At 58.4% G+C, this 52,084-nt stretch carries 67 protein-coding genes, 3 tRNA genes, 1 other RNA gene and 1 riboswitch (1 of these 72 cut by a window edge); of the genes, 37 read left to right on the forward strand and 34 right to left on the reverse strand.

All coding sequences use genetic code 11. The features are described 5' to 3' along the window. Positions 1 to 278, forward strand: a 278-nt coding sequence (locus ACR0IP_RS17395; RefSeq protein WP_480526935.1) for a GFA family protein, incomplete at its 5' end; no start/stop codon positions are given. A 141-nt stretch (positions 279 to 419) separates the two neighbouring features. Here the strand turns inward: ACR0IP_RS17395 and ACR0IP_RS17400 are convergent. After that, positions 420 to 2,219 (reverse strand): NAD(P)/FAD-dependent oxidoreductase, encoded by a 1,800-nt coding sequence (locus ACR0IP_RS17400; protein ID WP_170691804.1) that lies wholly within the window; start codon positions 2,217 to 2,219, stop codon positions 420 to 422. Positions 2,220 to 2,367: 148 nt separating this feature from the next. Further along, complete coding sequence (locus ACR0IP_RS17405) at positions 2,368 to 4,107, reverse strand: sigma-54-dependent Fis family transcriptional regulator (protein WP_480526937.1); 1,740 nt, start codon at positions 4,105 to 4,107, stop codon at positions 2,368 to 2,370. Between the two features lie 480 nt (positions 4,108 to 4,587). Between ACR0IP_RS17405 and ACR0IP_RS17410 the strand changes: the two genes are divergently transcribed. From ACR0IP_RS17410 to ACR0IP_RS17425, 4 genes are all read left to right on the forward strand, one after another. Beyond that, positions 4,588 to 4,896 carry a hypothetical protein gene (locus ACR0IP_RS17410; protein WP_480526939.1) on the forward strand — a complete coding sequence of 103 codons (309 nt, stop codon included), beginning with the start codon at positions 4,588 to 4,590 and terminating at the stop codon, positions 4,894 to 4,896. Positions 4,897 to 5,160: 264 nt separating this feature from the next. After that, on the forward strand, positions 5,161 to 5,394 hold the full coding sequence (locus ACR0IP_RS17415; RefSeq protein WP_480526941.1) for a hypothetical protein: 234 nt from the start codon (positions 5,161 to 5,163) through the stop codon (positions 5,392 to 5,394). Positions 5,395 to 5,774: 380 nt separating this feature from the next. Next, the gene (locus ACR0IP_RS17420) at positions 5,775 to 5,930 is read left to right on the forward strand and encodes a hypothetical protein (RefSeq protein ID WP_170374939.1); all 156 of its coding nucleotides are present in this window, start codon (positions 5,775 to 5,777) and stop codon (positions 5,928 to 5,930) included. Positions 5,931 to 6,406: 476 nt separating this feature from the next. Continuing rightward, positions 6,407 to 6,640: a hypothetical protein gene (locus tag ACR0IP_RS17425; RefSeq protein WP_170662340.1), complete on the forward strand. Its 234-nt coding sequence runs from the start codon at positions 6,407 to 6,409 to the stop codon at positions 6,638 to 6,640. 31 nt (positions 6,641 to 6,671) lie between these two features. Here ACR0IP_RS17425 and ACR0IP_RS17430 read toward each other — a convergent pair. After that, positions 6,672 to 6,755: transfer RNA gene (locus tag ACR0IP_RS17430), tRNA-Tyr, on the reverse strand. A 116-nt stretch (positions 6,756 to 6,871) separates the two neighbouring features. Between ACR0IP_RS17430 and rlmB the strand changes: the two genes are divergently transcribed. The 4 genes from rlmB to ACR0IP_RS17450 all read left to right on the forward strand — a co-directional run bounded on the left by rlmB (position 6,872) and on the right by ACR0IP_RS17450 (position 9,159). Next, positions 6,872 to 7,648: a 23S rRNA (guanosine(2251)-2'-O)-methyltransferase RlmB gene (gene rlmB, locus ACR0IP_RS17435; RefSeq protein WP_480526943.1), complete on the forward strand. Its 777-nt coding sequence runs from the start codon at positions 6,872 to 6,874 to the stop codon at positions 7,646 to 7,648. A 9-nt stretch (positions 7,649 to 7,657) separates the two neighbouring features. Beyond that, complete coding sequence (locus ACR0IP_RS17440) at positions 7,658 to 7,939, forward strand: hypothetical protein (RefSeq protein WP_170637685.1); 282 nt, start codon at positions 7,658 to 7,660, stop codon at positions 7,937 to 7,939. Between the two features lie 99 nt (positions 7,940 to 8,038). Then, the gene (locus ACR0IP_RS17445) at positions 8,039 to 8,491 is read left to right on the forward strand and encodes a YHS domain-containing (seleno)protein (RefSeq protein WP_170480236.1); all 453 of its coding nucleotides are present in this window, start codon (positions 8,039 to 8,041) and stop codon (positions 8,489 to 8,491) included. Positions 8,492 to 8,688: 197 nt separating this feature from the next. Further along, complete coding sequence (locus ACR0IP_RS17450) at positions 8,689 to 9,159, forward strand: CoA-binding protein (protein ID WP_480526945.1); 471 nt, start codon at positions 8,689 to 8,691, stop codon at positions 9,157 to 9,159. Between the two features lie 2 nt (positions 9,160 to 9,161). Here ACR0IP_RS17450 and ACR0IP_RS17455 read toward each other — a convergent pair whose 3' ends face one another. The 3 genes from ACR0IP_RS17455 to hisF form a co-directional block, all read right to left on the reverse strand. Further along, complete coding sequence (locus tag ACR0IP_RS17455; RefSeq protein WP_170468060.1) at positions 9,162 to 9,728, reverse strand: hypothetical protein; 567 nt, start codon at positions 9,726 to 9,728, stop codon at positions 9,162 to 9,164. Positions 9,729 to 9,800: 72 nt separating this feature from the next. Continuing rightward, positions 9,801 to 10,118 (reverse strand): phosphoribosyl-ATP diphosphatase, encoded by a 318-nt coding sequence (locus tag ACR0IP_RS17460; protein WP_170554110.1) that lies wholly within the window; start codon positions 10,116 to 10,118, stop codon positions 9,801 to 9,803. Further along, entirely contained in the window at positions 10,115 to 10,876 is a 762-nt protein-coding gene (gene hisF, locus ACR0IP_RS17465) for an imidazole glycerol phosphate synthase subunit HisF (protein ID WP_170460845.1), read from the reverse strand. The genes ACR0IP_RS17460 and hisF overlap by 4 nt, the downstream gene beginning before the upstream one ends. 118 nt (positions 10,877 to 10,994) lie before the next feature. On the opposite strand from hisF, the gene ACR0IP_RS17470 reads away from it, so the two are divergent. Continuing rightward, positions 10,995 to 11,441, forward strand: a complete 447-nt coding sequence (locus ACR0IP_RS17470) for a DUF302 domain-containing protein (protein ID WP_480526948.1) — start codon at positions 10,995 to 10,997, stop codon at positions 11,439 to 11,441. A 5-nt stretch (positions 11,442 to 11,446) separates the two neighbouring features. Here ACR0IP_RS17470 and hisA read toward each other — a convergent pair whose 3' ends face one another. After that, positions 11,447 to 12,166, reverse strand: a complete 720-nt coding sequence (gene hisA, locus ACR0IP_RS17475; RefSeq protein ID WP_480526950.1) for a 1-(5-phosphoribosyl)-5-[(5-phosphoribosylamino)methylideneamino]imidazole-4-carboxamide isomerase — start codon at positions 12,164 to 12,166, stop codon at positions 11,447 to 11,449. Between the two features lie 123 nt (positions 12,167 to 12,289). Here hisA and ACR0IP_RS17480 point away from each other — a divergent pair, with 123 nt between their 5' ends. Next, a complete protein-coding gene (locus ACR0IP_RS17480) occupies positions 12,290 to 12,691 on the forward strand; it encodes a DUF2147 domain-containing protein (protein ID WP_170374923.1) in 402 nt (133 codons plus the stop codon). Between the two features lie 104 nt (positions 12,692 to 12,795). On the opposite strand, the gene hisH is transcribed toward ACR0IP_RS17480, so the two are convergent. Both hisH and hisB read right to left on the reverse strand, forming a co-directional pair. Beyond that, positions 12,796 to 13,434 (reverse strand): imidazole glycerol phosphate synthase subunit HisH, encoded by a 639-nt coding sequence (hisH, locus tag ACR0IP_RS17485; protein WP_480526952.1) that lies wholly within the window; start codon positions 13,432 to 13,434, stop codon positions 12,796 to 12,798. Next, the gene (gene hisB, locus ACR0IP_RS17490; RefSeq protein WP_170374919.1) at positions 13,435 to 14,022 is read right to left on the reverse strand and encodes an imidazoleglycerol-phosphate dehydratase HisB; all 588 of its coding nucleotides are present in this window, start codon (positions 14,020 to 14,022) and stop codon (positions 13,435 to 13,437) included. A 154-nt stretch (positions 14,023 to 14,176) separates the two neighbouring features. On the opposite strand from hisB, the gene ACR0IP_RS17495 reads away from it, so the two are divergent. Further along, a complete protein-coding gene (locus ACR0IP_RS17495; RefSeq protein ID WP_050602861.1) occupies positions 14,177 to 14,416 on the forward strand; it encodes an Lrp/AsnC family transcriptional regulator in 240 nt (79 codons plus the stop codon). A gap of 125 nt (positions 14,417 to 14,541) precedes the next feature. On the opposite strand, the gene ACR0IP_RS17500 is transcribed toward ACR0IP_RS17495, so the two are convergent. The 3 genes from ACR0IP_RS17500 to ACR0IP_RS17510 all read right to left on the reverse strand — a co-directional run bounded on the left by ACR0IP_RS17500 (position 14,542) and on the right by ACR0IP_RS17510 (position 15,070). Then, positions 14,542 to 14,616: transfer RNA gene (locus ACR0IP_RS17500), tRNA-Gly, on the reverse strand. Positions 14,617 to 14,653: 37 nt separating this feature from the next. Beyond that, a tRNA-Gly gene (locus ACR0IP_RS17505) sits at positions 14,654 to 14,728 on the reverse strand. Between the two features lie 120 nt (positions 14,729 to 14,848). Further along, the gene (locus ACR0IP_RS17510; RefSeq protein ID WP_170718985.1) at positions 14,849 to 15,070 is read right to left on the reverse strand and encodes a hypothetical protein; all 222 of its coding nucleotides are present in this window, start codon (positions 15,068 to 15,070) and stop codon (positions 14,849 to 14,851) included. 144 nt (positions 15,071 to 15,214) lie between these two features. On the opposite strand from ACR0IP_RS17510, the gene ACR0IP_RS17515 reads away from it, so the two are divergent. Beyond that, on the forward strand, positions 15,215 to 16,090 hold the full coding sequence (locus ACR0IP_RS17515) for a hypothetical protein (protein WP_480526955.1): 876 nt from the start codon (positions 15,215 to 15,217) through the stop codon (positions 16,088 to 16,090). A 16-nt stretch (positions 16,091 to 16,106) separates the two neighbouring features. Here the strand turns inward: ACR0IP_RS17515 and ACR0IP_RS17520 are convergent, their stop codons facing one another. Continuing rightward, the gene (locus ACR0IP_RS17520) at positions 16,107 to 16,373 is read right to left on the reverse strand and encodes a DUF2312 domain-containing protein (RefSeq protein WP_170374913.1); all 267 of its coding nucleotides are present in this window, start codon (positions 16,371 to 16,373) and stop codon (positions 16,107 to 16,109) included. A gap of 164 nt (positions 16,374 to 16,537) precedes the next feature. Here ACR0IP_RS17520 and ACR0IP_RS17525 point away from each other — a divergent pair, with 164 nt between their 5' ends. Beyond that, positions 16,538 to 16,756: a hypothetical protein gene (locus tag ACR0IP_RS17525; RefSeq protein WP_170374911.1), complete on the forward strand. Its 219-nt coding sequence runs from the start codon at positions 16,538 to 16,540 to the stop codon at positions 16,754 to 16,756. A 9-nt stretch (positions 16,757 to 16,765) separates the two neighbouring features. On the opposite strand, the gene ACR0IP_RS17530 is transcribed toward ACR0IP_RS17525, so the two are convergent. Beyond that, positions 16,766 to 16,981, reverse strand: coding sequence for a hypothetical protein (locus ACR0IP_RS17530; protein ID WP_170374909.1), 216 nt, complete (start codon positions 16,979 to 16,981; stop codon positions 16,766 to 16,768). 235 nt (positions 16,982 to 17,216) lie between these two features. On the opposite strand from ACR0IP_RS17530, the gene ACR0IP_RS17535 reads away from it, so the two are divergent. From ACR0IP_RS17535 to ACR0IP_RS17550, 4 genes are read left to right on the forward strand one after another with little or no spacing between them, the layout of a single operon-like run. Beyond that, positions 17,217 to 18,080, forward strand: coding sequence for an MBL fold metallo-hydrolase (locus ACR0IP_RS17535; RefSeq protein WP_170374907.1), 864 nt, complete (start codon positions 17,217 to 17,219; stop codon positions 18,078 to 18,080). Between the two features lie 30 nt (positions 18,081 to 18,110). Beyond that, positions 18,111 to 18,530: a YeeE/YedE family protein gene (locus ACR0IP_RS17540; RefSeq protein ID WP_170468083.1), complete on the forward strand. Its 420-nt coding sequence runs from the start codon at positions 18,111 to 18,113 to the stop codon at positions 18,528 to 18,530. Further along, on the forward strand, positions 18,530 to 18,961 hold the full coding sequence (locus ACR0IP_RS17545; RefSeq protein WP_480526958.1) for a DUF6691 family protein: 432 nt from the start codon (positions 18,530 to 18,532) through the stop codon (positions 18,959 to 18,961). Before ACR0IP_RS17540 ends, ACR0IP_RS17545 begins: the two co-directional genes overlap by 1 nt. Before the next feature lie 9 nt (positions 18,962 to 18,970). Further along, complete coding sequence (locus ACR0IP_RS17550) at positions 18,971 to 19,402, forward strand: TIGR01244 family sulfur transferase (protein ID WP_170374901.1); 432 nt, start codon at positions 18,971 to 18,973, stop codon at positions 19,400 to 19,402. Between the two features lies 1 nt (position 19,403). Here the strand turns inward: ACR0IP_RS17550 and ACR0IP_RS17555 are convergent, their stop codons facing one another. The 5 genes from ACR0IP_RS17555 to ACR0IP_RS17575 all read right to left on the reverse strand — a co-directional run bounded on the left by ACR0IP_RS17555 (position 19,404) and on the right by ACR0IP_RS17575 (position 25,308). Further along, complete coding sequence (locus ACR0IP_RS17555) at positions 19,404 to 20,498, reverse strand: FliM/FliN family flagellar motor C-terminal domain-containing protein (protein ID WP_480526960.1); 1,095 nt, start codon at positions 20,496 to 20,498, stop codon at positions 19,404 to 19,406. Between the two features lie 76 nt (positions 20,499 to 20,574). Then, positions 20,575 to 23,253, reverse strand: a complete 2,679-nt coding sequence (locus ACR0IP_RS17560) for an ATP-binding protein (protein WP_480526962.1) — start codon at positions 23,251 to 23,253, stop codon at positions 20,575 to 20,577. Further along, on the reverse strand, positions 23,253 to 23,561 hold the full coding sequence (locus ACR0IP_RS17565; protein ID WP_480526964.1) for a hypothetical protein: 309 nt from the start codon (positions 23,559 to 23,561) through the stop codon (positions 23,253 to 23,255). Before ACR0IP_RS17565 ends, ACR0IP_RS17560 begins: the two co-directional genes overlap by 1 nt. Beyond that, positions 23,558 to 23,938 (reverse strand): response regulator, encoded by a 381-nt coding sequence (locus tag ACR0IP_RS17570; RefSeq protein WP_170468096.1) that lies wholly within the window; start codon positions 23,936 to 23,938, stop codon positions 23,558 to 23,560. The genes ACR0IP_RS17565 and ACR0IP_RS17570 overlap by 4 nt, the downstream gene beginning before the upstream one ends. A 77-nt stretch (positions 23,939 to 24,015) precedes the next feature. After that, complete coding sequence (locus ACR0IP_RS17575) at positions 24,016 to 25,308, reverse strand: helix-turn-helix domain-containing protein (RefSeq protein WP_480526966.1); 1,293 nt, start codon at positions 25,306 to 25,308, stop codon at positions 24,016 to 24,018. Positions 25,309 to 25,497: 189 nt separating this feature from the next. Between ACR0IP_RS17575 and ACR0IP_RS17580 the strand changes: the two genes are divergently transcribed. From ACR0IP_RS17580 to aat, 4 genes are all read left to right on the forward strand, one after another. Next, entirely contained in the window at positions 25,498 to 26,034 is a 537-nt protein-coding gene (locus ACR0IP_RS17580) for a LuxR C-terminal-related transcriptional regulator (protein WP_170460784.1), read from the forward strand. 151 nt (positions 26,035 to 26,185) lie between these two features. Further along, entirely contained in the window at positions 26,186 to 26,689 is a 504-nt protein-coding gene (gene accB / locus ACR0IP_RS17585) for an acetyl-CoA carboxylase biotin carboxyl carrier protein (protein WP_170468101.1), read from the forward strand. 9 nt (positions 26,690 to 26,698) lie between these two features. Continuing rightward, positions 26,699 to 28,048, forward strand: a complete 1,350-nt coding sequence (gene accC / locus ACR0IP_RS17590) for an acetyl-CoA carboxylase biotin carboxylase subunit (protein ID WP_170691772.1) — start codon at positions 26,699 to 26,701, stop codon at positions 28,046 to 28,048. Between the two features lie 48 nt (positions 28,049 to 28,096). Beyond that, complete coding sequence (aat, locus tag ACR0IP_RS17595; RefSeq protein ID WP_170480277.1) at positions 28,097 to 28,729, forward strand: leucyl/phenylalanyl-tRNA--protein transferase; 633 nt, start codon at positions 28,097 to 28,099, stop codon at positions 28,727 to 28,729. Here the strand turns inward: aat and ACR0IP_RS17600 are convergent. The 6 genes from ACR0IP_RS17600 to ACR0IP_RS17625 form a co-directional block, all read right to left on the reverse strand. Next, the gene (locus ACR0IP_RS17600) at positions 28,684 to 29,052 is read right to left on the reverse strand and encodes a DUF2155 domain-containing protein (RefSeq protein ID WP_170480279.1); all 369 of its coding nucleotides are present in this window, start codon (positions 29,050 to 29,052) and stop codon (positions 28,684 to 28,686) included. The genes aat and ACR0IP_RS17600 overlap by 46 nt on opposite strands. Next, positions 29,049 to 29,501, reverse strand: a complete 453-nt coding sequence (gene mlaD, locus ACR0IP_RS17605; protein WP_170468107.1) for an outer membrane lipid asymmetry maintenance protein MlaD — start codon at positions 29,499 to 29,501, stop codon at positions 29,049 to 29,051. Before mlaD ends, ACR0IP_RS17600 begins: the two co-directional genes overlap by 4 nt. A gap of 13 nt (positions 29,502 to 29,514) precedes the next feature. Continuing rightward, the gene (locus ACR0IP_RS17610; protein WP_480526969.1) at positions 29,515 to 29,898 is read right to left on the reverse strand and encodes an NADH:ubiquinone oxidoreductase subunit NDUFA12; all 384 of its coding nucleotides are present in this window, start codon (positions 29,896 to 29,898) and stop codon (positions 29,515 to 29,517) included. Positions 29,899 to 29,977: 79 nt separating this feature from the next. After that, complete coding sequence (locus ACR0IP_RS17615) at positions 29,978 to 30,343, reverse strand: RidA family protein (RefSeq protein ID WP_480526971.1); 366 nt, start codon at positions 30,341 to 30,343, stop codon at positions 29,978 to 29,980. A gap of 163 nt (positions 30,344 to 30,506) precedes the next feature. Then, positions 30,507 to 31,775: an ATP-dependent Clp protease ATP-binding subunit ClpX gene (gene clpX / locus ACR0IP_RS17620; protein WP_170374874.1), complete on the reverse strand. Its 1,269-nt coding sequence runs from the start codon at positions 31,773 to 31,775 to the stop codon at positions 30,507 to 30,509. 133 nt (positions 31,776 to 31,908) lie between these two features. Then, positions 31,909 to 32,541: an ATP-dependent Clp protease proteolytic subunit gene (locus ACR0IP_RS17625; protein WP_170691768.1), complete on the reverse strand. Its 633-nt coding sequence runs from the start codon at positions 32,539 to 32,541 to the stop codon at positions 31,909 to 31,911. Positions 32,542 to 32,865: 324 nt separating this feature from the next. Here ACR0IP_RS17625 and ACR0IP_RS17630 point away from each other — a divergent pair, with 324 nt between their 5' ends. Both ACR0IP_RS17630 and ACR0IP_RS17635 read left to right on the forward strand, forming a co-directional pair. Then, the gene (locus ACR0IP_RS17630) at positions 32,866 to 33,210 is read left to right on the forward strand and encodes a metalloregulator ArsR/SmtB family transcription factor (RefSeq protein WP_170374870.1); all 345 of its coding nucleotides are present in this window, start codon (positions 32,866 to 32,868) and stop codon (positions 33,208 to 33,210) included. A gap of 120 nt (positions 33,211 to 33,330) precedes the next feature. Next, positions 33,331 to 33,468, forward strand: coding sequence for an entericidin A/B family lipoprotein (locus tag ACR0IP_RS17635; protein ID WP_170374868.1), 138 nt, complete (start codon positions 33,331 to 33,333; stop codon positions 33,466 to 33,468). 1,331 nt (positions 33,469 to 34,799) lie between these two features. On the opposite strand, the gene ACR0IP_RS17640 is transcribed toward ACR0IP_RS17635, so the two are convergent. Then, positions 34,800 to 35,252, reverse strand: coding sequence for a hypothetical protein (locus ACR0IP_RS17640; RefSeq protein ID WP_170374865.1), 453 nt, complete (start codon positions 35,250 to 35,252; stop codon positions 34,800 to 34,802). Positions 35,253 to 35,489: 237 nt separating this feature from the next. On the opposite strand from ACR0IP_RS17640, the gene ACR0IP_RS17645 reads away from it, so the two are divergent. The 6 genes from ACR0IP_RS17645 to ACR0IP_RS17670 all read left to right on the forward strand — a co-directional run bounded on the left by ACR0IP_RS17645 (position 35,490) and on the right by ACR0IP_RS17670 (position 41,848). Next, positions 35,490 to 37,358, forward strand: a complete 1,869-nt coding sequence (locus tag ACR0IP_RS17645) for a DEAD/DEAH box helicase (RefSeq protein WP_480526975.1) — start codon at positions 35,490 to 35,492, stop codon at positions 37,356 to 37,358. Positions 37,359 to 37,446: 88 nt separating this feature from the next. Further along, a riboswitch (cobalamin riboswitch) is annotated at positions 37,447 to 37,638 on the forward strand. A gap of 85 nt (positions 37,639 to 37,723) precedes the next feature. Further along, entirely contained in the window at positions 37,724 to 37,945 is a 222-nt protein-coding gene (gene nrdH, locus ACR0IP_RS17650) for a glutaredoxin-like protein NrdH (RefSeq protein WP_170374861.1), read from the forward strand. Positions 37,946 to 37,960: 15 nt separating this feature from the next. After that, positions 37,961 to 38,374 carry a class Ib ribonucleoside-diphosphate reductase assembly flavoprotein NrdI gene (gene nrdI, locus ACR0IP_RS17655; RefSeq protein WP_170375345.1) on the forward strand — a complete coding sequence of 138 codons (414 nt, stop codon included), beginning with the start codon at positions 37,961 to 37,963 and terminating at the stop codon, positions 38,372 to 38,374. Next, positions 38,356 to 40,479 (forward strand): class 1b ribonucleoside-diphosphate reductase subunit alpha, encoded by a 2,124-nt coding sequence (nrdE, locus tag ACR0IP_RS17660; protein WP_480526977.1) that lies wholly within the window; start codon positions 38,356 to 38,358, stop codon positions 40,477 to 40,479. Before nrdI ends, nrdE begins: the two co-directional genes overlap by 19 nt. Positions 40,480 to 40,490: 11 nt before the next feature. After that, positions 40,491 to 41,462, forward strand: a complete 972-nt coding sequence (gene nrdF / locus ACR0IP_RS17665; protein ID WP_480526978.1) for a class 1b ribonucleoside-diphosphate reductase subunit beta — start codon at positions 40,491 to 40,493, stop codon at positions 41,460 to 41,462. Beyond that, a complete protein-coding gene (locus tag ACR0IP_RS17670; RefSeq protein WP_480526980.1) occupies positions 41,462 to 41,848 on the forward strand; it encodes a pyrophosphohydrolase domain-containing protein in 387 nt (128 codons plus the stop codon). Before nrdF ends, ACR0IP_RS17670 begins: the two co-directional genes overlap by 1 nt. Before the next feature lie 91 nt (positions 41,849 to 41,939). Here the strand turns inward: ACR0IP_RS17670 and ACR0IP_RS17675 are convergent, their stop codons facing one another. After that, positions 41,940 to 42,446, reverse strand: a complete 507-nt coding sequence (locus ACR0IP_RS17675; protein WP_170374852.1) for a hypothetical protein — start codon at positions 42,444 to 42,446, stop codon at positions 41,940 to 41,942. 208 nt (positions 42,447 to 42,654) lie between these two features. Continuing rightward, positions 42,655 to 42,822, reverse strand: coding sequence for a 50S ribosomal protein L33 (gene rpmG, locus ACR0IP_RS17680; protein ID WP_037309480.1), 168 nt, complete (start codon positions 42,820 to 42,822; stop codon positions 42,655 to 42,657). A 279-nt stretch (positions 42,823 to 43,101) separates the two neighbouring features. Between rpmG and ACR0IP_RS17685 the strand changes: the two genes are divergently transcribed. From ACR0IP_RS17685 to ACR0IP_RS17695, 3 genes are all read left to right on the forward strand, one after another. Beyond that, the gene (locus tag ACR0IP_RS17685) at positions 43,102 to 43,737 is read left to right on the forward strand and encodes a DUF1326 domain-containing protein (RefSeq protein ID WP_170374851.1); all 636 of its coding nucleotides are present in this window, start codon (positions 43,102 to 43,104) and stop codon (positions 43,735 to 43,737) included. A gap of 12 nt (positions 43,738 to 43,749) precedes the next feature. Then, positions 43,750 to 44,571 carry a DUF2182 domain-containing protein gene (locus tag ACR0IP_RS17690; protein WP_480526982.1) on the forward strand — a complete coding sequence of 274 codons (822 nt, stop codon included), beginning with the start codon at positions 43,750 to 43,752 and terminating at the stop codon, positions 44,569 to 44,571. A 74-nt stretch (positions 44,572 to 44,645) separates the two neighbouring features. Continuing rightward, entirely contained in the window at positions 44,646 to 44,978 is a 333-nt protein-coding gene (locus tag ACR0IP_RS17695; RefSeq protein WP_209255793.1) for a GYD domain-containing protein, read from the forward strand. 9 nt (positions 44,979 to 44,987) lie between these two features. Here the strand turns inward: ACR0IP_RS17695 and rnpB are convergent. The 5 genes from rnpB to gatC all read right to left on the reverse strand — a co-directional run bounded on the left by rnpB (position 44,988) and on the right by gatC (position 48,699). Next, positions 44,988 to 45,387: RNase P RNA component class A (rnpB, locus tag ACR0IP_RS17700), an RNA gene on the reverse strand. 126 nt (positions 45,388 to 45,513) lie between these two features. Next, a complete protein-coding gene (locus ACR0IP_RS17705) occupies positions 45,514 to 46,230 on the reverse strand; it encodes an N-acetylmuramoyl-L-alanine amidase (protein WP_480526985.1) in 717 nt (238 codons plus the stop codon). Next, complete coding sequence (locus ACR0IP_RS17710; protein ID WP_480526987.1) at positions 46,181 to 46,882, reverse strand: hypothetical protein; 702 nt, start codon at positions 46,880 to 46,882, stop codon at positions 46,181 to 46,183. The genes ACR0IP_RS17705 and ACR0IP_RS17710 overlap by 50 nt, the downstream gene beginning before the upstream one ends. Positions 46,883 to 46,920: 38 nt before the next feature. Beyond that, a complete protein-coding gene (gene gatA / locus ACR0IP_RS17715) occupies positions 46,921 to 48,408 on the reverse strand; it encodes an Asp-tRNA(Asn)/Glu-tRNA(Gln) amidotransferase subunit GatA (protein ID WP_480526989.1) in 1,488 nt (495 codons plus the stop codon). A 3-nt stretch (positions 48,409 to 48,411) separates the two neighbouring features. Continuing rightward, positions 48,412 to 48,699, reverse strand: coding sequence for an Asp-tRNA(Asn)/Glu-tRNA(Gln) amidotransferase subunit GatC (gene gatC, locus ACR0IP_RS17720; RefSeq protein ID WP_170325838.1), 288 nt, complete (start codon positions 48,697 to 48,699; stop codon positions 48,412 to 48,414). A gap of 219 nt (positions 48,700 to 48,918) precedes the next feature. On the opposite strand from gatC, the gene ACR0IP_RS17725 reads away from it, so the two are divergent. Next, entirely contained in the window at positions 48,919 to 49,077 is a 159-nt protein-coding gene (locus ACR0IP_RS17725; RefSeq protein ID WP_170460730.1) for a hypothetical protein, read from the forward strand. Between the two features lie 146 nt (positions 49,078 to 49,223). Continuing rightward, positions 49,224 to 49,787: a DUF4202 domain-containing protein gene (locus tag ACR0IP_RS17730; RefSeq protein ID WP_425085575.1), complete on the forward strand. Its 564-nt coding sequence runs from the start codon at positions 49,224 to 49,226 to the stop codon at positions 49,785 to 49,787. Here ACR0IP_RS17730 and ACR0IP_RS17735 read toward each other — a convergent pair. Next, positions 49,778 to 50,434 (reverse strand): ceramidase domain-containing protein, encoded by a 657-nt coding sequence (locus tag ACR0IP_RS17735; RefSeq protein WP_480526991.1) that lies wholly within the window; start codon positions 50,432 to 50,434, stop codon positions 49,778 to 49,780. The genes ACR0IP_RS17730 and ACR0IP_RS17735 overlap by 10 nt on opposite strands. Positions 50,435 to 50,492: 58 nt before the next feature. Here ACR0IP_RS17735 and ACR0IP_RS17740 point away from each other — a divergent pair, with 58 nt between their 5' ends. Continuing rightward, a complete protein-coding gene (locus tag ACR0IP_RS17740) occupies positions 50,493 to 51,185 on the forward strand; it encodes a metal-dependent hydrolase (protein ID WP_480526993.1) in 693 nt (230 codons plus the stop codon). Continuing rightward, positions 51,185 to 52,084, forward strand: the 5' portion of a protein-coding gene (locus ACR0IP_RS17745; protein WP_480526995.1) for a M24 family metallopeptidase. 267 nt of this gene lie beyond the right edge of the window; 900 of the gene's 1,167 nt are visible here — the first part of the coding sequence; its start codon is at positions 51,185 to 51,187; its stop codon lies beyond the right edge, outside the window. Before ACR0IP_RS17740 ends, ACR0IP_RS17745 begins: the two co-directional genes overlap by 1 nt.

Below are 52,084 nucleotides of genomic sequence, written 5' to 3' on the forward strand. Positions count from 1 at the left end.
CCACTCCGAGCGGGAAAGGTCAGATTATTACGCGCTGTAGGGATTGCGGCGTCGGCGTTTTTAGCAGCTACATGATCCGCCTTGGAAAGCTAAGGTACGTGCGCGTCGGAACACTGGAAAACCCGGATCAATGTCCTCCAGATGCACAGATTTTCACGAGCAGCAAACAGGCCTGGGTGCCACTCAGCAAGGAAATTCCTATCTTCGAGGAATTCTACAAATTCGATGAGGTGTGGCCGCAGAATTCGTTGGAACGTTTGGAGACTGCTCTATCCTGACGGATCAGTCGTTGAAGCTGAATGGCGGCGTTGTCCGCATAGCAGACTTTGAGCGATTTTCACCAAATGACAGGTCTGCGACACAAAGCAGACTTTCAATCGAAAAAATTGAAAGTCCACTTCTTGGTTCTAGCGCACGCATTAACTGAGGTGATGCACATCTTGAAGGCCGTAGACCGGCGTCGGGATACCCTCCATCCGGGCCTTTATTTGCAGCGACAGGAATTGTGAATAATGCCGGGACTGATGCAGGTTTCCACCATGCATCCAAAGGTTTGGAACCTGTGTCGGCTTCCACATATTGCGTTGCTCGCCCTCCCAAGGCCCCGGGTCCTTGGTTGTGTCAGAGCCCAGACCCCAGCATTTCCCAAGCCGATCTGCCATATCCTGACCCATCAGGTCCGCGACCCAGCCGTTCATAGAATTATACCCCGTCGCATAGACCACCAGATCGGCATCCAGATGCGTGCCGTCATCAAGGATAACTCCGGTTTCATCAAGCGCGGTGACCTGACCCCGTTTCAGCTTGATCTCGCCATCAATGATCAACTGGCTGGCCCCTATATCGATGTAGTAGCCCGATCCGCGACGCAGGTATTTCATAAACAGCCCGCTGTCATCATCGCCCCAATCCAGCCAGAACCCGGCCTTTTCCAACCCGTCATAGAACTCTTTGTCCTGTTCTTTCATCGCGGCATAGGCTGGAATCTGGAATTCATGAAGAATGCGATAGGGCAGCGAAGCAAAGATTAGATCGGCCTTTTCGGTCGTCATGCCAGACTGCACCGCACGTTCAGAATAGAGATCGCCCAGTCCGATTTCCATGAGGGTGTCAGAGCGGACAATATGGGTTGAGGACCGCTGCACCATTGTCACATCGGCATCGTTTTCCCAAAGCGCCGCGCAGATGTCGTGGGCCGAGTTGTTGGACCCCACCACAACGACCTTTTTACCAGCCCATTTGTCGGGACCTTCATGTTCCGACGAATGCACCTGTTCGCCTTTGAAAACATCCATTCCTGGAAAATCAGGCATGCGTTTCTTGCCGGACATCCCCGTCGCCATGATCAGTTGCTTGGGCCGCAGTACAACCTCTTCGCCGTCCCGGTCCACCGTGATGGTCCATTCGCCCGTACTTTCATCGAACGTTGCGGATTTGGCCGCCGTGCGGGTCCAATAGTTCAGTTCCATCACCTTGGTGTACATCTCAAGCCAGTCACCGATCTTGTCCTTGGGCGAGAAGACGGGCCAGTTTTCCGGGAACTTGATATAGGGCAGATGGTCGTACCAAACCGGGTCGTGCAGGCAGAGGGATTTGTAGCGATTGCGCCAACTGTCGCCGGGCCGGTCATTCCGTTCGACGATGATCGTCGGTACACCCAGCTGACGCAGCCGCGCGCCCATAGCGATCCCGCCCTGACCACCGCCGATGATGACGCAGTAGGGCTGTGTTTCGTAACCCAGTTCAGCCTCTTCCTGCGCCCGCTCTTCTGCCCATGTGGTCCTGTGTTTACCCGCACCGTGCTTGGCCCCAAGTGGGCGGTTGAACCCTTTGGGCTCTTCATGACCTTTCAGCTCGACCATCGTGGTCAGCAAGGTCCATATCTTGCCATCCTTGAGGCGGATCAACCCGTAGCCGCGTGCCACTTCGGTTTCGAACTCGATCCATGCGGTGGTTATTCCGCCGTCTTCAGTTGGAACTTCACCTTCGGCTATTTTCCAACCACTCGGCTTGGTTGTGGCCAACTGATGCGCGAGCATATCTGCTAACTGCGCCTTGCCCTCGACCGTTTTAATATTCCAGGTAAAGCTTACCAGATCGCGCCAATAGCAATCGTCCTGGAACATATCGCAGGCGGCATCGATATCGCCTTGGGACAAAGCCGCACCGAAGTCATCCAGAAACCCCTGAACCTGATCCGAGAGTGTTGTGTCGAGCATGTCATCCTCCCTATCTCCACGGAGCAGAAGGCTGGCAAATCCGCGACCCTTCGGGCAAGCGGATTTGGCGCATCAACACTTGGTTCGGTCCAAATACGCCAATGCTTGTTGCGCGCGCAACAAGGGCGCAACACGGGTACATATGCGTTTAAGCGGGCGGTCTAAGCCCGGCTTTTCGCATACGGCGCAGGATCGTCGATCGGTTCACACCAAGGCGCCTTGCCAGTTGGGACATGTTCCAATCGCAAGCACGCAGAAGTGCTTCCAGATCATCTGAGTCCTGCTTTTGCGTAGGGGCGAGCGCCGGGGCGGGCAAATCCGTTAAGTCGATGATGTTGTCCTGACACAGGGCGACCGAACTTTGCAGCAGGTGTTCCAGTTCACGAATATTGCCGCGCCACAATCGTGATTTCAGGTCGGCGCGGGCAGCGGTCGAGAGGCGAATATCATGGCTGGCAAACCGTCGGAGCAGACGATCAATCAGCCAATCCAGATCCGCACGGTGGCGCAAAGGCGGCAAAGACAATGTGGCCCCCGCAATCCGGTGCAGAAGATCTTCACGAAGACCGCCCTGCAATCCTGCCGGGGGTTGCCGACATGACGCGATGATCCGCAGATCAGCCCGCCGCTCAAGCACTGCCAAAAGAGAGGCCTGTGCAGGCTCGCTCAGGTCTTCAACGCCGCGCAGAAACAGTGTGCCGGGTTCGATAGCACGGCAGAAATTGAATGTCGGAGTGTCGCAACAGATCACGGTGTGGAAATCCTGTGTCGCAGGATCGGCCATATGGATAGCGCGCGCCAGTTTAGTTTTGCCTGTCCCGCTTTCGCCGGTCAGCAAAAGCGGCAGATTGGTCGGCGCAAGACGGGCCGCTTTGTTCAAAAGTTGCTGAAGGCCCGCATCCGGCCCTGCAAAACTACCAAGGGCACCAGGCAGAACCTTTTCCCGTTTGCGCAGAGCTGCCGTCATCTGCGGCGTCTGTGGAGCAACGGCATGACCATAGAGCGCGCGCCCATCCTTGAGGTGTAGAACGCGGTCTTCGGACGGTCTGCCGCGCATGAACTCGGGCATGTCATCAACACTGATTTCAAGCCAGTCCTGCAATTGCGACCCGATCAGGTGACCCGAACCGTCCGGGTCCAGCGCACGTCGGGCCCCCGAGGTCATACCGATGATCTTGCCGCCTCCGTCCACAGCGACCGCCGCTTCGGGATCGACCTCAAGAAATTCAGGGCTGGCTGAAAAGCGCAGGACCCAATCACGCCGCGTCGATGCCATCAGGTTTGCCATCTCGACGCGACGGGCGGAGTTCGTCACCAATGTCATGGCCAGATTTTGCGACGCCTTTGGTGAGGGTCCACGCAGCAATGACACATCCAGAACAGCCGCAAGAGCACCTTTGGTGTCAAAAATAGGCGCTGCCGTACAAGACAGTGGCGTATGCGTGATCGAAAAATGATCTCCCTGATGGATCGTCACTGGCTGACCTGTAACAATGCACGACCCCACTCCGTTCGTTCCTGCCAACTCTTCCGTCCACTTGAAGCCCAGATGAAGACCCGCAATTCTGAGCTCGTCCTCAAAGTTCCGGTCGCCAAAGAAATCGACGCAGACGCCATCTGCATCCGCAAGCAGTAGGACGTAGTTCTGCCCTGCCACCTGCGCAAACAGCGATTGCAGCCCCGAACGCGCGGTTGCGATAAGACGTTCGGATTGTTCCAGGTGTTCTCGGAATTTGGTTTCAGACAAAATGTGCGCGGGTTCCTGCCGTGAGGGATCCATACCATAGGTTTCAACACAGCGCTGCCAGCTATCCGCGACAAGTCGGTCCCGCCCCGTATCGAACCCGCTTAAGACACGGTCAATCTCTTTTGAGTGCTGGCGATCCAACAGCTTCCCGTCCTACAAATCCTTCCTAAAAATAGCATTAGTCCGGCTTCGCGCCTATGTTCAAATTTCGTCCGGCAAGTGTTTGGCGCTTTGCCTTGTCAAGCTGACCTGCCTTGAAAGCGCAGCATTGGACCCTTTGGGCTGTGGGCGGAAGATGGACGCGAGATTTCGAATGTCTGCTTGGGAGCGGCGAGTGGGTGATCCCACCCGCCTAAGTCGTTAAAGATCGATACGTTCGGCAATACAAAGGCGTCTTCAAGTTCGATGCCAAGGTAACGGACTGAACTGTCTACCTGGCTGTGTCCTAGTAGAAGTTGAGCGACACGTAGATTTCCAGTCTTTCTGAATATCAAAGCCACCTTGGTGCGCCTAAGCGAATGCGTACCATAGCTGGACGGATCGAGACCAATCGCAGACCCAACTCCCGGAAGTGCCTGTTGTATTGCCGGGTCGAAAGATGCGGCAAAGCAGGCGTAAGACTTGGAAAAAGATACTGTTGTCACGCATGCCCGGCGAAGAGACCCATTGCGACACGACTTCACGTCTATTCTTTGTCATTTCGAATTGCACCGGTTTCGCAGTTTTGCTTTGAACAACGGACACCCGATCGCGAACAGTATTGGCGACGGAGAGGTCGTTAACCACCAGGCGGACGAGATCGCTCCCGCGCAACTTGCTATCGATGGCAAGTTTAAACACAGCGAGGTCTCTCAGCTTGTTTGCGAGTTCGAGCCGGGTACGAATGGCCCAAACCTGCTTTGGCTGCAATGGCCGCTTCTGTCCGACTAGTCTGCGTTTATTCCAGGGCGGACGACGCGTTGTGACGACGGGGAGTAGAGTTTTGGACATCTTAAGTCTCCGTCCATTCCCTTCCGTCCCAAACATCGACACAGTGCCGACAGCTGCAGTCCAATTGCTGCTCGCTTGCCTTCAGTACAGGAGAGTTCTCAGGTTTTCGGAACTGCCACCGCCGATCTTCTTAACCATCAAATCAGCTGCCTGCCGAAACGGGTCGGTGCATTCATCGAGATTGAACCTCAGCGGGCCAACACCATGATGGAGACTGCCCGCAACGTGGATATGACCAACGACATAGCTGGTCTGGAAGAACGTGCATTCTCGTTCTACGAACTGGCTGACAAGTTAATGCCCAACGAGACCCACGCAGCCCTGGCCGAAGCGGTGTACCAACACCAAGCTGGGCGTGATGGACGGAAGGTGATGGTTGGCGGCACACCTGTATCACTTGAAGTTGCTGCGAAGCAGCAGATCATACGTTTCATCTGACTTTAGCAACAGCGGACCTGAGTATCTTGCATGGGGGGACGTCACTCAAAATTGGCAGGATATCCAAAAACATTGACCGGATTTCAATAGTTAAGTCACTCCGCAAGGCATTACCTAAGAGCTAGCTCGGAATACCGAAACAACCGTAAGATACTTAAGTGATGTATTGACGAAAACTCTTGCTGGCTCCGCTCTAATCATCGCACTGTTGTTCATGCTGTGGCTACACGTCTACTTGCCCATGTGTGTGGCAAGCAACAGGCATCGCAACCCGTTGCTGTGGCTTTTGATCTGCATATTTTTCACACCGATTTTCGCAATCATCGGGATATTCTTGTTACAGAAAATCTCACCTAAAATCGACGCGAAAGACACGAATAATGCCTCACCAAGATGAAAACGACCTCGGATGGAACCACGCCGTGAACCGCCCCAAGACAAAGTGGGAAGCACGGGCTGATGGGGCAGTCGCCGCAACAAAGCTGACAATACTGGGCGTGATCGTTCTCGCAGCTATCATTGCTATGCTTGCCTAGTGTTTCGCTCTGCTTAGAGAGAAATAAACGAAGCCATCAAGTGTTAGAGAAATGAAGAAAACTGAGGTCGGACGTAAATTCCCTTTCAAGCCAGCTGACAAACAAAGGGGCTTCTGCACAGGCAATGGATACACATTAAGGCAAGCGAACGACTGCTAAGGCTGCAGTAGCGGCGGGTCGACACGCAGACTCGGTCGCTGAGCAGTCCATACGTGAACAACATCACTGAACGCAAAATCGAAAGCCGCCATAGTCAACAATGTAACGAGTTAGCGTTCATGGTGTGTTTCGAACGCGAGATCGGTTTCTCCTCCCTGAGATAGGGGCGCGCTTTGATTCCAGCGCGCCCCGTCTTTTTTGGAACGATGTCACGCTTACCGACCCAACTCGTGCTTGCGTAGAAGCCGCACGGTACGACTTTGTCAAACGCTCTCACCGTCCTACAATTTGGGTGTGAACAAACGAAGCGAATGGCCATGCTGGAAGACAAGCGCAAAGATCTTGACTCGGAAAAACAGAAACAACTCCTCCGGAAGCTGGTTGAAGATCTGAGCAAACAACAGATCGACCTCTACTATCAGCCCACAAGCGAAATCGCAGCGTTTCTTGAGAAACAGATCGAAAGCGGTAAGTCTCTGCTGGCCGAAGACAGGGCGCTTCTACGTCGGCTGAGCCGCCGCGATATCGAAGTGCTTCTCAGCCTACACTGATAGATTTGCCGAAATTTTCTGCTAGAGAAAGTGGTGGGCGACCCTGGAATCGAACCAGGCGTGCGTCTCCGCGAGGGAGTTACAGTCCCCTGCCACACCTTGCGGCCTGTCGCCCACTGTCAGGCGTTGCACCTGACGTGGAGGCGTGATTACTAGCGCACCAAAGGAGCGTCAACAGGAAAATACCGCTTTGACGCAGGAAATCGAACGCCCGGCCCGGAGGCCAATAAAATGAAGAAACCCAAGTGGGTCGTGGAGAAGGAACAGGCGCGCAAAGCAGCCGCTTCGGAAACGGTTTGGCTGTTTGGTCTGCACGCCGTGCGCGATGCGTTGATGAACCCGAAACGGCAGAAATTGCGCCTGATTGTGACCCGAAACGCCCGTGACAAGCTGGCAGAAGCCATTGATTTTGCGGGCACCGAGGCCGAGATGGTCGATCCAAGAAAGTTCAACGCTCCGATTGATCAGGGATCAGTCCATCAGGGTGCCGCCCTTGAGGTCAAGCCGCTGGAATGGGGCGGGTTGACCGAAAACTGTATCGGGCGCGAACACCCTCGCGTGATTTTGCTGGATCGGGTGACAGACCCGCACAATGTCGGGGCGATTCTGCGCTCGGCCGAGGTGCTGGGCGCCAGTGCTGTGATCGGGACTCGGCACCATTCCGCGCCTGAGACAGGGGCGCTGGCCAAAACCGCAAGCGGCGCTTTGGAGCGTCAGCCTTATTTGCGGGTCCGCAATCTGGCCGAAGCGATTGTCGAGTTGCAGGGCATGGGCTTTCTGGTGCTAGGTCTCGATGGAGAGGCCGAGGATACGATCGAGGCTGCCATAGGGGATCAACGTGATCGTCCGGTGGCGCTGGTTCTGGGTGCAGAAGGCCCCGGATTGCGGCAAAAGACCAAGGAAACCGTGGACAAACTGGTGAAAATTGACGCAGCCGGTGGTTTTGGATCTTTGAACGTCTCAAACGCGGCGGCGATTGCCCTATATGCCTCACGGTACACAGGATAGGAGCGCGTCATTTCTGGCCCATCGAAAATTGCCACCTGCTGTTATTGCGGGACCCGAGCGGCGCTTGTCCTGAAGGGAAAGCAGCGGCATGAGCTGAGCTGTTCCAGTTGCGGCGCGCCGTTGCATGACCTCAAGATGCTGCCCAAGCGCAAGGTGACCGAAAGCGCGCCCAAGAAACATGCGGTATCCCATACCGTCCCGCCGAAATCCAAGCGCAAGAAAAAGAAGAAAACCCTGTTTTCGCGCGTGATGGATGAGGCCTGGGATGTGATCGAGGATATCTTTGACTGATCCTCGCGCTTCGGGGTGATCACAACCGCGTCATCTGGGGTGTCTCACAGCGCAAAACGTTGCAGATTGAGACGCTGAGTCCATGATTCCGATATACCTATGCCAATCCGCCACGCTCTCATTGGCGCGCTGAGCGCCACTCTTCTCGCTTCTGCCGCTATTGCGCAGCCCATGCCCGTGTATTTCGCGCCCGAGGGGGCTGCGATGGCGGGATACGACCCAGTATCCTATTTTCAGGGTGACGTTCCCGTACAGGGCCGCCCCGAGATTTCAGTGACGTGGAAGGGAGCCGAATGGCATTTCGCCTCTCTCGAAAATCGCGCGTTATTTGAGGCGAATCCGCGCGCCTTTGCCCCTCAATTCGGGGGGTATTGTTCCTATGCGATGGCACAGGGCATCCTCAAGGGAACCGATCCGGGGGCCTGGCAGGTGGTAGATGGGCGCCTATACTTGACGTTTTCGCCTGAAATTGAGCGGAAGTGGCGTGAGGATCAGTTGGAATACATCCATCAGGCTGAAGGAAACTGGCCTGAGATTCTGTATCGAGAATAGGCAACCTTCCGCCGTTTGTGAAAAGTCATCACAAAAATGCGCGTGCCCTCTTTTTTTTAACCAAAACATGCCTAAATGTCACAGTGACCGCGGAACGGAACTGCCGCGGGTCATTTCACTGTCCCTCGTTCCAACAACTGGCGCCCAAGGTTTCTTGGGCGCTTTTTTCTTTTTCAGCCGTAGCATAGGGTAGCGGTATGGCTGAGTATTCTGATGAGTTCCTGAGATCCATTCTGAAGCGCACCAAGACCGTTGCCGTGGTCGGGGTGTCCATGAACGAGGTGCGGCCGAGTTTCTACGTGGCCCGCTACCTGTCGCTGAAAGGCTTTACCGTGATCCCGGTCAATCCCGGCCATGCAGGAAAGCAACTTTTCGGTCAAACCGTGCGCGCCACCCTGTCAGATGTCACGGAAGATGTTGATATGGTGGATATCTTCCGCCGCTCTGAGGCTGTACCTCCGATCGTGGATGAGGCGCTAGAGGCGTTCCCATCCCTGCGCACCATCTGGATGCAAATCGGTGTTGAGCACGCAGAGGCCGCCGCCAAGGCTGAGGCGCGCGGCGTGGATGTGGTGATGAATCGATGCCCCAAGATCGAATATCAACGCCTGTTCGGAGAGCTGCGCATGGGCGGCTTCAGCACCGGCATCATTTCATCCAAGCTATAGCCTCACTGCGCCGGGTAGGGTTTGAGGCGGGCCACTTGTTCTTGCCTGCGCTTTTCCAGAACAACCTCACGCGGGACCCAGTCATATCTTGTGTCTTCCTGCAGCGGAGACCAGAAAAGAACCCCGCCATAGCGCCACGGGTCCAACACAACGCCGTCATAGAGCGACTCGCCCCGCGCGCTGATAATGGCTGTGCTGTGGTCGATTCGCAGTGGATTGTCGGCATTGGCGATGGCGCGATGCATGTCCAGCGTTTGGAAGTTCTCTTGCTTTAACCGCCGCTCGATATCTTCGGCCCAGTGCCAGCATAACCCACGCGGGCGCAGGCCCTTGTTGACCTTGGCATTGTGGATCAACGGAGGGTCGGTGATCTCATATTCCTGCACCAGCTGCGCGGTGTAGGAATACGCAATGCGGGCGGCCCGGTTGGCCTCAGCCGGATCGATATCGGGACCGAGGCTTTGGATTTCCGAGGCAAGACGCTGAACTTCATCACCGGTGGACGGTGGCGGGGCCGCACAGGCGCCCAAAGTCACGAGGGCCAGAACGCAGGCCAAAGCTCTGATCATTGTGATGTCCCTCGACCGATAGACCGTGAAACATGATCATAGAACCGCTTCGGCGCGGACGGAAGACTGAGCTTAACTTTTTGGGCGTGCGGCCTTTTCGGCTATACCGCTAAGGCCCTGACGCCGCGCCAACTCCGCCAGCACATCGTCCAGCGCAACGTCGCGCGAGGCCAGCATGACCAGAAGGTGATACAGCACGTCGGCGGCCTCGGCCGTCAGCCCGTCTTTGTCATTCTTGACGGCTTCGATGATGGCCTCAACGGCCTCCTCGCCGAATTTCTCAGCGCATTTTTCTGGGCCCTTGGCCAGCAGCTTTGCTGTCCAGCTGCTCTCAGGGTCCGCCCCTTTGCGCGCCTCGATTGTGGCGGCCAGATCGTGCAGAATGCTCATGTCAGCCTCATCGGGATACCGGCGGCGGCCATGTGTTCCTTGGCCTCGCGGATGGTGTATTCACCAAAATGGAAGATCGAGGCCGCAAGTACGGCGCTCGCCCCGCCCTCGGTGACGCCTTCGACCAGATGGTCCAGATTGCCAACCCCACCCGATGCGATCACAGGCACATCCACCGCGTCGCTGATTGCGCGGGTTAGCGGCAGGTTGAACCCTGACTTGGTTCCGTCCCGATCCATCGAGGTCAGCAGGATTTCTCCAGCACCTTTGGCAACCACGGTTTTCGCGAACTCGACCGCGTCGATGCCGGTGGGTTTGCGGCCGCCATGGGTGAAGATCTCCCATTTTCCGGGGCTGACGGTTTTGGCGTCGATGGCGCAGACGATGCATTGGCTGCCGAACTGGTCTGCCGCCTCGGCAATCACATCCGGGTTGGCGACAGCGGCCGAGTTGAAGCTGACCTTGTCCGCCCCTGCCAGCAGCAGGGCACGCACGTCATCCTTGGTACGCACGCCGCCACCCACGGTCAGAGGAACAAAGCACTGCTCGGCCGTGCGCTGAACTACATCGAACATGGTACCACGGTTCTCATGCGTTGCATGAATGTCCAGAAAACAGATCTCATCCGCGCCGGCGGCGTCATAGGCCTTGGCCGATTCCACCGGGTCGCCTGCATCGCGCAGACCCACGAAATTCACACCTTTGACCACGCGGCCATCGGCGACATCCAGACAGGGAATGATACGGGTTTTCAGCATGCGCTTTCCTTTGTTGCCCGCACCCTTACCGGCAAAGCCCCGCCGATGCCAGACTTGTGATTGTCACCCTTCTCAAACCTGTGAAAACTGTCCCCAAATTCATCAGGAGATCAATAAGATGCGAAACCTTATTCTGACCACCACTTTCCTTTTTACAGGAGCAGTTGCCGCAATGGCTGACGATATCATCAAAGTAGAAACCGCAAAATCCGTGCCCGAGGCGCTGGACGCTCTCGAAGCCGCTGTGGGTAACGCAGGCGCGACCGTCTTTGCGCGTATCGACCATGCCGCAGGGGCCGAGAAGGTCGGCACGCCGATTCCGCCCAACCAGGTGCTGATCTTCGGCAACCCGGCGCTTGGGACGCCTGCTATGCAGATCGACCCGCGTGCGGGCCTGTTCCTGCCGCTGAAAGTGCAGGCCTATGAGGATGCGAACGGGCAGGTCTGGCTGGCCTATGAAGACCCGAAAGAGACGATGGATGACCTCGACGAGGTCGAGAACTCGCCGGTGATCGAGAAAATGCGCGGCGCGTTGAAGAAACTGACCTCGGCTGCCGCGCAGTAAGGCGTTTAGCTCAGGGCGCGAATGGCCTCAGCCAGGTCAATCGCGCCATCATACAGCGCCCTGCCCGAGATCGCGCCGTTCAGCTCAACTCCGCAATCGCGCAGGGCGATGAGATCGTCCAATGAGCTGACGCCACCAGAGGCAATGACCGGGATGGAGACGGCTTGGGCAAGCGCGGCTGTGGCTTCGATATTCGGGCCCTGCATCGCACCGTCGCGGTTGATGTCGGTATAGATGATTGCCGCGACGCCAGCATCTTCGATGCTGCGGGCCAGATCCGTGACCTGCACGTCCGTTTCCTCGGCCCAGCCTTTGGTGGCAACCATGCCGTTGCGGGCGTCGATGCCCACTGCGACCTTGCCGGGGAAGGCTTTTGCGGCCTCACGCACCAGATCGGGGTTTTCGACCGCAACGGTGCCCAGAATAACCCGCGCCAAACCCTTTTCGATCCAAGTCTCGATCGTAGCCATGTCGCGGATGCCGCCACCCAGCTGAGCGGGCACGTCGCAAGCCTTCAGGATCGCCTCGACCGGAGCAGCGTTGACCGGCTCGCCCGCGAAGGCGCCGTTCAGGTCGACAAGGTGCAGCCACTCACATCCGGCATCAACAAAGGCACGGGCCTGCGCGGCCGGGTCTTCATTGAAAACGGTGGCTTTGTCCATTTCACCGCGCAGCAGGCGAACAGCGTTGCCGTCTTTCAGGTCGATGGCGGGATACAGGATCATGTCGGGCGGCCTTATCTGAATGTTACACGGGCGGCGTATCGCACAAGCGGGTTAGCGACGCAAAGTCAATCTTGCCCGAAGCCCGACACCGGGCCAGAGTGAACCCAAATCAGGGAGGTTATCATGAAGAAACTTGCACTTTCGATTGCTTTTGCATCGCTGGCCACAGGCGCGATGGCGGCAGATCCGGCGGATGGGCTGTGGAAAACACAACCCGGCGACACAGGTGGGTACCTGCACGTGTCGATCAGCGAATGCGGCAGCGCAATTTGCGGCACCATCGACAGCGCCTTTGATGGCAATGGCGATCAGATTCTGGACTATGAAAACCTGGGCAAACAGATCATCTGGGATATGGTCGCAGAAGGCAGTGGCAGCTATGACAACGGCAAGATCTGGGCCCCGGATCGCGACAAGACCTACAACTCTAAGATGACATTGGACAGCCAGAACCAGCTGACGGTCAAAGGCTGTGTCGCAGGCGGATTGGTCTGCCGGGGGCAGACCTGGACCCGCATTCAGTAACTAGATCGTTTCGGGTTAAACTCGCGTCACGAATACCCTGCCACGCTTTCAGCGTTCTCGGGACATTCGTGTCACTTGATGATTAAGTTAAAACCCGAAACGCTTTAGGGCGCCCAAGTCAGGAAGTTGCCGATCATGCGCAGGCCAACATCCTGGCTTTTCTCGGGGTGGAATTGCATCCCGAGCATCGTATCACGGCCAATCACGGCCGTGACGTCCTGCCCATAGTCCACATAAGCCAGCCTTTGCGCCGGATCCGTGACACGGAAATGGTAGGAGTGGACGAAATAGACATGATCGCCGGATTTCACACCATTAAACACCGGGTGATCGCTATCCAAAACCAGATCGTTCCAGCCCATATGCGGCACCTTTAGCGAAGCGTCCGAAGGCTCGATCCGCAGCACGTCCCCAGCGACCCAATTCAGACCATCGGTTTCGGTATATTCATGGCCTTTTGAGGCCATCAACTGCATCCCGACGCAGATACCGAGGAAGGGGCGACCTTTCTGTTCGACCGCCTCAACCATCGCGTCATAGATGCCCTTGTGGCCACGCAGCTCGGCGGCGCAGGCCGGAAAAGCTCCGTCCCCGGGTAGCACCAGCCGGTCCGCGCGCGCGACTACATCCGCGTCCGAGGTCACAACGACCTCACCCGCGTGCAGTTCTTTCGCCATACGCTGAAAGGCTTTTTCGGCCGAGTGCAGGTTGCCGCTCTCGTAGTCGATAATCGCGGTTAGCATTTACAGCGCGCCTTTGGTTGACGGAATCGCATCCGCCTTGCGCGGGTCGGTTTCGACCGCATCCCGCAGGGCGCGGGCAACGGCCTTAAAGGCAGCCTCGGCGATGTGGTGGCTGTTGAAACCGTGCAGCTGATCAATGTGCAGTGTAATGCCGCCATGGGTACTGAGCGCCTGAAAAAACTCGCGCACCAGTTCGGTGTCGAACGTGCCGATCTTCTGGGTCGGCAGGTCCACGTTCCAGATCAGGAACGGGCGCGCTGACAGGTCCAGCGCACAACGCACCTGAGCGTCGTCCATGGGCAAGTGACACTCGCCGTAGCGGCGGATGCCTTTCTTGTCGCCCAGTGCCTGCGTCAGAGCCTGACCCAGCGCGATGCCGGTGTCTTCGACCGTGTGGTGGTCGTCGATGTGATAGTCGCCCTTGGCGCGGATCGTCATGTCGATCAGCGAATGACGCGCCAACTGATCCAGCATGTGGTCAAAGAAGCCAACGCCGGTCTGGTTGTCATACTGGCCGGTGCCGTCCAGATTGACCTCGACCGAGATCTCGGTCTCGGCGGTCTGACGGCTGATCTTTGCGCTGCGCATGGGCGAATTCCTTTTGCTACAGGCGCGCTTATAGACGGGGTTGGGCGGGTTGATCCAGTGCCCGCAGCGCAATCGGTACAAACTGTTGCAGGGGATTGCACACAGGTCCGGGCCATGCCAGCCTGCCGGAAACTCAAGTCAAAAGGCCCGGCACATGTCCACCTGCGTTTTTATCCAGATCCGCTGCAAACCCGGCACCACCTACAAGGTCGCCGAAGAGATCGCCCTGCGCGAGATTCACTCAGAGCTTTATTCCACCAGCGGCGAATACGACCTGCTGCTGAAGCTCTATATCCCCGAAACCGAGGATGTGGGCCATTTCATCAACGAACACCTGCTGGTGATTCCAAACATCGAACGATCCTTGACCACGATGACGTTCAAAGCGTTCTGATCTGAACCTGCACTCTTGATGCGGCAGAATCGGCCCGGTAGCGAAAGACGTCCGGGCCACAGCTAAACACAGACGCTCAGGCACCGCGTTCACATCGAAATTGATCAGTTGGAAAAGTTTGCATCTGGAGCGGGCGAGGCGATTCGAACGCCCGACCCTAACCTTGGCAAGGTTATGCTCTACCCCTGAGCTACGCCCGCATCAGATACATATGTTGGTCCGAAGACCTTAACTCAATGGAGCGGGCGAGGCGATTCGAACGCCCGACCCTAACCTTGGCAAGGTTATGCTCTACCCCTGAGCTACGCCCGCGCCGTTGAGTGAGGAGGGATGTATAAATTCCCGCGCGAGCCTGCAAGCGGAAAAAGACAAAAACCTGTAAAAATCTTTCGACGGAAATTCGGAGCTGACGCGTTGAATGGGTAATGAGGCTTACAAGGCGAAGGGACGCGTGATGAAATCAAGGGCATTGGCAGAAATGAAGACGGCACTGTTGGCGGCGCTGATTGTTTTCGCGGTATTGCTCTGCCCGCCCGAGGACGATCCGTTGGCCGAGGCCCCGTCCCCTATATATGAGCGGCAGGTTTTGACTGGATAGGCCATCTTGCCGGGTTTTGCCAAAAGGGTACCGCATTCGGCGTAGGCGTGGTCCAAGCTGCCCTTTGCAGACGGGCGCCAAAATTCGTTTTCTCCGCAACGGCTCTAGCAGCCAACCACTTGCTTGCCAGTTACGGCATTTACCGATGAAGGCGCAGGCTGTAACACCGGAGAAAGGAGCCCGGCAAGAACAGGACGAAGATGCAGGTTGTTATCCACGCAGGCGTGGCCTTTTCCGACAATGACCGGTTGATCGAAACCCTAATGGCGAACGCGTCGGTTCTGAACCAGCATCGGGTCATCCCTCTGGACCTCGCGCAGGGGCGGCAGTTTGTGAAAGTCGCCTCAGATTCCATGACAACCGGAGTGCCTCTGCCAGAGGTTCTTATAGGCCTGAATGAGGTTCTTCCCGACCGCACCACTTGTGATCGCGTTGTCCTGTCCAGCGACAAGGTTTTTGGCCCCAGACGAGCCGCGATTCTGCACGGGCAGTTTTATCCAAATGCGGCCGAGCGGATTGCGTTCCTGGACCGTGTTCTAGAGGCGGATCAAATCGAGCTGTGTTTCGCGCTGGTCAACCCGGCGAGCTTCATCTCGAAATTGCTGATGTCACTGCCCGAAGAGCGGCGGAAAGCCGTTCTAGGGAATACCGACTTGAGCAACCTGAACTGGCTGACCATGATCAACGACCTGCGAGAAAGAGCTCCGAACGTTCAGATCACGCTCTGGGCCAATGAGGACACTCCGCTTATCTGGGGCGATATCCTCAGAACGCTTGCAAGACTACCCGATAAGGCGGCCCTGCAACATGAATACGCGTTCCTTGCCTCAGTGCTAACGGACGCGGGCCGTGCAGAACTAACGCAACTGTTGGAACAAATAGCGTGGCAGGATCGGGACATGCTGCGGGATAGTCTGACCCATCTGTTTGATGAACATGCCGACCCGGCGCAGATCGAAGAAGAGCTTGAGATTTCGGGTTGGAATTCCGATGTGGTCAGCGCGTTTTCCGAGATCTACGAACAGGATCTCGCGGCACTACGCGCCATGCCGGGCGTAAGGGTGCTGCAGCCCTGACACGGGCTGCATTGCATTACATACCCAGCGCTTCCTTATACATTTCGAGAACCGCCTCTTCTTCGGCGATATCATCCTTGTCGCGCTTGCGCAGAGCGACCAGTTTGCGCATGACCTTGGTGTCGTAACCGCGCGCTTTCGCTTCGGCCATGACCTCTTTCTGTTGCTCGGCCAGATCTTTCTTTTCGGCATCCAGACGCTCAATCCGTTCGATGAACTGGCGCAGCTCGCCTGCTGTCACGCGGTAGTTGGCGGCGGCCTGATCTTCGGTCATGTCTTCCATGTAGGTCTCTCCCAGAGGCTGAATTGCGATGCTGAGACATCGGGCATGGTGCCGGATACATCGCCGGTGCCCGGGTCGCAAGCACCCAATCCCATGGGCGGGCTTGTCGGCAGGCCCCTGATCCGCTAAGCGCAAAAACACGGCACCAGAAAAGGCAGGCAACCATGTTCGAAATCATTACCTGGGGCGGCGCCGCCCTGTCAGTGGCCGGTCTTGTCGGTCTGGTCTGGTGTATTCTGCGCGTTATGAAGGCCCGCAAGGCAGGCCTTTCAGATGACGAACTGCGCGCTGTTGTTCAGGGTGTTCTGCCCTGGAACCTTGGGGCGTTGTTTCTGTCGGTCATGGGACTGATGCTGGTCATCCTGGGCATATCGCTGGGATAACCCGACCGATCAGATCGGCAAATTGTCAAACCGCGCTTCCATCGCGTCCTCGCACAGGGCCGCATCCAGATGGCGCATGCGCGACGGAACATGCATCCCTTGCTGACGCATGCGATCTACGATCTTGCTGAAACTGGGCTGCAGCGCCAATCGGGTATCCAGACACGCGTTCTGAAGTTTTTGCTCTAGCTCTTGCGCTTCGAAATAGAGGTTATCTGTCGTCATTGTGATCCTCCCAATTGTCAGTATCCCCGATATAGGTAACGCGGATACGACACGAAGATGCTACCGGAAACGATGGCGATCTATTGCCCGCTAAAATAGCCTGTTCGGCAAATCTGCGCGTCTGGGTTAAAGTTTAGGCAAATTTCATATGTCGTGCCTTGACGGACATCAAAAACCGAACTGACTCTTGTAACACATTCTGCTTTTCTTATATGTCGTCTTAGTGGAGGAAACCATGAAGCCAAAAGTGAAAGCGTTCTTCGACGACCAGACCTTTACGGTCTCGTACGTCGTCCACGAAGACAGCAGCCGCGCTTGTGCGATTATCGATAGCGTTCTGGATTTCGATCATGCCTCGGGCCGGACGGGGACAAGCTCTGCCGACCAGATCATCGCTTATGTACACGCCAAAGACCTCAAGACCGAGTGGATTTTGGAAAGCCATGTGCATGCAGACCACCTCTCGGCTGCGCCATATCTGCAGCAGGAACTGGGCGGCAAAATCGGGATCGGACATCACATCGTCGAGGTGCAGGAAACCTTTGGCAAAATCTTCAACGAAGGGACCGAGTTCCAGCGCGATGGCAGCCAGTTTGATGCCCTCTTCCGCGAGGGCGACAGTTTCCACATCGGGCAGATGCGGGGTGATGTGCTGCACACACCCGGTCATACGCCGGCCTGCCTGACCTATGTGATTGGCGATGCCGCTTTTGTCGGCGACACCTTGTTCATGCCCGACTTCGGAACCGCACGATGCGATTTCCCGGGCGGCTCGTCCGAGACCCTTTTTGCGTCGATCCAGAAAATCCTGTCTCTGCCCGATGAGACCCGCATTTTTGTGGGGCACGACTACAAGGCTCCGGGCCGGGATGAGTATGCGTGGGAGACCACGGTGGGCGAGCAAAAAGCGCTGAACATCCATATCGGGCAAGGTCGCAGCATCGAAGAGTTTGTTGAAATGCGGGACGCACGCGACGCGACCCTCTCCAAACCCAGGCTGATTCTGCCGTCGCTTCAGGTCAATATGCGCGCGGGTCAGATGCCCCCGGCCGACGAACAGGGCGATGTTTTCCTGAAATTGCCGATCAACAAGCTGTGACCTGCGCCACCAGTATAGGATGGATATAGAATGAACCCGGACTGGATATGGGGCCTGTGTGGCGGCATCCTGATCGGCTGCGGCGCTGCGCTTTACCTGCTTGGCAATGGCCGGATTATGGGGGCCAGTGGCATTCTGGGAGGTTTAATCGACGGCCCGGCAAGGCGCGAGAAACTGGTATTTGTCTTGGGGCTGATCGGTATGCCGCTGATCATGAGCCGTCTGATGAGCGAACAGCCTCAAACTCACCTGACAGAAAATCTGGGCCTTCTGGTCGTCGCCGGGTTGCTCGTTGGCATTGGCACGCGGTTGGCCAACGGTTGCACATCGGGTCATGGGGTCTGCGGCATCTCTCGGTTTTCTCTGCGCGGGATTGTTGCGACCCTAATCTATATCGCTGCCGGAGCGGTGGTTTTGGCCTTGTTCCGCCACGGTTTGGGGGTGATCTGATGCGGTTGTTGATCGCTTTGCTGTCAGGCGCGCTTTTTGGCGCGGGGCTATTGCTGTCGGGGATGACGGATACCCAAAAGGTACAAGGCTGGCTGGATATGTTCGGCGCATGGGACCCGACTCTGGCCTTTGTCATGGGCGGCGCGATTCTTCCCATGTTGGTCGCGTGGCGCGTGACCAAGACCCGCCAACCGGTGACTGGCGGCACATTTCCCGCACCTGCTCGGCCCGAACTTGACCGAGGGCTGATCCTCGGCTCAGTCCTGTTTGGCGCAGGCTGGGGATTGGTCGGCCTATGCCCAGGCCCAGCCATGGCGGCACTGTCCTATGGCGGGACCAGCAGCGCCGTCTTTCTGGTTGCGATGGCGGCGGGGATGCAGTTGGCGCCGGGGCTGCGCGCGCAACTGGACAGGGCGGCCAACGCGGCCTAATCAATTGGCATGGAGATTCGACCTATAACCCCCCGCTACGCCGTGTCCCCGCAGATCACTGTCGAGGACGTGCCCGCCATTGCCGAGGCCGGCTTCGTCAAGGTTATCTGCAACCGACCCAATGCCGAAGTTCCCGAGATCATGCAATCGGATGCCATCGGAGACGCGGTCCGCGCAGCCGGGCTGGAATACGAGGTGCTGGAATTGACCCACCAGACCATGACACCCGAGAATGTCGCCCGGCAACGCAATATGGCCGAAAATAGCTCTGGCCCGGTTCTGGCATATTGCGCGTCCGGCACGCGTTGTTCGGTTGTTTGGGCTCTGGGTCAATGCGACCAGATGAGTACGGATGAGATTCTGACTGCCACCACCAATGCCGGGTATCAGTTGGAGCAGCTGCGCCCTACTCTGGATCAACTGCGCAACACGTCAGACTAGATCAGACTTCCCCATACTTCGGGCCATCGAGGCCCGCCAGTTGCGAGATTTCTGCAGCCATTCGATCGGGTTCAACAAGGCTCAGGTCGTCGTCGACCGGATCGGCAACTGAGGGGCTCGCGACCAGATCGAGAGGGTCGGACAAGATATCTACGTCTGTGTCAGCCATATCGCCCCGGACACTGGCCGGTCGGCTTTCTATGAATTCGGCGGACTCCAAAGCATCCAGCGCGGGCAGCGGTACGTTTTCGTTCAGCCGAACGGCGCGCATCCCGCCCGACTGCCCCAGACGCCCGACCGAGGCGCGGGTGCGTTCGATCGTCAGAACCTCAGTCCGGTCCAATCGCGCGCCGGTCAGCGGCAACAGGCTGCCCACCTCAAGCGCGGATAGATGCGCCAAAGGCAACCTCATCCGGCACACCACGGCGTTCAGCTCGGCCCGGACAACGCCTGATGACTGCTCCAGCCGAGGGCCTGTGTCGACATCCAGCTCGACCTCAGCTTCGTCGGGCGCGGGCGGATCGGGCAGCACGATCGTGATCTGGCCCTGACGCAACCCACCTCCAAGTTCCACAGTCAGGTCAAAAACGCGGTAGCTATCTGCCACCAGCGACAAGTTCAGACCGCGCAAGTCCACCGCCCTTGAGGCATACTCATACCCAGTCAAACCCTGCTGATTTGCAGCATCGACCAGACCGACGGCACGGCGCAACGCATCCTCGACCAGTGGTGCGGCCATGGCGGCGTCCGTATCCGTAAAGCCCCGCTCGGCGGGCGCGTCCGGTGTAACCTCACCAATGGTTTGGGTCTGAACGATGGCCGAGACGCAGTTCAAATCCAGACAGGCCGCCGCCACCCCGTCGGGTCCCGAAAATTTCAACAACAACCAATCCTCGGCCAATGTGGCCGCAAGCCCGGCCTGCGCCCGATCTGCCTGTTTTGCCCCGATAACAGCCAACGGAAGGTTCAAACGCTCACCCGCGGCCCGCGCAAAGCCCAGACGCAACGCCCGCAGGATCGAGCGGGGTCGATCCCCCAGATCCCCCTGCCCCAATGACAATTTGCGCGCCAGAGCGGCGCCGGCCGTGTGTGCCATGGCTTCGGTACCATCCGATTTCTTGTCGTGAGTCTTGGTGTAACCCGGTAGAGGTTACAAACTTCTTTAAACCGAACTATTGCGCCGCTTGCCGGTAAGCCAAAGGCAGGCTGACGCGGAACGCCGCACCGCCCTGCCCCGGCAGATATGTGATATCGCCGCCCAAACGGTGCATGATCTCGCGGCAGATCGCCAAACCTAGCCCGGCGCCGCCGGCCTTGTCCCCTCCGACCCGGGCGAATTTCTCAAAGATCATCGACCGCGCCTCAGGCGGCACCCCGCTGCCATTGTCGATGAAGTCCACAACCAGCTGCCCGCCCACATCATGCGCCGAGATCGTCAGAACGGGCTCATCGGCATCACAGTATTTCCGCGCATTGGAGATGAGGTTGATAAACACCTGCCCCAAGCGGTCGAGATCAGTTTGCAAGGGGATACGCTCGGATGCCTTGCTGCGCCGCACAACCAGCCGCTGATCCGTGCCCGCCAACGCGCTGGAGATCGACCGATCCAGAACCGAACGCAACGTATCGTCGCCGAGGTTCAGCCTGACCTGCCCGTTCTCAAGAACGCTGAGGTCGAGCAGATCGTCCAGCAGACGTGTCAGGCGAAGCGCCTCGTCGTGAATGATTGCGGCATAGCGGGTCTGTTCTTCGTCGCTCAGCCCCTGGGTGTCGCGCATGATCTCGGAAAATGCCCGGATCGAGGTCATAGGCGTGCGCAATTCATGACTGACCTGGCTGAGGAAGCTGTCCTTCTGCTCGGATATTTGGGTGAGCTTTGCGTTGGCATCGCGCAACTGGCGTGCCGTGCGGCTAAGTTCGGCAGATTTTTCCTCCAACTGACTGGAGTATTCTAGCAATTGCGCGGATTCGTCGGCAACTGCCAGGAGGTCCTCGACCGATACCGAGGCACCGCCCACGATCTGCCCGATCATCGCATGTGCCGTCGCCGCCCCTACTGAGCCGCTGAGCTCCCTCTCAAGCCGGGCCAGAAACCCGGGTGTCGGCTCGGGCAATGGTGAGCGCCCGCCCTGAAGCTCGGCCTCGCGCTGGAATAGTTCCTGGGCGGGCAATGTGCCCAGAATGCGCTGGGTCATAATCATCAAGTCTTCACTTTGCGCAACCGACCCGGTCCAACCGCGCGGCGCGACCGAGTGGTCAAAGACATTGACGAATTGCGCGCCCTGAAGCCGCTCCAACGGGCTGGGAAAGCTCAGCAGGGATGCGACGCAGAACACCACGGCATTCAGGGAAATCGACCACATCACGGAATGCACCATTGGGTCGATACCTTCGATCCCGAACAAGGCCTGAGGTCGCAACCATGCAATACCAAATGGTCCGTTCAGTAGCACACTCTCGGGCATCCACGCCGCCCCCATTCCGGGAAGAAGCAGCGTGTAGATCCATAGAACAAAACCCACGGTCAAACCTGCCAGGGCACCGGTTCTGGTGGCTCCGCGCCAGAACAATCCGCCGACCATCGCCGGCAGGATTTGCGAAATACCGCTAAAGGCTACCAACCCGATCGAAGCCAGCGCCGCGCCGCCGCCAGACAGGCTGTAGTAGAAATAACCGAGCGCCATGATCGCAGCGATCGAGATACGCCGCGCCATCAGTACGATGTTGCGCACGTCTCCCGGTACAGACCCGACCCGCTCGTGCGTGTTCAGCCAGATCGGCATCACGACGTGGTTCGACACCATCGTCGACAGGGCCATTGCCGTTACGATCACCATCGAGGTCGCTGACGAGAACCCTCCGATAAAGGACAGCATCGCCAGACCGTCCTTGCCCTGAGACAACGGTACGGTAAGAACGAACAGATCCGGGTTGGACCCTTCCGGCAGCATATCAAGCCCGACAACGGCGATGGGGACGACAAACAAGCTCATCAGAAGAAGGTAGAGCGGAAAAGCCCAGGCGGCGGTGCGCAGATGGCCTTCGTCATCATTCTCAACCACCATCACCTGGAACATGCGCGGCAAGCAGACAAAGGCGGCGGCAGACAGGAAAATAAAGGTCGTCCAGCGCCCGGCATCCACTTGCCACGTGCCAATCTCCGAGGCGTCGATCCGCTCCATCATCGGGCCAAAGCCACCCGCAACGCCCCAGACCACGAAGATACCGACCGCGACCAGCGCAAACAGTTTGACCACCGACTCGACCGCAATGGCCGTGACCACGCCGTGGTGGCGTTCATTGGCATCCAGATTGCGGGTGCCGAACAAGATCGCAAACATCGCCAGCCCAGCCGCCACCCAGAACACGCTGGAGCCTTCGCGGTAGAGGCCCGAGGGGTCGGCCTCGGCAAAGATCGAAAAAGACAGGGTAATCGACTGCAATTGCAGCGCGATATAGGGCGTGCCGCCAATCACGGCCAGAATCGTGACGCACACCGCCAGCGTGTTCGACTTGCCATAGCGCGAGGACAAAAGGTCCGCGATCGAGGTCACGCGCTGGCTGCGCCCGACCCGAACCAGTTTGCGTAGCCCCCACCACCAACTGATCATCACAAGCGTCGGCCCGAGGTAGATTGTCACGAACTCCAACCCCGACCGCGCCGCATTGCCGACCGCGCCGTAAAAGGTCCAGGCCGTGCAGTAGATCGAGAGGGACAGCGTGTAGATCAAAGGGGAGCGCAGCCATTTGCCCCGTCCGGCCGCCGCCATCCTGTCTGCGGCAAATGCCACGCCGAACAGCAGAACGACATAGCCCAGACAGACCAGAATCAGGACGTTCAATGTTGCCATCAGCCAGCGTCCGCCTCAGAGCTGTGATCCGCGCCGGTGCGCCGGGCGACGAACCCAAAAATCAGACTGGCCAGAATCAGACCGATCCAGCAGGCGAAAATGTAGAAAATCGCCGACGACAGAGGTACACCGCCAGATTCAGAAGCGGCAGCTGGCCACAGCAGCGGCAGCACCAGCAGCGCTCCGCCCAGAAAGGGCAGCAACCGAGCCGAATCCGCCAACCTGCGCCGGCGATAGCTCTGCCGTTCAAGAAACAACGAGGGCCGCGCACCGCGCGACGTGCGGTCCTGACCCTCGGGCGACGTCATAACTGCGTCGCCTGCGCATGCAGATCGCGCACAGCGGTTAGTACCTCGGCGTTGGAAAACGGTTTGGTCATGAAGCGGCTAACACCCGCATTCTCGGCCATCTCACGATCTCTGGACTGCCCGCGCGCGGTCAGCATCAGAACCGGCAGGTCCTGCATGTCGTCCAAGGCGCGCAGATCGCGCAGAATATCCATCCCGCTCTTGCCAGGTAGCATCACGTCCAGAATCACCAGATCGGGCTGTGCGCCCTGAATCACCTGAAGCGCATCCGCACCATCGCCATGTGTCTCGACCTGCCACCCCTCACGAGTCAGCAAGAATCGGATGGCCTCGGCGATGTTGGGCTCATCCTCAATCAACAGAACCTTACGGCTCATTTGTGTATATCCTCCCGATGACTGGCCTCCACCCCGGAACCAGTCATTGCCAGATTAAGCGGTTGTTCGGGAACCTGTCAAAAGCCTTCGCTCAGAATTGACGGCTCGCGACGAGAACCGCAATCACCGCTTGGGCAAATCCGGCAGCTTGGCCCGACCCGTGTCGCCTTTGAGTTCGGTTCGGCCTCGACCAACGGCCGTATCAGCATGGCCGCGCGATATGAGGGTTCCTGATCGTATCCGGACACGCCATGCGGCCAGGCGTAGGCGTGACATTCGAACATCGCGGCGGCCCGCCCTTGTTGCGCGACCTGCCGTCTGATCGGAACCAGCGGCCGGTTCAACGCGGAAAACAGCGGCCAGTGCGGGCAGGCCTCGCCGTGGCGCGGCAGTGACAGGCCGGGGACAGGCTTCACAAACAGGATACTGCCTGAGCCGTCGCAAATCACCAGCCCCACTGGGCGGCTCAACACCCCTTCGGGCAGACTGGCGAGGCGTCGGAACACTGTCGGCAGATCGACCGAGAATCGCTGCGCGAGTTCCAGAGGGTTCGGATCACCATCTGCCAGCGTGGTTTTGAGGGCATCCAGCGGCATGGCCTTGGCGTCAGCCTCACTCTGCTTAAGCCATTCCCCTGCAAGGTTACGTGCAGCCGAGGTATTTAGACCCTCTAGATCAATGACCTCTGCCCCTTGCCCGGCGTCGAGTTCGGGAAAACTGTAGCCGCGCGCCTCAAGAAACACCTCGACCTCTTCCAGCGGTGCGCCACGCGGGTCTTTCGACGTATCGCTTTCGTCCAGATAGGTCACCAGCGCCTTGGAACTGTCGGCCAGTCGTTCGGCATCCTGATGAAGGTTCTGGTGAAACCGATCCTGCCACTCGGCGTCGATATCCTGCGGGTCGGCCAGAATCGCTGCGGTGGACCGAATCGCCGCTGCCGTGGACAGCACTTCGTGCATTGAGGCCGCCAGATGCGGGTCATGGGTGAACCGATCCGAAAGCTTTGCAACCGTCCGTTCCAGCGACACGACACGACGATGCATTTGCGCCAATACTCCCGACCAACCAGGAAAGCGGCCTGCAAATTCCTCAAGCGTTTCAATCTCGGCCTGCTGGCCCACCGCATCGGCCGCCGCTTCGCGTAATGCCGATATCAAGGTCGCTTCGATCCCTTGCGTCAACACGGACGGCTCAACCGCCAGTGCCCCGGCAATATCGACCAGCAATTTGCCCCCGATCCGGCGGCGGTTGTGTTCGATCAGGTTCAAATAAGAGGCCGATATCCCCACCTGTCGCGCAAGCTCTGCCTGCCTCAGACCCGCGATCTGCCGTCTTTCGCGGATCCGGCTACCGGTCAGCAAGTCCCGCATGGTCAAGGTCCTCAGTCACGTTTAGCTATCTTTGGTTGGCCGTGTTTTCAGTTTATCTTATCATTTTCTTAAGGTTACGCACCAGTTTTCAGACCGGATTGACAAAATTAACAACTTACGGCCCTCGGCGCCGCCGCCAGAGGCGCTTCGCCCCTTCTCATTTCCTGCATTTACCGCCACCATATGGGTATGAGCGATCCAGCTTTTGAATATGCACCCATCGGCCTTGTCGAATTGGAAAACCGCATCATCCGACGGTGCAACTTGCAATTTGCGCGCACCTTTGGCGGGGATGAAGCCGAATACAACAACATGCCCTTGCTGCATCTCTACCCTTCGGTCGCGGATTGGGAGAGAATCGGACAACGCAGCCTGCAGGTGATGCGCGACACCGGCTACTACACCGATGAACGGGTGATGCGCCGCCGGAACGGAGACCTGTTCTGGTGCCGCGCACGTGGGCGATCGCTGACCCCTGACGACCCATTTCGCCATGGAATCTGGAGCTTTTCCGACATCTCGGAGGAGCGCCCGCTGGTAGAACTGACCGTGCGCGAGCGCGAAGTGGCGATCCTGTCCTGCCGCGGCCTGTCTGCCAAGGAAATCGGGATGGAGCTGGGCTTGAGCTACCGCACGATCGAGGCCTACCGCGCCCGGCTGCTGGAAAAATTCGGTGCTCGGAAACTGCCAGAACTGGTCGCAAAGCTCTCTGGTATGCCCCTGTAGGTACAACCACTCACGACAAACCATCCAAACCCCCTGTTTTCAGGCTTAAACGGCGCTTTTCATGGCTGCTTGCTTAGCTTATAACCCTGCGTAATCAGATCGAAGCCCGCGTAGATACAGACGGGCCAAAGGGGAACCTTCGAGGATACTCATGACAGATACCAAACACGAAGCGGATGTGGCGTTCATCAAAGCCTTGGCCGAATTGCTGCGCGAAAATGACCTGACCGAGTTGCAGGTCAAACGCGAATATGGCGAGGAAGACAGCCTGAACGTGCGCGTCAGCCGCGCAACGCAGGCGGTTGCCGCTCCGGTTCAGGTCGCCGTTCCGGCCGCAGCTGCAGCTCCTGTCGCTGCCGCGCCGGCCCCTGCAGCAGCCCCCGCAGCCCCCGCCGCGGATGTGGAAGACCCGGCCAGCCATCCCGGCGCTGTGACCTCACCCATGGTCGGCACGGTTTACATGCAGCCCGAGCCCGGCGCGCCCTCTTTCGTTTCGGTCGGAGCGTCCGTTTCCGAAGGAGACACGCTGCTGATCGTCGAAGCGATGAAGACGATGAACCACATCCACGCGCCCAAGTCGGGCACCGTGAAACGCATTCTGGTCGGCGATGGCGACGCTGTGGAATTCGGCACCCCTCTGGTCATCATCGAGTAAGGCGGGCCCATGTTCGACAAGATCCTGATTGCCAACCGAGGCGAGATCGCCCTGCGCGTCATCCGCGCCGCGCGCGAGATGGGGATTAAGACGGTCGCCGTCCACTCCACCGCCGACAGCGACGCGATGCATGTGCGCATGGCGGACGAATCGGTCTGCATCGGCCCCCCGCCCAGCCCGCAAAGCTATCTGTCCGTCCCCGCCATCATCTCGGCCTGTGAGATCACCGGCGCGCAGGCGATCCATCCCGGCTATGGCTTCCTATCCGAGAATGCCGAGTTTGTGCAAATCGTCGAAGACCACGACATCACCTTCATCGGCCCCACCGCCGAACATATCCGTGTCATGGGGGACAAGATCACCGCCAAGGACACGATGAAAGCGCTGGGTGTGCCCTGCGTTCCCGGCTCCGACGGTGGCGTTCCAACGTTGGAAGACGCCAAGCGTATCGGTGAGGAATTCGGCTATCCTGTCATCATCAAAGCCACTGCGGGTGGCGGCGGTCGCGGCATGAAAGTCGCGCAGACGGCGGATGAGATGGAAAGCGCCTTCATGACCGCACGTGCCGAAGGCAAAGCCGCCTTTGGCAATGATGAGGTTTATATCGAAAAGTACCTCACCACGCCGCGCCATATCGAGATTCAGGTCTTCGGTGACGGCAAAGGCAATGCCGTCCATCTGGGGGAGCGCGACTGTTCGCTTCAGCGTCGTCACCAGAAGGTGTTCGAAGAGGCCCCCGGTCCCTGCATCACCCCCGAAGAACGCGCCAAGATCGGCAAGATCTGCGCCGACGCGGTGGCCAAGATCAACTATATCGGCGCGGGCACCATCGAGTTCCTGTACGAAAAAGGCGAGTTCTACTTCATCGAGATGAACACCCGCCTACAGGTGGAACACCCGGTGACCGAGGGCATCTTCGGCGTCGATCTGGTGCGCGAACAAATCCGCGTGGCCTCGGGCCTGCCGATGTCGTTCGGGCAGGATGACCTTGAGATCAATGGTCACGCCATCGAGGTTCGGATCAACGCGGAAAAGCTGCCCAACTTCTCGCCCTGCCCAGGCAAGATCAGCGCGTATCACGCACCGGGTGGCCTAGGCGTGCGGATGGATTCGGCGCTCTATGATGGCTACTCGATCCCGCCCTACTACGACTCGCTGATTGCCAAGCTGATCGTTCAGGGCCGCGACCGCGCCGAAGCGCTGGCCCGTCTGGAACGCGCTTTGGGAGAGCTGATCGTAGACGGCATCGACACCACAGTGCCTCTGTTCCACGCACTCTTGCAGGAGCCGGACATCCATAGCGGCGACTACAATATCCACTGGCTGGAGCATTGGCTTGCGGAGAATATGGCCGACTAACCCCACAGGGCCGGTAGGCATGCGCCGCCCGGCCCTTGGATGCTTCCCATGAGCCTGTCACCAGAACTTTTGCTGCATGGCTATTCGATCGGCATTTTCCCGATGGCCGAGCATCGCGATGACCCGGACCTGTTCTGGGTCGACCCCAAATTCCGCGGGGTTTTCCCACTGGACGGTTTCCACATCTCGCGCAGCCTTGCACGGCGGATACGGAGATGCGGCTTTACCATCTCGATCAATCAGGATTTCGAAGGCGTCGTCGATGGGTGTGCCGATCGTGCGGACACATGGATTAACGCCGAGCTGCGCGACCTGTATCGACAGGTGTACAACGCAGGCCAAGCGCATTCTCTGGAAGTATGGGAAGACGACCAGCTTGTCGGAGGCGTTTTCGGAGTGGCTCTGGGCGCTGCGTTCTTTGGCGAGAGCATGTTCTCACGTCGCACCGACGCCTCGAAAATTGCGCTGGCTTATCTGGTGGACCGCCTGCGACAGACCGGTTTTCAGCTATTCGATACACAGTTTCTGACCGCCCATCTAGCCTCACTCGGCGCGATCGAAATCCCCCGGAGTGACTATAGAAAAGCGCTGGAAGAAGCGATTGGTGATAGCGCCGACTTTGCCGCCGAGGTGCCTCAGTCCGCCGATGGGGTGATACAGCGGATCACCCAAACGTCGTAGCGCGAATGGTCCAAAGCGTTCAGCGCCGGAGAGGTCGCGATCATCCAACCGTCGAACAACTGCTCCGCCTTGCCCTGTTCCCATATGGTCAGGAAGGCAAACGCATCCCCGGTCGGGTTATCGACGGGAAAGCGGCAATCCCCCAAGGCGACATCCAGACCAAAGACGGCCTGTGTCTGACCGGTCTGTAGCTCAACATCCACGGTCTGACCGTTGACCTTATCCAGGCCGCGCAACATCGCGCCGGGTCCGGACTGAACCGTTTGCTGTGCCGTCGCGGATGTCGCGGCCAGCGCCAACGCAAATGCCAGAGCGCGCATCATTCGCTGCCGTCTCCGGCGACGAACTTCACCAGCAACGAGATCAGGCTGACCGCGCCCTGCGTATCTTCGATCTGATCGCCGGGCTCAAAATAGAACGGAGACCCGCCGGGCATCACCTCAACAAAATTGCCCCCCAACAGCCCCTCGGACGAAATCACGATGGCACTGTCATCTGGCACGAGGACACCATCCGCGACCGAAAAGGTCGTATCAGCGCGGTAGGTCTCAGGGTTCAGGGTCACGTCGGTAACGGTCCCGATTTTGACACCCGCAAGGCGCACATCGGTGCCGACATTGACACCTTCCAGCGACCGGAAGGACGCGCCCAGCTCATATCCGGCACTGCCTTGCGACAGGCCGGTGGATTGGCTGGCATAAACACCAAACGCGACGGCGCAGGCCAAGACGGCACCGCCGACGAATACTTCGGTCCAGTTGTGGGTCGACATTGCTCGCCTCGTCTTATTCCGGGCTCCAGGCCTCGTAGTCCTTACGCTCAACAGGCTCTGTCCGGCGCAAGGACCCCGCAGGGGTGTAAGCAAGCGCGGTGCCTGTCAGGTTCTCCTGATGCGGTTTTTCCCAGGCCTTGTGCGCCAGCGGTTTGTCTGTCGGCGGCTCGTCCCAGGTGCGGTGAAGCCATCCATGCCAATCTGGATCAACCCTACTGGCTTCAGCCTCACCATTGAAAATCACCCAGCGTTTGCTGTCATCGGCGGTTTTATAAAAGACGTTGCCTTCATTGTCCTCGCCAACTTTAACACCTTTACGCGCAGTGAAAATCTGTGTGCTAAGGGTTGCCCCGTTCCACCAGGTTACGGCCCGTAAAAGAGTGTTCAGGATGCCCATGATCCGCCTCCGGCAATTCGGTCCCGAGAAGGTATGACCCAAAGGCGCGCCAAGGTCCAGTACCCGCCGCGAAACTGCGTCACTGCGGCAATAAAGCGGTCACTTCGATCTCGATCCGGTATTTTGTGTCGATCAAACCGCATTCAATCATCGTCGCGGCTGGAGGATTGGCTCCAAAAACTTCGGATAAAAGGGGCCAGCAAGGCTCGAACTCGGTCCGGTCGGGCAGCATGTAGGTCACACGAACAACATCGGCGAAACCTGCGCCAGCCTCTACCAATGCTTTGCCAATGACGTCCAAGGCTGATCTGCATTGATCTACAACGCTCTCACCCTGTCCAACAGTGCCGGAAACGTGGACCCAACCTCCGGCCACCACGGCTCGGCAATAGCCGACCTTGCCCTCAAATTCACCACCTGAAGAGATACGCTTGATTGCGGTCACGGCTCATTTCTCCGAGTATTTGAAAGTCATGAGGTTTTGCGAGGCTTTGCCTCGCGCTCCAGGATATTTTTGGCCAGATGAAGTGGAGGATCCCTTGTTCATCTGGCTGGAAATACCTCGGGGGAGGCGCCTGAAGGGCGGCGGGGGCAGCGCCCCTTACCCCTTAACCAGCTGACGCCGACTCCGGCACCGCATCCGCATAGATGATCAGCGGTTGCGAGTCAGAGGTCACGGCCTCTTCGTTTACAACCACTTCGGTCACATTCTTGAGCCCCGGAAGTTCGAACATCGTATCCAGCAGGATATCTTCGAGGATCGAACGCAGCCCCCGAGCGCCGGTTTTTCGCTCGATCGCTTTCTTGGCGATCGATTTCAGCGCCTCATCGGTAAAGGACAGTTCAGCATCTTCCAGCTCGAACAAACGCTGGTATTGTTTGACCAGAGCATTCTTGGGTTTGGTCAGGATGGTGACCAGAGCGTCCTCGTCCAGATCCTCCAACGTCGCCAGAACCGGCAGACGACCGACGAATTCCGGGATCAACCCGAATTTCAGCAGATCTTCCGGCTCGAGGTCCTGGAAGATTTCGCCAACGCCACGCTCGTCATTGTCACGTACGTCAGCGCCAAAGCCCATTGCCGAGCCTTTGCCGCGCTGCGCGATGATCCTATCCAGACCGGCAAACGCGCCGCCACAGATGAACAGGATATTAGTGGTGTCCACCTGCAGGAACTCCTGCTGCGGATGTTTACGTCCACCCTGAGGTGGAACCGAGGCGACGGTGCCTTCCATCAGTTTCAGCAGCGCCTGCTGAACACCCTCACCCGAGACGTCACGCGTGATCGACGGGTTTTCAGACTTGCGCGTAATCTTGTCGACTTCGTCGATGTAAACGATGCCACGCTGCGCGCGTTCGACATTGTATTCGCTGGCCTGAAGCAGCTTCAGGATGATGTTCTCAACATCCTCACCCACATAGCCAGCTTCGGTCAGCGTCGTTGCATCGGCCATAGTGAACGGCACATCCAGAATACGCGCCAGCGTCTGGGCCAGCAGCGTCTTGCCGCAACCGGTCGGACCGATCAGCAGGATGTTCGACTTGGCCAATTCAATATCACTACCCGCTTTCTGGGCGTGGTTCAGACGCTTGTAGTGGTTGTGGACCGCAACCGACAGAACCCGCTTGGCAGTTGCCTGACCGATTACGTAGTCGTCCAGAACCTCGCAGATATCCTTGGGTGTCGGTACACCGTCCGAGGATTTCAGACCGCTGGCCTTTGTTTCCTCGCGAATGATGTCCATGCACAGCTCGACGCATTCATCACAGATGAAAACGGTCGGGCCTGCGATCAGCTTGCGCACCTCATGCTGGCTTTTTCCACAAAAGCTGCAGTAGAGCGTGTTTTTGCCGTCACCGCCTGAATTCGTCGCCATGATCTACCTTTCGGGCTTCGTCTCTGCGCCCCTACCTTCGGGGCGCGCTTGCGCATGTTCGTGCAGCTTAGGCCAGCGCTCTGGCGGCTACAATCTCAAAATGGGCCCGCACTTGGCACGCGGGACGCGTTTCTTAGGCCTCTTCCGTATCCATCTTGGCACGGTTTTCGACGATCTCGTCGATGTGGCCCCAATCCTTGGCCTCTTGGGGACTCATGAAATTGTCGCGATCCAGAGCCTTTTCAACGGACTTCTTGGTCTGCCCGGTGTGACGTACGTAGATGTCATACAAGCGATCTTTCAGCTTCTGCGTCTCAGCGGCATGGATCATGATATCGCTGGCCTGACCCTGATATCCGCCGCTGGGCTGGTGAACCATGATACGGCTGTTGGGCAGCGAAAAGCGCATACCTGTCTCACCGCCGGCCAGCAGGACCGAGCCCATTGAGGCCGCCTGACCGATGACCAATGTGGAACATTTAGGCTTGATGTACTGCATTGTGTCGTAAATCGACAAACCGCTGGTCACCACGCCGCCGGGCGAGTTGATGTAGATCGAGATTTCCTTGTTCGGGTTTTCCGCCTCAAGATGCAGTAACTGTGCGACGATCAAATGGCTCATCCCGTCGTGAATCGGACCGTTGATGAAGATGATCCGCTCTTTGAGCAGGCGCGAGAAAATGTCATAGGCGCGCTCCCCCCGGCTGGTCTGCTCAACGACCATGGGCACGAGCGTATTCATATAGGTATCTACTGGATCGAACATTCGGAACCTGCCTGCTTTGCTATGGATCGGGACATTATCCCAACAAGAGTTACCCGAGTCTTAGTGTCGCCATTGGGGGGCTGCAAGGGGGGCCAGCAAGAACGACCTTGCAAACTGTTCGCAAGATACGGCAGAGCTTGTCTTTGGCTCACCTTGCACAGAGGCCGAAAACGGCGCTTTTTTGTTCACCGCTTCTTTGATCACAGTATTTTGATGCATGCATATGGGCGTAAAAGTGCAAAACAAGCAAATTGGATGTACTTATCCGGAAAGAAGTATATCTCTGGCTCCACCCACAGCGGGATAGTAAGGAACGAAGTTTAGATGGCACTCCCCCAAGTAACCCAGGACACCCCTTCGGCAGAGCTTGACCACATGGTCGAAAACGCGTCGCGGGCGGCGAATTTTCTGAAGGCGATTAGCCACGAAGGGCGTCTGATGATCCTGTGCCATCTGGCGTCGGGCGAGAAATCTGTTACCGAGCTTGAGACCCTGTTGTCCGCCCGCCAGGCCGCAGTGTCGCAGCAGTTGTCGCGCTTGCGGTTGGAAGGGCTGGTGACGCCCCGCCGCGACGGAAAAGCGATCTATTACCGACTGGCCGATGACAAGCCCCGTCGGATGCTGGAAACCGTATATGAGCTGTTCTGCAGCGAAAACACAGGGCACTAACAGTTCGCCCGGCAGGCCGCAGGCGTAGACGCAGCGCGACCCTCGGTAAACCGCAAAAGTGCTAGCCTCCTCAGTAAGATACTGCTACCGAAGGCCTGATCGAGCATGAAGGAGAAAAACATGATCCGCGCAATTCTGATTGGCCTGAGCCTGTTTGCACTGACCGCCTGCGAAACCGCCAAAGGTGCAGGTAAAGACATCGAAAAAGCGGGCGATGCGATCCAGAACGCAGCCTCGGACGTGCAGGAAAACCTCTGATCTATGCCTTCATCTTGCGGGTCGCAGGATGACGCACGCAATATATTGTTGATGCGGTGGGCTGAACTGGCTATTATGCAAGCACAGGTGCATAGACGCGGCATTGCATCATCTGACGTTAACACGGGGCTCTTTTGCACATGCGAAAGAGCCCCGTTCCCATTCTGACGAGGGGTGGGTGGTAGCCTGCATGAAGCCAGCAAGGGAAAAGGCGTCAGGTGCGCAGACGCGGTCTTTGCATGCGCCCTTGCGGGCAACCCCTGACGCCTTACCCGGACGAAGTTTGTCCTAAGACCACTTCGAACCAGTTGCCCCGGCCCCCGAAGGAACCGCAGCCGCCGCCACAAACTCGAAAGTCGCTGCGACGCACAAAGCCCATTTGAGTAGATGATCCGTCGACCCAAGGCACGAAGCCCCAACTCGATGCACCCCCCACCGGTAAGCCCTTGCAAAAGAACGTCAATCCTAAGATCAAACTCCCCTGCGCAGACCCCCTTGGCCTTTGCATCCCGCCTTCTGATCCGAGGAACTCCAGCGGTAAAACCAATCTTGCATTGCACCCGCTATCGGGCAAGAAAATAGCACTGCAGCATGGAAATCAGACGGGGATAAGTTGTTGATATCTGCCGGGAGGGTACTGTGGATAACTCCGGATTTCTTGACAACCACCTAGGGTTAGAAATGCAAAACTCTTTTCACCAAATTCTGACCGGAATTTTGCGATTTGCTGCAGACGCAAAAGGGCAACAGACAATAAACTGATCGCAAATTCCAGAAACTGGCAACGCCACAACGTCCGCAAAACCGAATCGTTCGGACTGAAACAGGGCTAAACTCCCTACCTAATCACCTACGCTGTCGAACAAATGAACAAGACGGTTTTCAGAGCGAGGCTTGCGCCCGGTATTGATCCTTAGCCGACGCTATAAAAACACCGACCGTGCTGATGTCGGTCGGGGAGGGAAAGCAGATATCTTCGCAAAAGATCGACTGGGCAAATCCTCCCAGCAGAATCTGCGGCATACTGCGGATAGGATGCCATTATGAAATGGGGCTTGGACCGGACGGCGAATTTTTCACCGCGCGCGACTTCGCGCTGAAGGATCGCGAGATCCGAATACCCCGAGTCGAGGAACACCGCGTGTAAACCCAGCATATACTGGATCCTGTCGCGCTCGGCGAAATCACCGTCCGGTCCGACTCCTCCCTGTGGAGACGAGTTTTCCGATATTGAGAAGCGTTCCGACCCGGACGGTTTACCTACTATTCTGTCGCAGTCACAATCGGGCGACAGTCTGTACCCCCTAAAATCCGGCCGGGCCGGAAACGCTTCAGTTCACCTGACGTTCCAGAACGGTGCTGTAGGTTGTTCCAGTGCGTAGGCTACGGAAATCCGCGTAGATTCGCCCATCCTCGTAGCGCGCGTCGATCAAGGCGTTTACGCCAATCGCCGGCTCGGCCGAGCTTTCGACGATCCCGATCTTTCCCGAGCCATCCTGGCTGATGGAACCGGTGGCCTCGTACATCGTCCAGTCATCCATGGCATTGCGACGCCACATACTCGGTCCCCAGAACACATTGTCGTTCTGAGCCTGAATTTCGAGCACCCATTCCGACTGGTTAAATCGCGGAGCATCGCCGGTAGCCGAATTCGACGGCGAAACTGTAGTCTGACTGGCCGTCCAAACACCGCGCAGATCAGGCGTGGTTTCGGCAGCAGCGGCAGTACCAAGGGCTAGGCTCGTGGCCAGAGCGGCTGCTCCGGCAGTCATAAATCTGGTCATGGTCTCTTTCTCCCTGAAATCGGTGCCATCTCTGGCTGTGTTCAACAGATTGGGAAGAGTGCGGCGGGTTACAACTTTCCTGAAGGAACCTTCATCAAGCGTTCATGCTGTGTTTGATCGTGCAGCCCGCTTTCCGCTCTATACATCCGGCGCCTCACTCGGTAAGGAGAGCCCTTCGACGATCATCCGCGTATTAGACGCTCTGAGGGTGACCGCAGCATCCCAAAGAGCCGAGCCATGAAACAGACACTTCAAGACGCCCTTGATCGCAAAGGGTATGACACGCTGACCCCTGTCCAAACCGCCGTATCCGCGCCCGGCTTGGAAGGCCGAGACATGTTGGTTTCGGCACAGACCGGGTCGGGGAAAACCATTGGCTTCGGCCTCGCCATCGCCCCGACCGTTTTGGGCGACGCGGATGTATTCGATGCGGCGGGCGCGCCTTTGGCGCTGGTCATCGCGCCGACGCGCGAATTGGCGATGCAGGTCAAACGCGAACTGGCGTGGCTCTATGCGGATGCAGACGCGTTAATTGCGTCCTGTGTTGGCGGCATGGATATGCGAGACGAGCGGCGAGCGTTGGCTCGCGGTGCGCATATCGTGGTCGCAACGCCGGGCCGTCTCCGCGACCATATCATGCGCGAGTCGATTGACCTGACCGCTGTCCGCGCAGTGGTTTTGGATGAAGCCGACGAAATGCTCGACCTGGGCTTCCGCGAAGATCTTGAGTTCATTCTGGAACAGACCCCGTCTGAGCGTCAGACACTGCTCTTTTCCGCCACGGTTCCCCGCGCCATCGCCTCCCTCGCCGCCCGCTATCAGCGCGATGCCGAGCGTGTCAGCACCGTCAGCGAGCGCACGCAACATGCCGATATCGAATACCGCGCGATGAATGTGGCCCCGCGCGATTGTGAGAACGCAATCATCAACGTGCTGCGTTTCTATGAGGCCCCCAATGCCATCATCTTCTGCAACACCCGCGCCATGGTCAGCCGCCTGACGGCGCGGCTGTCGAATCGTGGATTCTCGGTCGTGGCCCTGTCCGGAGAGCTGACGCAAAGCGAACGTTCGAACGCGCTACAAGCCATGCGCGACGGACGCGCCCGCGTCTGTGTGGCGACCGATGTGGCCGCACGCGGCATCGACCTGCCGAACCTTGATCTGGTGATCCACGCGGAACTGCCGAACAGCCATGAAACGCTGTTGCACCGCTCGGGCCGAACCGGACGCGCCGGGCGAAAAGGCGTCAGCGCGCTGATCGTGCCGCCCGCATCGTTCAAAAAGGCGCAGCGCCTGCTGAAATTCGCCAAGCTGACCGCCGATTGGGGGTCTGCGCCCTCAGCCGATCAGGTTCAGGCGCAGGACATGCAGCGGATGTTCAACTCGGACGACTGGACCGTAGATGTGACCGAGGGCGAAAGTGCTCTGGTCGATGATCTGGTCTCGCGCTTTTCACCGCAGCAACTGGCGGCGGCCTATCTGCGTCAATACGGGCGCAAGCACTCCGCCCCCGAAGAGCTGAGCGACGCACAAGATACCGCGCCAAAGCCGAACGTTCCCTTCGGCCCAAGCGTGTGGTTTTCGTTGTCGGAGGGACACAACGAAAACGCCTCGCCTCGCTATTTGCTGCCCATGTTGTGCAAGGCGGGCAAGATTACCAAAGACGATATCGGCGCGATCCGCATTGCTGACACCGAAAGCTACATCGAGATTCGCGAAAGCAGCGTTGAAGGCTTCCTGAAAGCCATCGGCCCCGAGATGACGGTCGAAGGCACCAAGACCCTGGTGCAACTGGACGCGCCGCCTGCCCTTGCCGGTGGTGGCCGCAAAGGTCCCAAGCGCGACATCAAAGGCAAGAAGCGCCACGAACGCCCGGCCCGCGTGGCTGAGCCACAGCCCGCAAAACCACGCCGGAAACCGGCCGAGAAACCCAAGGCCGAAACGCGGCCCAAACGGGATGAGGCCCCCTCGGGCGATCAGCACAAGAAACCTGCGCGCCGTCCGAAAGGCCCGCCTCCGCCCAAAGGCAAGCCAAGCAGCAAGAAAAACCGCGCACGTGCGGCTGCGATGAAGGGTGGCAACGCGATGCCCAAGCGGAAAAAGTAGACCGCCTTAGCGCACGTGGCTGGTTGTGCAAGCGAAGAAATTTATTTTCTTCGCCACACCATATATTGACAACACGCCACCACCAACCCCAATATGGTGTTGCTTCGGTTCTTTCGATTCCTGTTGAAAGCTAAGAGGGAAACCGGTGAAAAACCGGCGCTGCCCCCGCAACTGTAAGCGGATAGTTCGGCTGAATACGCCACTGAAAGCGTGCTTTTGGGAAGGCCAGTCAAAACATCAATCCGCGAGCCAGGAGACCTGCCGCAAGCAAAGAAAGAGAACCGCGAACGGAGGGTTCGGGGGCGTGTTCAGGGTTCATTTTGCCCGCAGCGTCCTCGGCATTCATTAAAAGGACAGAGGACGACATGAGCATTACCGTATATTCTAAACCCGCATGCGTACAATGCACCGCCACCACCCGAGCGCTGGATGCAAAAGGCATCACCTATGACGTCATCGACCTGACCCAAGATGACAGCGCCATGACCCATGTGACCGAGCTGGGTTATCGTCAGGCCCCTGTCGTTGTGGCGGGCAGTGATCACTGGTCGGGTTTCCGCCCGGACATGATCGCCCAACTGGCCTGACCCATGGCCGCGCCGATCCCGGCGCTGGTCTATTTCTCATCGAAATCCGGAAACACCCACCGCTTTGTCTCGCGGCTGGGCCTGACCTCTTTCCGCATTCCGAATGGAATGGACCCGCTGCCTGACCCCGGACACCCCTATGTACTGATCAGCCCCACCTATGCCGATGGCGACGGGCGCGGGGCGGTTCCGAAACAGGTGATCCGGTTCCTGAACGACCCGGACAGACGTGCCGGGATCGTTGGGGTGATCGGCACAGGCAACCGCAATTTCGGTGCGACCTACGCTTTGGCCGGTCGCATCATCGCCCAGAAATGCAACGTACCGCTGCTCTACACATTCGAGCTGGCCGGAACAGAGACCGACATCGCCCGCGTCCGCGCCGGGCTGGAAAAACTAGGGAGAAACCTATGCTCGACAGCAGCGTAAACGAGCAGGACTATCACGCGTTGAACGCGATGCTGAACCTCTACGATGGTGAGGGGAAGATCCGGTTCGATGCCGACCGTATGGCCGCGCGGCAGTATTTCCTGCAGCATGTGAATCAGAACACCGTGTTCTTCCACTCGCTGGATGAAAAGCTGGGGTATCTGGTGTACGAGGGCTACTATGAAGAGGCCGTTCTGGACCAGTATTCCAAGAACTTCATGCGCAAAATCTGGGACGCGGCCTATGCCAAGAAGTTCCGGTTCCCGACCTTTCTGGGCGCGTTCAAATATTACACCTCATATACGCTGAAAACCCGTGACGGGCAGCGGTTCCTGGAACGATATGAGGACCGCGTCGTCATGACCGCGCTGGCGCTGGCGCGCGGCGATGAGGCACTGGCCCTGTCCTTCATGGAAGAAATCCTCGACGGCCGCTTCCAGCCCGCCACACCCACCTTCCTGAACGCCGGGAAAGCCTCACGCGGGGAGTTGATCTCGTGCTTCCTGCTTCGGCTTGAGGACAATATGGAGAGCATCGGGCGCGGCATCAACTCGGCCCTGCAACTGTCCAAACGTGGTGGAGGCGTAGCGCTGCTGCTGACCAACATCCGCGAGCATGGCGCGCCGATTAAGGGCATTGAGAACCAATCCTCCGGCGTGATCCCGGTGATGAAACTGCTGGAGGACAGCTTTTCCTACGCCAACCAGCTGGGTGCGCGGCAAGGCGCGGGTGCGGTGTATCTGAACGCGCACCACCCGGACATCATGCGCTTCCTCGACACCAAGCGCGAAAACGCGGATGAGAAGATCCGGATCAAAACGCTGAGCCTCGGTGTGGTGATCCCTGATATCACTTTCGAGTTGGCGAAAAAGAACGCCGATATGTACCTGTTCTCGCCCCATGACGTGGAAAAGGTCTACGGCGTGCCGTTCTCGGAAATCTCGGTGACCGAGAAATATCACGAGATGGTCGATGACAAGCGCATCCGTAAATCCAAAGTCAACGCGCGTGAATTCTTCCAGACCATCGCAGAGATTCAGTTCGAATCCGGCTATCCCTACGTGATGTTCGAAGACACGGTGAACCGGATGAACCCCATTGCGGGCCGGATCAACATGTCGAACCTGTGCTCCGAGATTTTGCAGGTCAATGAAGCTTCCGAGTTCAACGATGACCTCAGCTATTCCCATCTGGGCACGGATATCTCCTGCAACCTCGGCTCGCTGAATATTGCCAAGACGATGGATGGCGGTGATCTGGGCCGCACTGTCGGCGCTGCGATCCGCGCGCTGACAGCGGTGTCCGAGATGTCGGCGATTGACTCGGTGCCGTCGGTACGTCGGGGCAATGATGAAAGCCACGCAATCGGACTGGGACAGATGAACCTGCACGGGTTTCTGGCACGCGAACATATCCACTATGGCTCGCCAGAGGGGGTCGAGTTCACGTCCGTGTATTTCGCGGCCATAGCCTATCACGCGATCCGCACCTCCTGCGAACTGGCGCAGGAACGCAAGGCGTCGTTTAAGGGGTTCGAGACCTCCGACTACGCCTCGGGCACATTCTTCGACAAATACACCACCCGTGACTGGCTTCCCGAAAGCGATCGGGTGAAGGCTCTGTTCGACGGCATGACCCTGCCCACAAGCGACGACTGGGCAGCGTTGAAGGCCGATGTGATGAAACACGGCCTCTATAACCGCAACCTTCAGGCGGTGCCGCCCACCGGGTCGATCAGCTATATCAACAACTCGACCTCTTCGATCCACCCCATCGTCTCGAAGATCGAAATCCGCAAAGAGGGCAAGATCGGCCGCGTCTATTATCCGGCGGCTTTCATGAGCAATGAAAACCTCGAATACTACCGCGACGCCTATGAGATCGGCCCAGAGGCGCTGATCGACACCTACGCAGCGGCCACCGAACATGTGGATCAGGGACTGTCGCTGACCCTGTTCTTCCCTGCCGAGGCCACGACCCGCGATATCAACCGCGCGCAGATCTACGCGTGGAAGAAAGGCATCAAAACTATCTACTACGTGCGTCTGCGCCAGGAGGCCCTTGAAGGGACCGAGGTGCAGGGCTGCGTATCCTGCTCGCTGTAAGGGGAAACGATATGAAAGACATGATCCAAACCAAGATCCCCCGCGCCATCAACTGGAACCGGCTGGAGGATGACAAGGACCTTGAAGTCTGGAACCGACTGACAGTCAATTTCTGGCTGCCAGAGAAGGTGCCGCTGTCCAACGACATCCAAAGCTGGGCGACACTGACGGACCACGAAAAGCAACTGACCATCCGCGTCTTCACTGGCCTGACCCTGCTGGACACGATCCAGAACACGGTTGGTGCCCCTGCTCTTATGCCCGATGCCGTCACTCCGCATGAAGAGGCCGTGTTGACCAACATCGCCTTTATGGAGGCGGTGCATGCGCGCAGCTATTCTTCGATCTTCTCAACGCTCTGTTCGACCAAGGAGATCGATGAGGCGTTCCGCTGGTCCGAAGAGAACCCCCATCTGCAGGCCAAGGCCGAGGCGATCCTGAAAACATACGCTCCCGGCAATGACCCGCTGAAACGCAAGATCGCGTCGGTGTTTCTGGAAAGTTTCCTGTTCTATTCCGGCTTCTACTTGCCGATGTATTGGTCCAGCCGGGCCAAGCTGACCAACACCGCCGACCTGATCCGCCTGATCATCCGAGATGAGGCCGTGCATGGCTATTACATCGGCTACAAATTCCAGCGCGGCTACGAGAAGCTCTCTGAGGCGGAACAGCAGGAGTTGAAGGATTATGCCTTTGGCTTGATGTTCGAGCTTTACGGGATCGAGAACCAATACACCGAGGAACTCTATGACGAACTCGGCCTGACCGAGGATGTGAAGGTCTTCCTCCACTACAACGCCAACAAAGCGTTGCAGAACCTCGGGTTCGAGGCCCTGTTCCCGCCCGAAGTCTCCGAGGTCAACCCGGCGATTCTGGCGGCGCTCAGCCCAGACAGTGAGAACCACGACTTCTTCTCGGGCTCCGGCTCCTCCTATGTCATCGGCAAGGCGGTAGCGACCGAGGACGAAGATTGGGATTTCTGATGGCAAAGGACACTCTGACCATCGTTCGGGACTGGCACGAAGCCTTTGACGTGCCGGTCGTGGACGCACCCGCAATCCCCGAGACGCGCGCACAGATGCGGTTGGCGATCCTAGAAGAGGAAGTTGCGGAGCTGCGCGCAGCGGTGGAGGATGGCAATCTGGTCGAGGTGCTAGATGCCCTGTGTGACATCCAATACGTGCTGGACGGCACCTTTCTGGAATTCGGCCTACTCAGTGTCAAACAAGCTGCGATGGAGGAAGTCCACGCCTCGAACATGTCCAAGCTGGGCGCCGATGGGAAACCGGTTCTTCGCGAAGATGGCAAGGTGCTGAAAGGCCCGACCTTCCGCCGGCCCGACCTCGCCCGTTTCCTTGAGGATGGCTAACTCTGCCTTGGCTTAGAAGAACAGCATCGGCCCAAATTAACAGGGCGAGTAAATCCCCGCCCTTTTTCACGTCAACTGATCTTCGACTGGATCAGCTGCAGTTCAGCGGAACCGCAAAGCCCGAGCTACGATCGGATGAGCCCTTGCTGTAGACATCTCCTGCAGGCAGGCAACCGGTAAAGCGTTCGGTTTCTCTACCAAACGCCGCCCCCACAGAGTTATCGACCCGAGTGCTGTTGGAGCGAGTCCGAACGACACCGAATAGGGTGCCGTTCACATTCACCGTGCTCAGATACAGGTTCTGACTGCTTCCCGATAGTTCCACCGCGTTTGCAGGCGACTGACCGCCGTTTTCGATCGCCACACCGGCAATCTTATCGATCCCGACCTTGTCGGATAGGACTGAGACAGTCGGCAATTCCGCAAGCTCGGCCGGGACATTGGTCGCTGGCGGTAAGAAGGCGACGGCTCCCGGAACATCGGACACCGTGCGCGGTTCACCATCAATCCCGGTGAACCCGACACCTTGGCGATTGAAGGGGTCTTCACAAGCCGCGAGGGTCAAAACGGCGATTGTCGGTAGCAAGATTTTTTTCATGGCGGTCAACATTTTGTGGCGATTTGCTAAACCGTAGCGGTAGCGAGATGTAAAAAGCAAGCCGCGGCAGGTGCGAAGGGGCCTGGCGCTGATGCGTCCCTGCAACGGACCTGTTCCCTTCGCATGGCCGCACCAGCGTACGCGTCCGAAAGAAAAAGGGCTCTGACAACTCAGAGCCCTTTTCAAAATGTCCAATTGGAACGGCAGATTACTTAATCTTGCCTTCCTTGTACTCGACATGTTTCCGAACGACCGGGTCGTATTTACGAATGGTCATTTTCTCGGTCATCGTACGCGCGTTTTTCTTGGTCACGTAGAAGTGGCCCGTGCCCGCGGTCGAGTTCAGGCGGATCTTGATTGTCGTCGGCTTCGCCATGGTTATCTCCTGCGTCCGAAAAGGCAGGGCCTTCCGGTTGAATTCCTATGAGCGTGCGCTTTTACCCCGTCGCGCGCCCGAGTCAACCGGATTCCGCAAGTGAGTTGCACAAAAGCTGAGTTGCACGCTTGCACCGGATTTGGCGCAATCACGCTTTCGTGATATGGTCGCGCAATTCGGAAGACCCAAAAGCCGGCGCCAAGCCCGGCCTTCGAGGCATCCAGATCAGGCTCGACCCTAAAACGGCAGATTACGTTTAAGCGTGTTTGGGGGTTAATCATGACAGAATGGAAACTGCAGGCCGAAGAGCTGGCCAATTGTAACTGCAACTTCGGCTGCCCTTGCCAGTTCAGTGTTCTACCCACCCATGGCAATTGCGAAGCTGTAGTAGTCTTCGATATTGAATCCGGCCACTATGGCGACACGGATCTTACCGGTGTGCGGGCAGCAGGCGTGTATCACTGGCCCGGCCCGATCCATGAGGGCAATGGCCAGATGCAGTTGATCATCGATGAAAGCGCCTCTGCCGATCAGCGCGCTGCGTTGCAGGCGATCATGTCCGGCGAAGACACCGATGAAATGGCGACCATGTGGTACGTCTTCAGCGCGATGGCACCCAAGAAACACGAAACTCTATACGTTCCGATCGAACTGGACTGGAGCCGCGAGGACCGGACCGGCTATGCTAAAGTGACCGGTGTGTTCGACGTGAAAGTCAGCCCGATCCCTAATATCGTGACCGGAGACCCGCATCGTGCGGCGTTCCATCTTCCCAACGGGTTCGAATATCGCACCGCCGAGGCGGCCTCGGGCTCGGCCCAAACCACGGGTGCGGCGATCAGCCTGGCCTTTGATGCGACCCATGCGCATCTGGCGCATCTCAACATCTCAGGACATGGGGTTCTGGGCGCTTAGACCGGGTGTTCAATGACTGAATCCCCACCACCGAGCCATTTGGTCGATCGGGTGCTTCGGCATGACCGTGGAGTTGTTCTCGTCTGTGTCGCGCTGATCGTTCTGGCGGCATCGTGGTATACGATTGCCGGGGCTGGCATGAACATGACCGCCGTGGACATGACCCGGATGGCCCGCCCGATTGGCAATCCCATGCAGATGGCGACCGAGGTGCATTGGACGGCCCCTTATGCTGTGCTGATCTTCCTGATGTGGTGGGTGATGATGATCGCGATGATGACCCCCAGCGCCGCCCCCACTGTTCTGCTGTTCATGGCGTTAAAACGGGTCGGGCCGGACAAGGCCAATACGGCGCGGCTGAGCCTGTTTTTTCTGGCCGGCTATCTGGTGGCCTGGGCCTTGTTCAGTGTGCTCGCGACCGGAGCACAATGGCTGCTGGAAGGTGTTGGGCTGTCCGATGGCCCAATGATGACCATCCGCTCCCGGACGGCGGCCGGGTGCGTGATGATCGCAGCGGGGCTGTACCAACTGTCCAGCCTCAAAACCGCCTGTCTGCGCCATTGCCGTAGCCCGGCGCGTTTTCTGGCCGATCACAACAGACCCTACGCCTATGGCGCAATCCGCACCGGCGCGCTGCACGGAGCCTATTGTCTGGGCTGCTGCTGGGCCTTGATGCTGCTGCTGTTCGTGGGCGGCGTGATGAACCTCTATTGGATCGTCGGCGTCGCCATTTACGTCGCGTTGGAGAAACTGATGCCGCGCGCCATGTGGCTGGTGCCTGCAACCGGTGCGGCGCTGATCATTGTTGGCGTGTGGCTGGTGGCCGTGCCCTAGCCCGCCTTAGATCGGATTTCAGGCCAAAGGACCGGCCCAATCAAAGGTCCCTCAACTTTAGTCAGGAGGCATCCATGCCCATTTTTATCACCTATGCATCATACTCACAAAAAGGCGTTAAGGGGATGGTCGGCAAACCATCCGATCGGACGGACGCCGTAAAAGCGCTGTTGAAGAAGGTCGGCGCCAAGCTTTTGGCCTTTTACATCACGACGGGGGACAACGACGTGGTTGTTATCAGCGAAGCACCCGATGAGACGGACGCAGTTGCAGTAGGCATGGCGGTCGCCGCCTCGGGCGCGGTATCCAACATAGAAACTGTAAGGGCCTGGAAAGCCAAGGACTTTGTGGCGGTTCAGAAGAAGGCTGCAAAACTGGTCGGGGCCTATACGCCCCCCGGCAACTGACAATTGGATACGCGCGGAGGGCCTGTAAGCCGGATCTTGTTCCGGGGTTACCCCCTTCGATGACCATTCCTCTAGGCCGTGCATTGCTGCGCGGCTCAAGCTGCCAACCCGGTCCCTCTCGGCCAAGACGCGCTTAGCGGTGGTATCGGCAGATGCCGACCATCCCGCGCGGGGACCCTATTTGGCATTGCTCCCGGTGGGGCTTGCCGTGCCGCCGCTGTTGCCAGCGGCGCGGTGGGCTCTTACCCCACCGTTTCACCCTTACCTTTGACCGAAGCCGCAGGCGGTCTGATTTCTGTGGCGCTTTCCGTCGGGTTGCCCCGCCCGGGCGTTACCCGGCACCGTTGTCTTGTGGAGTCCGGACTTTCCTCTCGGGTCTTGTGACCCCAGCGGCCATCCGGCCCTCCGCGCAGAGGGGTGGGTATGCTGTGTTCCCGGTCGCGTCAAGGGTGGATAGGACGGAGGAAGGGGCCAGCCCCTTCTTGGCCTTTGGCCAATTCATCCCCGGGATATTTTTGGCCAGATGAAGAGCGGATCAGGTCGCGCGTGGGGCAAGGCTGAGCGCCTTGAGATCGGCAGGTGAGAGCGGACCTTTGCCCCAGGGGCGGTATCGCAGGCGGATGGCGGCCAGAAGTGTCTCGTCCGGGACATCGGCCGTGAAGCCTGCGGCGCGGGCCAGTGTGCGAAAGCTGTCGCACGAGATGTCTGCCGGGGCAGTTTCGGTTCCACGTACCGCTGCCAGCCCCTGTCGCTCGAGCCGCTGCCAGTCGAACTTTGCTCCGGGGTCGCTTTTACGACCGGGGGCCATGTCAGAATGGCCGATCACGCCCTCGGGCGGGATCGCCCAGCGCGACATGATCTGAGGCACGAGGGTTTCCAGCGTTGCCATCTGCAAATCGGAGAAAGGATGCGCGCCGGTATTGTCCAACTCGATCCCTACGGAACGCGAGTTGATGTCGGCCTGACCGTGCCACTCGCCTGCACCGGCGTGCCATGCACGGTCCTCCTCGCGCACCATTTGCCAGAGCGTCCCCGTCCCGCCGATCAGGTAGTGTGCCGAAACCTCGGCTTGTGGGTCGCAGAGACGCTCCAGCGCCGCCTGAGCGCTGTCCATCGCCGTGTAGTGCAGGACAATCAGTGTCGGCGTCAGGTCGTCGCGGCGAGGGCCGAAATTCGGGGATGGATGCCAGATCGGCGTAGGCTTAGTTGTTGATGGCACTGCGGAACGGGCTCGGGTCCCAGCTGCAGGCATAGCCGTCGCCATCCGGGTCCAGTCCTTTGCGGTCGCGCTGTGGCCCTCCGTTCGACAGGAACGCGATCTGGGCCTGATCGGGCGAGGGGAATTGCGCGCAGTTGCGCTGTGCTTTGGCCTGCAGGTTGAACCCCGCGCGGCTGTAAAGCTGGGTGCCCACCGGGTTGGATGTGCTGAGCGCGTATTGCACGATGTTGGGCTGCCCGTCAGTTCCGCGTTCAGGCACGGCCGTGGGGGCAACCACTTCGTAGGTCTGGCTGTTCTGTTCGATACGGGCAGCGTCGGATTCGATGCTGCGACGCTCGGACACCGCTCCGAAATCCTGTTCGTCGGAGATGCCGGTATTGCTAGGCACAGGGGTGACAGTTGGCTGCGCAGATGTGCCGGCCAAAGCCGCCGCCGTCTGATTGGCAATATCAGCATTGGCACCGGTCGCAACGGCTGCGTTCGATGCCGAACCCGGAGCGCCCAGAGCCTGTTCCGAGACATCCACCGGGGCGAGCAGCGGATTCACGACGTTCCCCTGCCCGGATAGTTGAGCCTCACGCTGGGCCTGATACTCGGGCGTGTTGAAATCGGTTCCGCCAATCGGAGTGACCGTATCACAGGCGGCGATAAGCGAGATCGCCGCGATGAGAGGCAAAGAGCGCATGCTGCGCCTCCGTGTCTGATATCTTTCAGGCCCGAGGCTTACCACCATTTCGACGGTTTTGCCACAAAACCAGCGGCGTTTTCCAACGCATAGGCGGTATTGAGCAAGTCTCCCTCGTCCCAGGGCCGACCGATCAGTTGCAGACCCAGCGGCAGCCCTTGTTTATCGAGTCCTGCAGGCACCGAGATCCCTGGCAGACCGGCAAGGTTCACAGTCACGGTGAAGACGTCGTTCAAATACATTTGAACGGGATCAGCCTCGGTCATCTCGCCCAGACCGAAGGATGCGGACGGGGTGGCCGGGGTCAGAATCGCGTCAACACCTGCGGCGAAGACATCCTCAAAGTCTTTCTTGATCAGAGTGCGGACCTTGCGGGCCCGGTTGTAGTAGGCGTCGTAAAAGCCCGCCGACAGCACATAGGTGCCCACCATCACACGGCGCTGCACCTCATGGCCGAAGCCCTCGGCGCGGGTTTTCTCGTACATTTCGGTGATGCCGTCACCCTGCGACAGCTGCGCGCGGCGGCCATAACGTACGCCATCATAGCGGGCGAGGTTCGAGGACGCCTCGGCAGGCGCAATCACATAGTAGGCAGGCAGCGCGTATTTGGTGTGCGGCAGCGAGATATCGACGATCTCGGCGCCAGCGTCTTTCAGCATCGCGGCGCCATCGGACCAGAGCTTTTCGATCTCGGCAGGCATACCGTCCATGCGGTATTCTTTCGGGATACCGATCTTTTTGCCTTTGATGTCGCCGGTCAGCATCGCCTCAAAATTCGGGACGGCCAGTTCAGCGCTGGTGGAATCCTTGGCGTCATGGCCACACATGGTTTCCAGCATGATCGCCGCGTCGCGTACGTTTTTGGTCATCGGACCGGCCTGATCCAGCGAGGAGGCAAACGCGACGACGCCCCAGCGCGAGCAACGGCCATAAGTCGGCTTGATACCGGTGATACCAACAAAAGCTGCAGGCTGACGGATCGAACCGCCGGTATCGGTGCCGGTCGCGGCCAGACACAAGTCAGCGGCCACAGCAGACGCCGAACCACCCGACGAGCCGCCCGGTGTCAGCTGCGCATCATCATTGCCGCGACGCCACGGGCTGACAGCGTTGCCATAAACGGAGGTTTCGTTGGACGAGCCCATGGCGAATTCGTCCATGTTCAGTTTGCCCAGCATGACAGCACCGGCATCGGCCAGTTGCTGAGACACGGTGGATTCGTATTCGGGTTTGAAGCCTTCCAGAATTTTGGATGCCGCCTGCGAGGGCACGCCCTTGGTGCAGAACAGATCCTTGATGCCGATCGGCAGACCACACATCGACGGCGCGTCGCCACCTTTGATCCGCTCATCTGCAGCCTTGGCGCGTTCCAGCGCGATCTCGGGCGTTTTGTGGACAAAAGCGTTCAGCGCGTCGGCGTCATCAATGGCTGTCAGGCAGGATTCGGTCAGTTCTACCGAGGTCACGTCACCCTTGCGCAGCGCATCGCGAGCCTCGGCCAGGCCCAGTTTGTTCAGATCGCTCATGTCTTACTCCACCACTTTGGGGACTGCGAAAAAGCCTTCGCGGGCGTCGGGGGCGTTGGCCAGAACCTTGTCCTGCTGGTTTCCGTCGGTGACCACATCCTCACGACGTTTCAGGCGCATCGGCTCGACCGAGACCATCGGCTCGACGCCTTCGACATCCACTTCGTTCAGTTGCTCGATGAACCCAAGGATGGTGTTGAACTCGGACGCCAGCGCGGGCAGCGCGTCATCCTCGACCTTGATCCGGGCCAGTTTGGCCACCTTGGCGGCGGTGCTTTGGTCAATCGACATCGGAAAACCTCATATGCGTTAGGGGGCATTTACCCGTCCGAGGTCCGGGTCGCAAGAGCGCGATAAGGTCTGCCCTGGCATCATCTGACATGGCCTCTTTTCCATTTTGCATACCTCCCATGCAAAAAAGTAAACCGTTTAGTTCATTTTTACTCTTGAAAAACTAAACTGAACTGTTCATTTCTATTGCACGGCACAGCCAAAACCCGGAGTAGAGACATGAAACCCTTCCTGATTGCATTTGTAGTGGCCACCACTGTTGTAGCGTCGCAAGCACAGGCTTTTGGCCCAACAATGAATACCCTGACACCTGATCTGACCTTCCCCACTCCTGCCCCCGAGGTTGTCAGCCAGGATCAGGTCAAGACGAACAAGTGATAGACCCCCTGCCCCGGGTCGGGTGATAACTGCCCGACCCGGACGGCAACAATTGACTGCTGCTCTTTTCGACGCGACCCGCTACGGTAGACCGAGTGATGCGCCGAACCGTAAGATTGGTTCGGCAAGAACCAACGGAGCAGAAGATGAGCGCGCGCAAGCAAGCCGTTCTGGACGCGATTGATGCGGCCAACAGGCAAGACCCCAACATCGAAGACGGCCAACCGGTCGAGCTGATCTATGGTCAACGCATGAGCACTGAGATGGACAGGCTGTTCCCTGACGCCTCGGACATGTTGCAGATTGCCGCGCGCGGGCAACACGTTGAACGCTGGAAGCTGGCGCGCAACGAATATCCCGAAGGCCGCGCCGGATATCTGGCCTGGCGCAAGGCACAGGGTGTCCATCACGCTGAGGTTGTCATGGGCCTGATGCAGCAGGCCGGATACGACGCGGATGATATCGACGCGACCGGTCGCATGCTACGCAAGCAAGGCATCAAGCGCGATGATGAAGTTCAGGCGCTTGAGGATGTCATCTGCTTTGTATTCCTGAAATGGTATTTCGCGCCTTTCGCCGCAAAACACTCGGCCGAAAAGATTCAGAGAATTGTCGAAAAGACAGCCCGGAAGATGTCAGCCGAAGGCCGCGCGCGGGTTCTGCAAGAGTTCGATCTGCCCGAAAACCTGGCTGCTGCGTTTCAGGACTGAGACGCGCGGGTTAGGTGCCTACGATAAACCTCGATCATCCAGCCCAGCATGGTGGCGTTCAGGATGTGCCACATGAAATGCGTGCCCAGCGGGAGCTGCATACATAGAGGCTCATCCAAAGCGCGGAAGGTGATCGAGGCGATCAGTATAGCCGCGCCAATCGCTAGCCCTCGGGCCGTTTCCGGTGTGCGATTGCGAAGAAGAAACGCGTAAATCAGAATCAGCAGAGGCACCGGAGCGTATGCAGCTGACCCTCCCAAACCCGGAACCAGTTGAAACAGCGGCAGGGTTGCGGCCGTATAGGGAATGATAAGCGCGGTCACCATCGCGGCGGGCAGAGGACGCATCTGCCAGACGTCCCGATTGATCGCAAAGATATAGACCAGAATATACAGAAGGATCGGCGCGACATCGGCCATCGCAGCCCAGACCCGCGCGTGGGTGTGAAACAGATAGCTGCCGATCCCGATCGTGGCGAGAAACAACACCAGTAGCATGGCCAGAGGCATCCCCTGCCCGCGCACCCTGCGCCACATGATGAAAGCTGCGATCAGGAACGCGGCGTTGGTCACCGCGTTGATCGGCTCGGCCCAATAGGCGGGGGTAAGGCGTTCGCAATACCCGTCAATTTCCTGAAACCAATCCATGAACTTTTACATAACGGATGCTAGTGTGATGCCAATAGGCATCGCAGGAGGATTTCTCATGAACATCATTTGGTTGGGCCATGGCAGCTTTCGCATTGAAACCGAAGGTCAGGTGCTACTGGTCGACCCGTGGCTGACCGGCAACCCGTCTCTGCCCGAGGATCAGCATGATGCGGCCGTTGAAGGTGCCACGCATATCCTTCTGACCCACACGCATTTCGACCATGTCGTCGACATCCTGCCTTTGGCCAAACACCTGAAGGTACCGGTGGTCGGTCAGTATGACCTCATGGGCTATTGGGCCGAGGCCGAAGGGATCGAGACCATCGGCTTCAACAAAGGCGGAACAGTCAATCTGAATGGCATCAAGGTCACGATGGTGCCTGCCTCGCACAGTTCGACCTTTTCGACCCCGGACGGGCTGCGCACCGGCGGCAGTGAGGTTGGGTTCATGATCGCAGCCGAGGGGCGCATGCTCTATGTCTCGGGCGACACCGATGTCATGGCGGATATGGATTGGATGGGGGACTACTACAAACCCGATATCGGCATTCTGTCCGCCGGCGGACATTTCACAATGGATATGACAGCCACCGCCTATGCCGCCAAACGGTATTTCAATTTCAAAACGGTGATTCCCTGCCACTACAAAACTTTCCCCATTCTTGAGCAATCCGCGCAGACACTGATCGACGGCCTGCCCGGTGTGGACGTGATCGAGCCTGAAGTCATGAAAGCGATCGCCCTCTGATGCCGGCGTCAGATTTTAGCGCGCAGGAATACGCAGACCGCCTGAGCAAGACCCGCGCGGCGATGAACGCGCGCGGGATTGAGACTCTGCTGGTCACCGACCCGTCCAACATGGCCTGGCTCACCGGGTATGACGGCTGGAGTTTCTACGTCCCCCAGATGGTGATCTTGCCTGCACAAGGGGCGCCTCTGTGGTGGGGGCGCACGCAGGACAAGGCCGGCGCCGCGCAGACCACGTGGCTAGAAGCGTCGGATTTGCTGGACTGGCCGGAAGAACACGTCCAGCATCCCGACCACCATCCGGTCGACGCTCTGGTTCTTGCGCTGCGCGACCGGGACTGGACCCGAGGGCTGGGCGTCGAGATGGACAATTACTACTACTCCGCCGCCAGCCACCGCATTCTTGAGCGCGCCTTCGGTGAAACGATCGATGCCACGGGTCTGGTGAACTTGCAGCGTGCGGTCAAAAGCGACGCCGAGATCGACATGATGCGCAAGGCGGGCCAGTTGACAGCGCATATGCATGGGGTGCTGCGCGAGGCGTTTCGCGAAGGCCTGCCTAAAAACCAACTGGTCGCCCAAGTGCAGGCAGCAGGCATCACGGGCCTGCCCGGTTTGGCGGGCGACTACCCGGCGATTGTGCCGATTGCACCCTCGGGGCGTGAAGCCTCGGCTTCGCATATCACCTGGAATGACCGGCCTTTGGCGCGCGGAGAGGCCACCTATTTCGAGATCTCCGGCTGCTATCGACGGTATCACTGCCCGGCCAGCCGCAGTCTGTTTCTGGGCGATCCACCGGATGACATCCGCCGGGCCGAAGCGGCGGTTCTGACGGCAATTGAGGCCACTCTGGCAGCCGCACGCCCCGGCACCACATGCGAGGAAGTCGCCACCTGCGTC

Source organism: Ruegeria sp. AL11, assembly GCF_056540865.1.

Bases quoted from the DNA above. Each gene is read 5' to 3' on its own strand.
- mlaD (WP_170468107.1), bottom strand. From the start codon at position 29,501: ATGTCGACCCACAACTGGACCGAAGTATTCGTCGGCGGTGCCGTCTTG.
- ACR0IP_RS17445 (WP_170480236.1), top strand. From the start codon at position 8,039: ATGCCAATCCGCCACGCTCTCATTGGCGCGCTGAGCGCCACTCTTCTC.
- nrdF (WP_480526978.1), top strand. From the start codon at position 40,491: ATGAAAGACATGATCCAAACCAAGATCCCCCGCGCCATCAACTGGAAC.
- ACR0IP_RS17400 (WP_170691804.1), bottom strand. From the start codon at position 2,219: ATGCTCGACACAACACTCTCGGATCAGGTTCAGGGGTTTCTGGATGAC.
- ACR0IP_RS17725 (WP_170460730.1), top strand. From the start codon at position 48,919: ATGAAACCCTTCCTGATTGCATTTGTAGTGGCCACCACTGTTGTAGCG.
- rpmG (WP_037309480.1), bottom strand. From the start codon at position 42,822: ATGGCGAAGCCGACGACAATCAAGATCCGCCTGAACTCGACCGCGGGC.
- ACR0IP_RS17470 (WP_480526948.1), top strand. From the start codon at position 10,995: ATGCGAAACCTTATTCTGACCACCACTTTCCTTTTTACAGGAGCAGTT.
- ACR0IP_RS17670 (WP_480526980.1), top strand. From the start codon at position 41,462: ATGGCAAAGGACACTCTGACCATCGTTCGGGACTGGCACGAAGCCTTT.
- ACR0IP_RS17545 (WP_480526958.1), top strand. From the start codon at position 18,530: ATGCGGTTGTTGATCGCTTTGCTGTCAGGCGCGCTTTTTGGCGCGGGG.
- ACR0IP_RS17645 (WP_480526975.1), top strand. From the start codon at position 35,490: ATGAAACAGACACTTCAAGACGCCCTTGATCGCAAAGGGTATGACACG.
- rlmB (WP_480526943.1), top strand. From the start codon at position 6,872: ATGAAGAAACCCAAGTGGGTCGTGGAGAAGGAACAGGCGCGCAAAGCA.
- gatA (WP_480526989.1), bottom strand. From the start codon at position 48,408: ATGAGCGATCTGAACAAACTGGGCCTGGCCGAGGCTCGCGATGCGCTG.
- ACR0IP_RS17640 (WP_170374865.1), bottom strand. From the start codon at position 35,252: ATGACCAGATTTATGACTGCCGGAGCAGCCGCTCTGGCCACGAGCCTA.
- ACR0IP_RS17540 (WP_170468083.1), top strand. From the start codon at position 18,111: ATGAACCCGGACTGGATATGGGGCCTGTGTGGCGGCATCCTGATCGGC.
- ACR0IP_RS17735 (WP_480526991.1), bottom strand. From the start codon at position 50,434: ATGGATTGGTTTCAGGAAATTGACGGGTATTGCGAACGCCTTACCCCC.
- ACR0IP_RS17415 (WP_480526941.1), top strand. From the start codon at position 5,161: ATGATGGAGACTGCCCGCAACGTGGATATGACCAACGACATAGCTGGT.
- ACR0IP_RS17740 (WP_480526993.1), top strand. From the start codon at position 50,493: ATGAACATCATTTGGTTGGGCCATGGCAGCTTTCGCATTGAAACCGAA.
- ACR0IP_RS17625 (WP_170691768.1), bottom strand. From the start codon at position 32,541: ATGTTCGATCCAGTAGATACCTATATGAATACGCTCGTGCCCATGGTC.
- ACR0IP_RS17675 (WP_170374852.1), bottom strand. From the start codon at position 42,446: ATGAAAAAAATCTTGCTACCGACAATCGCCGTTTTGACCCTCGCGGCT.
- ACR0IP_RS17575 (WP_480526966.1), bottom strand. From the start codon at position 25,308: ATGCGGGACTTGCTGACCGGTAGCCGGATCCGCGAAAGACGGCAGATC.
- ACR0IP_RS17695 (WP_209255793.1), top strand. From the start codon at position 44,646: ATGCCCATTTTTATCACCTATGCATCATACTCACAAAAAGGCGTTAAG.
- ACR0IP_RS17455 (WP_170468060.1), bottom strand. From the start codon at position 9,728: ATGATCAGAGCTTTGGCCTGCGTTCTGGCCCTCGTGACTTTGGGCGCC.
- ACR0IP_RS17425 (WP_170662340.1), top strand. From the start codon at position 6,407: ATGCTGGAAGACAAGCGCAAAGATCTTGACTCGGAAAAACAGAAACAA.
- accB (WP_170468101.1), top strand. From the start codon at position 26,186: ATGACAGATACCAAACACGAAGCGGATGTGGCGTTCATCAAAGCCTTG.
- ACR0IP_RS17515 (WP_480526955.1), top strand. From the start codon at position 15,215: ATGCAGGTTGTTATCCACGCAGGCGTGGCCTTTTCCGACAATGACCGG.
- gatC (WP_170325838.1), bottom strand. From the start codon at position 48,699: ATGTCGATTGACCAAAGCACCGCCGCCAAGGTGGCCAAACTGGCCCGG.
- ACR0IP_RS17495 (WP_050602861.1), top strand. From the start codon at position 14,177: ATGTCCACCTGCGTTTTTATCCAGATCCGCTGCAAACCCGGCACCACC.
- ACR0IP_RS17710 (WP_480526987.1), bottom strand. From the start codon at position 46,882: ATGCGCTCTTTGCCTCTCATCGCGGCGATCTCGCTTATCGCCGCCTGT.
- ACR0IP_RS17555 (WP_480526960.1), bottom strand. From the start codon at position 20,498: ATGGCACACACGGCCGGCGCCGCTCTGGCGCGCAAATTGTCATTGGGG.
- accC (WP_170691772.1), top strand. From the start codon at position 26,699: ATGTTCGACAAGATCCTGATTGCCAACCGAGGCGAGATCGCCCTGCGC.
- ACR0IP_RS17570 (WP_170468096.1), bottom strand. From the start codon at position 23,938: ATGAGCCGTAAGGTTCTGTTGATTGAGGATGAGCCCAACATCGCCGAG.
- ACR0IP_RS17550 (WP_170374901.1), top strand. From the start codon at position 18,971: ATGGAGATTCGACCTATAACCCCCCGCTACGCCGTGTCCCCGCAGATC.
- ACR0IP_RS17525 (WP_170374911.1), top strand. From the start codon at position 16,538: ATGTTCGAAATCATTACCTGGGGCGGCGCCGCCCTGTCAGTGGCCGGT.
- hisF (WP_170460845.1), bottom strand. From the start codon at position 10,876: ATGCTGAAAACCCGTATCATTCCCTGTCTGGATGTCGCCGATGGCCGC.
- nrdH (WP_170374861.1), top strand. From the start codon at position 37,724: ATGAGCATTACCGTATATTCTAAACCCGCATGCGTACAATGCACCGCC.
- ACR0IP_RS17600 (WP_170480279.1), bottom strand. From the start codon at position 29,052: ATGATGCGCGCTCTGGCATTTGCGTTGGCGCTGGCCGCGACATCCGCG.
- ACR0IP_RS17690 (WP_480526982.1), top strand. From the start codon at position 43,750: ATGACTGAATCCCCACCACCGAGCCATTTGGTCGATCGGGTGCTTCGG.
- ACR0IP_RS17580 (WP_170460784.1), top strand. From the start codon at position 25,498: ATGAGCGATCCAGCTTTTGAATATGCACCCATCGGCCTTGTCGAATTG.
- clpX (WP_170374874.1), bottom strand. From the start codon at position 31,775: ATGGCGACGAATTCAGGCGGTGACGGCAAAAACACGCTCTACTGCAGC.
- ACR0IP_RS17630 (WP_170374870.1), top strand. From the start codon at position 32,866: ATGGCACTCCCCCAAGTAACCCAGGACACCCCTTCGGCAGAGCTTGAC.
- ACR0IP_RS17420 (WP_170374939.1), top strand. From the start codon at position 5,775: ATGCCTCACCAAGATGAAAACGACCTCGGATGGAACCACGCCGTGAAC.
- hisA (WP_480526950.1), bottom strand. From the start codon at position 12,166: ATGATCCTGTATCCCGCCATCGACCTGAAAGACGGCAACGCTGTTCGC.
- ACR0IP_RS17560 (WP_480526962.1), bottom strand. From the start codon at position 23,253: ATGGCAACATTGAACGTCCTGATTCTGGTCTGTCTGGGCTATGTCGTT.
- ACR0IP_RS17450 (WP_480526945.1), top strand. From the start codon at position 8,689: ATGGCTGAGTATTCTGATGAGTTCCTGAGATCCATTCTGAAGCGCACC.
- ACR0IP_RS17685 (WP_170374851.1), top strand. From the start codon at position 43,102: ATGACAGAATGGAAACTGCAGGCCGAAGAGCTGGCCAATTGTAACTGC.
- ACR0IP_RS17480 (WP_170374923.1), top strand. From the start codon at position 12,290: ATGAAGAAACTTGCACTTTCGATTGCTTTTGCATCGCTGGCCACAGGC.
- ACR0IP_RS17565 (WP_480526964.1), bottom strand. From the start codon at position 23,561: ATGACGTCGCCCGAGGGTCAGGACCGCACGTCGCGCGGTGCGCGGCCC.
- hisB (WP_170374919.1), bottom strand. From the start codon at position 14,022: ATGCGCAGCGCAAAGATCAGCCGTCAGACCGCCGAGACCGAGATCTCG.
- ACR0IP_RS17610 (WP_480526969.1), bottom strand. From the start codon at position 29,898: ATGGGCATCCTGAACACTCTTTTACGGGCCGTAACCTGGTGGAACGGG.
- ACR0IP_RS17730 (WP_425085575.1), top strand. From the start codon at position 49,224: ATGAGCGCGCGCAAGCAAGCCGTTCTGGACGCGATTGATGCGGCCAAC.
- ACR0IP_RS17520 (WP_170374913.1), bottom strand. From the start codon at position 16,373: ATGGAAGACATGACCGAAGATCAGGCCGCCGCCAACTACCGCGTGACA.
- aat (WP_170480277.1), top strand. From the start codon at position 28,097: ATGAGCCTGTCACCAGAACTTTTGCTGCATGGCTATTCGATCGGCATT.
- nrdE (WP_480526977.1), top strand. From the start codon at position 38,356: ATGCTCGACAGCAGCGTAAACGAGCAGGACTATCACGCGTTGAACGCG.
- ACR0IP_RS17705 (WP_480526985.1), bottom strand. From the start codon at position 46,230: ATGCCTGCAGCTGGGACCCGAGCCCGTTCCGCAGTGCCATCAACAACT.
- ACR0IP_RS17460 (WP_170554110.1), bottom strand. From the start codon at position 10,118: ATGAGCATTCTGCACGATCTGGCCGCCACAATCGAGGCGCGCAAAGGG.
- hisH (WP_480526952.1), bottom strand. From the start codon at position 13,434: ATGCTAACCGCGATTATCGACTACGAGAGCGGCAACCTGCACTCGGCC.
- ACR0IP_RS17535 (WP_170374907.1), top strand. From the start codon at position 17,217: ATGAAGCCAAAAGTGAAAGCGTTCTTCGACGACCAGACCTTTACGGTC.
- ACR0IP_RS17635 (WP_170374868.1), top strand. From the start codon at position 33,331: ATGATCCGCGCAATTCTGATTGGCCTGAGCCTGTTTGCACTGACCGCC.
- ACR0IP_RS17530 (WP_170374909.1), bottom strand. From the start codon at position 16,981: ATGACGACAGATAACCTCTATTTCGAAGCGCAAGAGCTAGAGCAAAAA.